This window comes from Filifactor villosus (assembly GCF_042652965.1).
Lineage (GTDB): Bacteria > Bacillota > Clostridia > Peptostreptococcales > Filifactoraceae > Filifactor > Filifactor villosus.
In genome coordinates, this window is the sequence record NZ_JBHSHL010000013.1 from 57,672 (window position 1) to 115,342 (window position 57,671).

Below are 57,671 nucleotides of genomic sequence, written 5' to 3' on the forward strand. Positions count from 1 at the left end.
TTTTGGGGGGTGGAGGTGTCGACGGTGCGATCCATCGAGCTGCCGGAAAAGAATTGTTTGAAGAGTGTAGGACTTTGGGAGGTTGTGAGACGGGGGAAGCCAAAGTGACCGAGGGTTATCGGCTGAAGTCGAAGTATGTCATCCATACGGTGGGACCGATTTACTCCGGGAGAGCACAAGATTCGGTTCTGTTATCAAACTGCTATCGAAACTCTTTGAAGCTTGCTAAAGAGAAGAGCTTGACCTCCATCGCCTTTCCGGCGATCTCCACGGGGATCTACGGTTATCCTTTGGAGGAAGCTGCGAGGATTGCAATTAAGACTGTCAGCGAAGAACTGCAATGTATCGAGACATTGGAGAAAGTAGTCTTCTATTGCTTCTCCAAAGAAGCCTATGCTCTGTATAGAGAGTTGCTCGAGGAGGCGAATCTCTAATTTTACCTCGGATTTATAATACCATCCTTCCTTTGAGTTGTGGATATAAACAATCTGTGTCCCATAGAAGACAGACCGATTTTTCGCGGGTTGAAAAACAGATATATCCATACTTCTATTGGGAATGGTATAAAATGCAAAAGGTTGTTATATCGAGATTTTGGGTAATTGCATCCCCCGTATAGGATTCATTCTATGCTGATTTTTGAACTGTGCGGTGTCGCCTATACAAAGAGAGAAGGTCCGAGATAGGAATGTGCTTGAAACAAGATTTGCATGCACGTTTCTATCTCGGACCTTATTATTTGGTTTTATGATATGATGTATTAAAACTCACGGGTTGAACACTTTGAAGTATAGGATCCTACGAATCTTTTTTTGGCGATCATCCCCCGGCGTTTCTATCGGAGAATAGTATAAAATTGACAGAAAAATATAATCATCCAAAATTTTTCTGTAAGTATCTATTCTGTACATCCGATAGTTCAAACGGAGAATAGTATTACAATCACTCTTCTTGCGGATAATAACTTTGTTTCCACATGAGAATCTGTTCAGCCGTTTTTTTTGTATCCACATGATCAAATTGAGAGACGACGGTATAGTCTCCCTTGGTATATTTATGGTCGTAGTAGTTTTCGATCAATTCGCGAATAACGGGAGGATAGTTGTTTTTTCTCACTTCTTCAATAAATTTATCCACTCGTTCGTTGGAGAGGTACTTTCTGAGTTTTTCAAGAGCCTCTATAATATCGCTGTCCGTGTTGCCCGTATACTCTTTCAGGATTCTATCCACCCTGCTTTCCAAAGGAGAGGTAATGTTGATTGCCACTGCATTTTGAATACTCTTGTAGATATAAGGGGGCAAGATGACCGAGCCGATCCGCCTGCTTTCCGCCTCCATAAATACATAGTTGGTCTTTCGGGTCTTGAGCTCGTCGTAGACGAGGGACTCGAAGGTCTTTTGGGAGTTGGTCGCTCCCAGACCTACGGATCCCAGCAAAGAACCTCTGTGGTTGGCACAAGCTTCCAGGTCCAGGACATCCATCCCTCTCCTCCTCAACTCTTGAAGGAGCTGTGTTTTTCCGCAACCGGTGTTTCCGCTTAAGACGATCGGTGTCAATTCTTCAAAGATCTGAGGGAGCTGTGTATTGATAAAGGCACGGTAGGCCTTATATCCTCCGTGAAGCTTCCAAACATTGATATGCAGTGATTTTAGAAGAACAAATAAGGACTGACTTCGAAAACCTCCACGTTCACAGAAGAGGACGACATGATCGTAGTTTCGCGTTTGTGTAGTGATATTTTTATACAAATCCGGAAGTTTTTGAGAAACAAAGGAGATTCCCTGTGATTTTGCCATCTCTACATCCTTTTGGACGTAGAGGGTGCCGACGATCTCACGCTCCTTATTGTTCAAAAGAGGAAGGTTGAGGGATCCGGGAATGGTCGAACTCTCGTACTCTCCTTCACTTCTGAGATCGATGTAGAGGATACGTTTTGAAGCATCAATGTTTTGCAGTTGTTCAATGGTCATTTCAGGGTACATAGTTTATCTCTCCGGTGATTAATAGTATGCAGTTACGAAAGAAGAGCGAGTACAAGACGTTTTCGAGAATCGGCGTTTGCCCATATCTTCTTTTTGAAACGGCAGAGTTTTTGTAAATTGCAAGGAAAATACCGCACAAATACGAGATCTTGATTTTTCTATCAAATTTCAAACAATGAAAGTTTATCAGATCAGGAATTTCATCCTTGACATAAAATTGACTGTGTGCTGATTTTTTGAATTATGCGGTATTTTTTACGGCTTTATGTTCAGTGATACGATTTTAATGCCGTTAATGATAGTAACACTATTAGAGGTTTTTTGTAAAGTATTTTTGGAACGAATGGGGGTATATGGTCAAGATTTTCTTTGAAACAACATCAAAAATCCGAATTTCCCGTTCATCCATGACCGCAAGACTGTGAGAACCGTCACGAGGTCGTCCCAAGCTTCCGGGATTGAGACAGAGGAGTCCTTCCACAACATCAAGGTATCTACAATGTGTATGCCCCGATACGAGAAGGGAGCAGTTTCGGGACTTCGCTTCTCGGACATACTCGTAGAGAGGTCTCCGGTTGCCGTGGGTCATAAAGATACGCAGGGAATTGTATTCGATGATACGCTCGCACAGCGATATATCATGGCGAAAACCCTGATGGAATTTCCCGTCACAGTTTCCGCGAACGAAGTGGAGGTTGTCTATGGAGTTTAAAATATGGAAGAGTGGATCACAGGGGTGGCAGTAGAATTGGAAGATATCTCCGGTGTGCAAGACCATGTCACAGTCGGACAGATAAGGCAGAGCCATCTTCAAATAGTATTCTTCACCATGGGTATCACTGATAAAGCCGATTTTCATAAGGAATCTCCTTGCATTATAGATTCATACTATTTTTCAATAGAAGTATGGATATGTCTGTTTTTCAACCCACGAAAAATGAGTTTATCTTCTATGGGTCACAGATCATCTATATCCATAACTCAAAAGAAGAGTAGTATCAAACGTTTCAATAGCCGATGTTGATTTGCTTGGTTAAGCCTCGGGCTACAAAAACAGGGCTGTAAAAGCAGCGTACAAATGCAAACTCCCGATTTTCCTTTGAGTTTATAAAACACCAAAGTGTTTCATATCAAACCTTTCAAGAATTTCGTCCTTCACATAACGTCAGTTTGCGGATTGTTTGAATTGTACGATCCGTTCCTATAGAAACTTGTCCGTTACCTTGTTCCAAAATTCGTAGTTTTGCATCCGGACCAGATGGATACTCTCTTTACACGTCGTTACCTGCAATTGTTTGAAGTCGTTGTAATGTTTTTGGACTCCGTCCAGAAGAAGAGAAATGTGATTACGATCGCTTTCTTCCGTTCCGATCTTGATATCGGAATCCCAAGACGAGATGATACTGCTTGTAAAAGAGCGGTAAGCATTGGTGTTGAGTGGAGCAAGGGGGGTCAACTGTAAGGTCTTTATGGACGGATCGACAATAGCGCCGCCTGCGGAGTAGTTGTAAGCGGTGGAACCGGTCGTGGATGAAATAATCAGACCGTCGCCTCGAAAACACTCGATAAAGGTACCGTTGATCCTCAGATCCAAGTGCACGGTCTTGCCTAAAGAAGAACGTAGGACGATGTCGTTGATTGCCTTGACGGAGCGGACTCTGTCCTTGTAGAAGATGTCTGCGGACAGAGGGTAGATCTCCTGGATGCTGTAATTTGCGTTTTGGTAGGCGTGGATAAAGACATCGAGTTCATCAGGTTGAATGTCCTGAAAAAATCCGAGATGCCCCGTGTTTACACCGACGATGGGAATTTTTGGAAAGTGAAAGTCGTGCATTGCCTTCAAAAAAGCACCGTCACCTCCGATGGCGACCAAGAGTTCTTCGCTTCCGTCATAGGTAAAACGTGCATCAAAACCGGCTCGGCAGAGTTTTTCCTTCAAGAGGTTTGCTACCTGCTCGGAGACGGCATAGTCATTGTAAGTTATGGTAATCGATTTTTTCAAGAGAAGTACCCCCGTAATATAGATCTTGTCTATCATTATATCACAGAAGACGAGGAAAGATACAAGGGGTTTCTTCTCTTTTGGAAACAACGGGAAAAATTTGGAGAAGTTAAGAGAGTGCTGTGTTTTGTTTGATCCCTTCAATCCGGTGTCGGAAGAGGTATCTTCGAGTTTTTATATACGGAAGTGATCTAAGGTATTGAAGATATGGTCGGAATATAATACAATGATACAAATGCATATTCACGGAATACTGAAATTCAGGGCGACGCGAAGGGAAGAACAAATAAGGATGAAACAGTTTATTTTTGTCGTCTTGGTAGATATGGGGGAGGGTCCGGGTCAGGTTTTTTGAAACCACCATCTTTCGTATCAAATCGGTTCTATTTCGTCTCATTGAATTATGAGGTGGTGCTTTGGATAAGTCATATACTTGTTTTTTCTGCGGTTCAATCGTGAAACGCTATAGAATTGACGGATGATAGGAATAATATAAAAAGGAGGGGTTTATGGGGGACTTGACGTACAATATCTTTATGATGTCTCTTGTGATCTTTGTCGTTCTGACGATAGGAAGTGCCAATTTTAAAAAACCTTTGAAACTTTGGGGGATCCTGATTTCTGTAGAAGGAGCGGGGCTGTTTTTTTATTTCCCACTCTTCAAACCTTGGGCAGGTATTTTGATTGCAATCGGTTTGTCTTACCTCATTCGAGGATCTCGTATCATCGGTTATCGAAGGACCCGGATCGAAAACGACGGTTGGAAGAGAAAAAAACTTTTGCCATGGATCCGAGAAGGTATTGAGGGAATGAATCTTCGTCAAAGGATCGGAAGAGGGCTCTGTCTGGCACTTGCCTGCGCCCTGTCCTGCTACTTCCTCTTTCAGGCCCTGACTTCCGGGAAGGATGGCATCGGCGGAGCGATCATCCTCTCCATCCTCATCTTTTACTACGGATATCAACTTCTTTGTATCGTCCTGCTTCACATTTTGGGTCCTCTCTTTGTCATTGAAGAAGAGGTGAGGCAGGCTCGTCTCGGCGGAGTTGTAATGGTCAAGTGGAATATGGGCAAAGGGGTCTATATCAACAACCCTCACTTTATCTTCGAAACGGGCGAGATCTTTGTGACCTATCGGATGTATTTGAGAAGGTTGAGGGAGAAAACGGGGCTTCTCTGTGAGTATGTGGTCTATACCGATATCTTCGGTATGGAGTTTATTAAGGAAGAGCCCGAAGTCATCTCCTACGACAAAAAGAAGGTGAATCCTCCCAAGAATCCGAGTTATAAGGAAGATCTTGCATACTATGACGGGATCATTGATGAAATGGAAGAGGAGATGGAGGAGAGGAGAAAACGAAGGTGGACGAATATTGTTTTGATCGTCCTTATCTTAGCGGCTTCGCTCGTGCTTCCTCTGATGTTTTTCCAACATTTTATGTCTTTGAGATGACATCATTGACGAAATCTATAATTAACCAAAGTTTTTTTTGAAAAGGTCACCTTGTATTGGATGTCGGTCAGGGTCTTTCTCGTCTATAATCAACCGAAGTTTTTTGGAGAGGGTGTAGTTTCTTTCTCTGACAGTTTAAATGGAGAGCAGTTTGAATGGTAGCTTGATGAACAATGTAGTTGAAAGGAAGGAGAAAAAAAGTGACTAATATACAAATTATGGATCATTTGAGATGGATTGTTGTAAGTTGTTCCGTTCTTACCTTTGCACTTCTCAGTATAGCTACGTTGAGTTTTAAAAAACCGCTCAAGTGGTGGGGGATCTTTCTGTTTATTATAGGTATTGAGTTGTTGGCATACTTTCCGCAGTACAAACAGTGGACATGGTCACTCCTTGCCGTTGCCATCCTCAATCTTGTGAAAGGGTTTTGGATCGTCGGTTACAGGAGGGAGGTCATCGGAGAACCCGTGTGGAGACCGGGACAGATCTTTTCGAGCTTAAAAGAACATATCGACCTGCTAAATTCCAGACAGAAGCTGGGCAGAGCATTTTGCCTTACACTTTCCGTCCTCTTTGTCATAAACCTGTTTTTACACAACAAACACTCCGTTCATAAAATGGGAGATATCATGCTGTGGACCCTCCTTTATCCGCTGATTTTGTATTATGTATATCAGATCCTGTGCATCGTGTTGCTCTACATCGTCTCTCCCATTTTTGTGATCGATGAGAAAAAAGAGGAGTCCTGTCTCAATGAGATCATAATGGCGGATTGGCACATGGGCAAGGGAATTTATGCAAAAAATCCCCACATTGTCTTTGGGGAGGGAGAATGTTATGTTACTTACAGAACCTTTCTGGGCAAATTGAAGGACCGAATCGGCAAGGTATGCGAATATACGGTCTATACGGATATCTTCGGAACGGAGTTTCTTATGGAGTGTCCGGAACCGGTATCGGCTACACAGGGAGAAGCGATAGAGGTAGATGAAACAAAGGAAGAGGAGGGAAAATCTCTCTTTGCAAGTTTCTTCCAATTCAACCTCGGCAAGAGAATGCAGAGCATTGGAATTTTTCTTCCGTTTTTCATCCTCCTGTTTGTCAGTATCCTGCTTCTCTTTAACTACTTTTTTCCAAAGAAGTAGAACGTGATATACCCATTGGAAAAATTGTTTTTCTTATGGGGATGATAGGTTTTTCTGTGCAAGCTCAAAGAGAGGTTTTTGAGTAGGAACTGATATCGGCTCAGTCTTTGTAAGCATACAAGGCAAAATTAGAAAAGGGGTTAATAAGATTTATGTGGATAGAAGGTTTGCAGACATATAATACTCTTTGTTGGAAGGCGGAGAGTAATGAAGTGCTAAAGAAGATCCTAATTGAAGAGATGGGGATCTCTATCAGAATGATCTCCGAACTGAAAAAAAGAAGGGCGGTCAAGGTCAACGGAGGATTCGTCAAAAATCATGACAAGGTCTTTGTCGGAGATGTGATCGAGGTCGACTTGGGTACGGACAGGAGCGAGTATGAGCCGGAGTATAAAGAACCGGAAATCCTGTATGAGGATCACGACGTCCTTGTTATAAACAAAGAGCCTTTCACCGTTGTTCATCCCACGAGGAACCACCCGGATCATACTCTGCTCAACTATATGGAGGGATACTTCAGACAGGCGGGAATCCAAGAAAGGGTCCGGTTTATCAACCGGTTGGACAGGGATACTTCAGGTCTTTTGCTGATTGCAAAAAACAAGTTCTCCCACTTTCAGATGTCGAAAGAACATCAATTCGGAGCTATGGAAAAAATTTACCTCGCCTTGGTGGGAGGAAGATTGGACCGAAAACAAGGAGTTATCCGAGAAAAGATGGGAAGACGTGATGAAGAGAGCATCAAACGTGAGGTGTTTGAGGGAGGACAGATGGCAATTACCCATTATCGGGTTCTAAAAGAAATGCAGGAAGCCTCTCTGGTGGAATTGAAGCTCGAAACAGGAAGAACACATCAGATCCGCTGTCATATGGCCTATCTCGGTCATCCTCTTCTCGGAGATGAACTCTATGGAGGCAGGACGGATAAGATAGGCAGACAGGCTCTTCATTCCTACATTCTCCGCTTCAAATCTCCAAGGGTGGAAGGCTTTGTCGAGCAAAAAGCAAAACTCCCGCAGGATATGCAGGAGCTTTTAGATCAACTTTAAATATCATCGTCTTCCGAAGTGTGAGCTTCAATGTATTCTACGACATTTCGGATGGTTTCAAGTTTTTCCAGATCTTCGTCGTTGAATTCCATGTTGAAACGGTCTTCGAGTTCCATTATAATATCTACGGCATCTATGGAATCGGCATTTAAATCATTGCGAAGATGAGAATCCATTGTAATTTCGCTTGGATCAATATGCAATTGCTTTGCAATTACCTCCTGTACAACTTCAAATATCATTCGTTACCCTCCTGTTCCTAAAGGTTTATTATCTGGTGTTCGAAATTAAGTGTAATACAAGAGAAATCATTTTTCAAGTACTAAATCGTAAAATTTGGGAGGGGATGTTATCCGAGCACTTTTGTTGCGAGGAAACATCTCGCGAAGGGACACAACTGATTTCTGTTGTCTTATGAAGCACAGAAAGTTTTTGAAATCAATATTTTGATCATGTGCTGTACAGGTAGAAAACGACTCTTTGCGTTATTTTATGAAATACGGGAAGAGCGTCAAATAAACAGTTCGGGAAAGAGGTATAAGGTGAGGTATAGAAGACCCAAACATTATCGCGAAAAACTAAAGAGGGAAGAAGAATTCTATTATATAGAAAGCCCTGAACTCTATAAGGGAAGATGGAGACAATTCTCGAAGGAAGAAGGAAGGCTTCTGCTTGAGATCGGTATGGGCAGGGGGAGCTTTCTTCATGAGATGGCACAGAGACATCGGCAGGATTTTTTTCTGGGGATGGAAAAGTTGGAGGCGCTGTTGATACAGTCCTGTGAGAGGGCGAGGGAAAATGGGATTGAGAACCTTCGTTTTTTGGGAGCGGATGCGTCGAACCTTCGGGAATATTTTGAAGAAGATGAGGTGGACGGGATCTATCTCAATTTTTCGGATCCGTGGAAGAAGAGCAGGCAGGCGAAACGGAGGCTGACACACATCGACTACTTGCAGACCTATTCCGCGATCTCAAAAAACGGAGCCTTTCTCCACTTTAAGACGGATAACAGAGAACTCTTTGACTTCAGCGTGGAGTCGCTTAAACATTCCGATTACGAGATCGAGTATTTGAGTTTCGATCTGCATGCAGATGCTTCAAGAAAGGACAACGTGCAGACCGAGTACGAAAAAAACTTTTCTTCTCAGGGCATACCCATCTGCAAGGCGGAGTGTAGGCTCAAAAAATAGGAAGTTTTTCTGAACTACTTGAAATTCTCTTTGGAAACGAGTATCATTAAGGGTATTATCCTAAGGTGAACCAAGGAGGGTGTGTATGGCCATTACAATCAAAGATGTGGCAAAAATGGCGGGAGTATCCATCTCTACGGTATCGAGGGTCTTGAACAACTCGAAGCCGGTGTCGGAGGATATTCGTGAGAGGGTGGAACAGGTCATCAAGGAGACGGGCTATGTACCTAATCCCGTTGCAAGAAGCCTTGTTATGAGAAAGAGTAGAATTATCGGTGTGATCGTTCCCAACATATCAAACGGAAGAATAGGAGAATATCTCAGCGGGATAGAAGAAGTCGGAAGGATGTATCAATATGATCTCTTTTTGTGTAACTCCTACGGAGAGTTGAAGGAAGAGATGAAATATGTGGAACTGCTGCGTTCCAAACAGGTGGCGGGGATGGTCTTTCTTTCGTGGAAGTTGCAGGAAAAGGTCGTGGACTTGATAAAGGAAAGTAAGATACCGACGGTTTTTGTCAGTAAGAACACGGAAGAGTTTGAAGACATCCATTCGGTAGGTGTCGATCACTTCCACGCCGCTTATGACATGACGAACCATCTCATCGGTCTGGGGCATAAGAAGATCGCTTTTCTTCGGACTTCGATTGAAGATGACATCCAGGACTCTACCGTGTTTAAAGGATATGCCAAGGCACATTCCGACAACGGTCTGGATATATCGATGAACTATGTTCTGCAGGGGGACGCATCCTCGGATTCCGGATACCACTTGGCTAAGCAACTGATCGAAATGAGAGAGGGAAGGCCCACAGCGATATTTGCCTCGTCGGATGAGGCTGCGGCCGGAGCTTTAGGTGCTGCGATCGATACCGGACTTAAGGTTCCCGATGACATATCGATAGCAGGCTATGCGAACACGGCGATCACTTCCCTGATTCGTCCGGCTCTAACGACGATACATCAACCTCTGTACGATATAGGAGCGGTATCGATGCGTTCGTTGATCAAGAACATCGAGGGGGCACAAGATGTGCCTGAGACGATAAGGCTCGCCTATTCCATTGTGGAGCGAAGTACGACGAGAGCTCTTCGGGAAGATGAGAAGTAATGGAGGGAGAGGCAATGGAGTTTTTTTTGAATCCCAGAGTGATCCTCAATGCGGTCATCTTTTTTGCGGTGGTTCTTTTGATTGTTCTGCTCAGTATACAGAACACCTTGAATCAAATTTTGAACACCCTTAAGAAGATAAAACAGACCAACGACTATTCGGAACAAAAACGGTATTCGCAAAAAGATGAAGAGAGATAAAGGAGACTGTAACACCTATGGATATACAAAAAAAGGTTTGGGAGACGCTTTGTTCAAAAGAGAAGATCGAAGCTAGGCTCAAGGAGATGGGACAAGAGATCTCAAAGGATTATAAGGAGAAGAACCTCTTGGTTATCTCCCTTCTGCGCGGAAGTTTTATCTTTGCTGCAGATCTCGTCAGAGAAATCGAAGTTCCCTGTAAGATCGAGTTTATGACAACATCGAGTTACGGACATGCCCAAGAGAGCAGCGGAACGGTGCAGGTGGTACATGATGTCGCTTCGGATTTGACCGATTACGATGTGTTGGTGGTCGATGACATCATCGATTCGGGGATTACGATGGAGTTTGTGAAGAACTATTTGAAAGAGAAGAATCCTGCGAGTGTCAGGACCTGCGTCCTGCTTGACAAACCCCGGCGCAGAAAGGTCGAGATCGAGGCGGACTATGTCGGTTTCGAGATCGAGGATAAGTTTGTCGTGGGCTACGGTCTGAATTATGGAGACTATTTCCGCAATATTCCCTATGTGTTTGCAGTAACGGATCAAGATAGAGATTAGAGGATACATCCACAGCTTCTGTGGATTTTCTTTTAGTATAAAGGGCTTTTTTTACGGGCTATCGTTTATACGGATTCCCGTCAGTACGATTGTCTATTCAAGTCGGTGATATCGATCTCCTTTATTCGGGGGACGAAAAAACGGATTTTTGTTTTTGCAGATATGACTGTGTTTCAAACGTAGGGCGGTATCACAGACCTGTATCGGAGATATAATAGACAGGATAACAGGTTTTGTCTGAGAGGGATTGGAGATCTGTTTGTCGAGGAAGGAGCAGGACTATGGCATATGAGGCGGTTTCAAGGGTCTACGACGCCTTGATGGAGGAGGTGGACTACCAACTTTGGTGTGATTTCATGGAAGAACTTTTCACCTCCAAGACGGAGGGGGTCCGTCATATTCTTGAGTTGGGCTGTGGAAGCGGGATCATGACGGAAAAACTCTTGGAGAAGGGTTACGAGGTGGTCGGAGCGGATGTTTCCGAGGAAATGTTGGAACTGGCTTGGGAAAGGGTCTGTCGTTATGGAAACAAGGCCATCCTTATGCAACAGGACATCCGTGACCTCGACTTTGAGATTTATGAGATCGACTGCATTCTCTCCTCGAACGACACCTTCAACTATCTTACACAAAAGACGCAGCTGGAAGAACTCTTCTCCTACCTCTATGCAAGGCTGAAGGTCGGAGGGAGCCTTGTGTTCGACATCTCATCGGAGTACAAACTCTCCACGGTCTTGGGCGACAGAGTCTACGGACAGAGTTTTGAAGACATGGCATATCTGTGGGAGAATGAGTATGACGAGCAAAGCAGAGAGCTTACGATAAGGGTCAATGTCTTTGAACAGGAAGGGGAAGTCTATCGAAGGTACGAAGAGGTACAGGTACAAAAAGCCTATTTCAAGGAAGAAATTGTAGAATTGCTTGACAAAACAGGGTATAAGGATATTGAAGTGTATGGAGATTTTTCGCGGGAACACATGGAAGAAACCTGTGAAAGATGGTTTTTCTGTGCAATAAAGTAGAGACATAGGGATCCGAGAAAATAATGTATACTATCATCTGTTAGGAAGACACCGCATAGTTCAAAAAATCATCGTAAAATCACTTTTATATAAGCACTGAATTTCTCGAAGAGTTTGATTTTACAAGGGTTCATTTCTTGCAAATCAATAGGGAGATTAAGATTTCACATTTGTGCGGTATTGCCTTGGAATCGACCGCTTGGATGCGTGGAATCGTCTTATAATCCAAGTTGTTTTTCGGCAATGATACGTCCGTATACTTTATATTTCAAATGGAAGATAGTATTAGGAAATGCCGTGCAAAGACACAAACGGAATTATATCGCTTTGCGAAACGCGAAAGGTCCCTTCGTCGATCGGGAATACCTGTACCGCAGGGCGATCGAAATAAGGATGATACAGGCAGGAAGACGGTTTTCACAAGGAAGCCGAAGCAAGATAACAAGGAGAAAAAGGAGAACTTATGGGAAGAATTATAAGAGCGATATCGGATAACAAAACCATCAATATGATAGCGATCGACTCCACCGATATGGTGGAAGAGGCGAGGAAAATACACAAGATGAGCCCTGTGGCGACCGCCGCCTTGGGCAGGAGTATCAGTGCAGCATCCATGATGGGACTTATGCTGAAGGAAGAACGCGGAAAACTCACCCTCCAGATCAAGGGGGACGGTCCTCTGGGTATGATCGTGTGTGTAGCAAATTCCGAAGGGACCGTAAAGGGGTATTTAAACAACCCCGATGTGGATCTTCCGATCCGAGACAGTGACGGCAAACTCGATGTCGCTTCGGCGGTGGGAAGAGAAGGGACGATATCGGTGATCCGGGATCTGGGACTGAAGGAACCCTATATCGGGCAGTATCCGATCACGAGCGGGGAAATCGCGGAAGATCTGACGCAGTATTATGCCAATTCGGAGCAGGTACCTTCCTCCGTTGCCCTCGGGGTGCTCATCGACAGGGACCGTTCCGTAAAGGCATCGGGAGGTTTCATTGTCCAGCTGATGCCCGATGTAACTACGGAAGATATTGAAGTGCTCGAGCGTAATCTGAGAGGAGTGCTTTCGGTCTCCCACATGGTGGAGGAGGCGGAGAGCCTCGAGCAGATCGTAGAAGTGATTATGGGAGAACTGGGTTTCACCGTTATTGAGGAGACTCATCCTCAGTATCTCTGTGATTGTAACAAACCGAGGATCGAAAGAGCCCTTGTCAGTTTGGGAAGGGAAGAGTTGACGCAGATCCTGGAAGAGGACGGACAGGCGGAACTTACCTGTCACTTCTGCAACAAAAACTATCTGTTTTCCGAGGAGGACTTGGCTCAGATGATCGAAGCTTGCAAAAGATAGGGAGGTCCTTCGATGGAATTAAAGGGAATGAGGTTTCAAAATATCATACATTCCATTGAGCAAGGCTCCATCGCGGAAGAGCTTGGGATCGAACCGGGTGATATCCTTCTCTCCGTCAATGGGGAAAAGATCGAAGACATCATAGAGTACAATTATCTCACGGAAGACGATTATTTGGAAGTTGAGATCCAAACACGGGACGGCGAGGTCGTAGTTTTTGAGATCGAAAAAGACTATGACGAGGTCTTAGGCCTTGAATTTTCCAATCCGATCATCGATTCCGTGAAAAGCTGTAGCAACAAATGTGTTTTTTGTTTCATCGATCAACTTCCTCCGGGAATGAGGGAGACTCTCTACTTCAAGGATGATGACTCGAGGCTGTCCTTCCTTCAGGGCAACTTCATCACCATGACGAATATGAAGGACAAAGACATCGATAAGATGATCCGATATCGGATCAGTCCCGTCAACGTTTCCGTGCATACGACCAACCCGAAGCTGAGGGTCGAAATGCTGAAGAATCGGTTTGCGGGGGATATTATGAACAAGATGAGAAGACTTCATCAAGCCGGGATCACGATGAACGTTCAGGTCGTGGCCGTGCCGGGGATGAATGACAAGGAGGAGCTGATTCGAACCGTTACGGATCTCGAAGAATTCTACCCCCAAGTCGAAAGCATTGCAGTCGTACCTGTGGGTTTGACAAAGTTCCGTGAAGGTTTGGCAAAGATAAGACCCTTTACGAAGGAAGAGGCGAGGGAAACCATAGCGCAGAACCGGAACTTACAGAAGAAGTACTATCGAAGATGGGGGACCAGGTTCGTCTTTTTGTCCGATGAGTTCTATATTATGGCGGGAGAAGAGCTTCCGAAAGCGGAAGAATACGAAAACTTCATCCAACTTGAGAACGGAGTCGGTTTGATGAGAAAGTTTGAAGGTGAGGTCAAGGCGCTCCTCTCGTTAGGTGATCTCCCGCAGGTAAGTCCCAAAAACCTCCACTTGGCGACAGGCACCTCCGCCTATGAATTTATGAAAGATATCGCAAGGATGGTCAGTGAGACGATCCCACAGATTAAGATCGAAGTGCATAGGATTGTCAACCGTTACTTCGGTGAGACGATCACCGTAAGCGGCTTGATCACGGCTACCGACCTCTTGGACCAGCTTGAGGGGATCGACCTCGAAGACGGCCTCCTTCTGCCGAGAGTCATGATGAAGGCGGATGAGACGGTGTTCTTGGACGATTACAGTGTGGAGGAGTTTGAGGAGAAACTCGGCTATCCCGTCATCGTTTGTGAGGTAACGGGAGAAAGCTTTTTGAACGGGATCTTAGGTGCGGGGAAGCAGTTTTCTCCATCCTGAAACCGGATTGAAAAACGCTTTGAATATCGTAATACTATGAGCTATTATGATTGACAGGTTGAATGTTTCGACGCATAGGATCATCCAAGTTGTTTTTTCGGCAGTGATAAGTCTGTATATTAGTCATTTCAAACGGAGAATAGTATAAAATTCGAGTTGTATTAACGGATGAGTTATACTATTATTCTTTTGAGTTGTGGATATCAACGATCTGTAAACAATAGAAGACAGAACAATTTTTTGCAGTCAAAAATAGATAGATCCATACTTCTATTGGAGAATAGTATTAAACGGGATCGATATAAGCGGTTTGTAAAAGCGATTTTTTTGGGTTATAATAAAAAGCAAAAAAGGAGGAGATTCGATATTTGAAGACGGAAAAGGTGGTCGATCAGTTCAGCGAACGTTTTCAACAGGAATTGTTCGGGAACTTCGACAGAAATGTAAAGAGGATTGAAGAGTTTTACGGAATAGATATTTTGCTTCGCTCGGGCGAGATCGTCCTGGTCGGCGAAGAGGAGAAAGTTGCACGGGCAACGGTGTTGATGGAAGAACTCTATCGCATTGTCGACGGAGGAGAACTGCTCGATACACAGAAGATCAACTACGCGATCGGCAGCATCGAGGACAATTCGGAGGAAAAACTCTCCACCGTGTGCACGGACAGGATTCTGCTTTCGGCTAAGGGTAATGAGATCAAGCCCAAGACGGTCGGACAGAAGAAGTATGTAGACAATATAGACAAACACGACATCACCCTCTGTGTGGGACCGGCAGGTACGGGGAAGACCTACCTTGCCGTTGCGATGGCGGTGCGGGCTTTCAAGAGAGAAGAGGTCTCAAGGATCATCCTGACAAGGCCTGCGGTCGAAGCGGGGGAGAGTCTGGGTTTTCTGCCCGGAGACCTGAAGGACAAGGTGGATCCGTACCTGCGCCCCCTCTACGATGCCCTCTTTGACATCATGGGCTCCGAGAAGTTCTTGAAACTTTTGGAAAGAGGCGTGATCGAGGTTGCGCCCCTCGCCTATATGAGGGGGAGGACCTTGGACAATTCCTTTATCATCCTGGATGAGGCGCAGAATACGACGAGGGAACAGATGAAGATGTTTTTGACAAGGCTGGGTTTCGGCTCAAAGGCGGTCGTGACGGGAGATATTACACAGATCGACCTTCCGGGAGGCAAGGTCAGCGGTTTGATGCACTCCCTCAAGATCCTTGAGAACGTCAAGGGGATCGCGGTAAACTACCTCAATGAAAAGGACGTTGTAAGGCACGAGTTGGTACAGAGAATCATCAAGGCCTATGAAAAGTTTGAGGCAAAAGAAAAATATAAGAAGGAAAAAAAGAATGCCGGAAAGGCAGGAAGATAGATGCTTAACATTTTGTGGGATGTGCAAGGCTATGAAGATTTTGCCGGAGAGGCCGAAAAGGAGCGCTTGAAGAGCCTGTTTGAGTTTGTTATGGCTCAAGAAGGTCTTCGGGGGGACTACGAGGTTTCTCTTTCCGTGACGGACAAAGAAGAGATCAGGCAGGTCAACTGCGAACATCGAGGAATCGATGCCGTGACCGATGTGCTCTCCTTTCCGATGTATGAAAGGCGCGACCTCGACAGAATAGAGGAGAAGAAAGAATATGAGCTCTACGAGGTATCGATCGGAGACATCCTGATATGTGCCGATAAGATCAGGGAACAGGCACAGGAGTTCGGTCACTCTTTGGAAAGAGAGTTCTGCTACCTGGCAGTACACTCCATCCTCCATCTTCTGGGCTACGACCATATGGAAGAAGAGGATAAGAGGCGGATGAGACAGAGGGAAGAACTGGTCATGAAAGAGTTTGAGATTGAGAGATAGGGGGAAGTATGAAGAGTTTTGACTTGTTGAAACTGGCGGAGGAAGCAAAGGGGAACGCCTATGTTCCGTATTCGAAGTTTAAGGTGGGAGCGGCGCTTCTCACCAAGGGAGGAAAGGTATATACGGGATGCAATATAGAAAACGCTTCTTATGGAGCCTCCAACTGTGCGGAGAGGACGGCCATCTTCAAGGCGGTGTCCGAGGGCGAAACGGAGTTTGAAAAAATTGCCGTTGCCTCGAGTTCTCGGGAAGAAACTTGGCCTTGCGGAATCTGCAGACAGGTCATGGTCGAGTTTTCGAAAGAATTGACCGTGGTTCTGGGCGATACGGAAAAAAATGAGGTACATGAATATTCCATCGAAGAACTGTTGAGCCATTCTTTTTCGGGGTTGGATATTAAAGGAGAGAAGATATAATGGAACAGAACCACAAGTCGGGCTTCGTCAGCCTGGTAGGAAGACCGAATGTCGGGAAGTCGACAGTCATGAATCATCTTGTGGGCGAGAAGATCTCGATCGTCAGCAACAAGCCTCAGACGACGAGGACAAAGATCAGCGGGATCTACAACGATGAAGAAAGCCAGATCGTCTTTGTCGATACGCCGGGGATGCAAAGTCCGAGAAACAAACTGGGCAAGTATATGCTCAAGGCCTCCAAGTCGTCCCTGCATGACACGGATGTCATCGTCTATGTTGTCGATTCCTCCGGCTTCATCGGAAGAATGGATAAGATTATCATCGAGAACCTCAAGCAGACTTCCCAAACCAAGATCCTTCTGATCAACAAGATCGATGAGATCACAAAGGACGAGGTCCTCGCAAGGATTGCAATGTACAGCGAGATCGGTATCTTTGACGAGATCATCCCTATCTCCGCACTCAAGGGTGAAAATATGGGATCGATCGTTCCGACGTTGAAGAAATACCTGGTCTACGGACCCAAGTTCTACCCGGAAGAGATGTCGACGGATCAGAGTCTTAAGGTCATGGTCTCCGAAATGATCCGCGAAAAGCTCCTCCTCTATACCCAGGAGGAGATCCCCCACGGCACGATGGTACAGATCGAAACTCTCAAGGAGAGAAAGGACAAGGACATCATCGATGTGGAGGCTATGATATTTTGTGAGAGAGATACCCACAAAAGGATTATCATAGGCAAGGACGGAAGAAAACTCAAGGGTATAGGAATGGCTGCTCGAAAAGATTTGGAAGAACTCCTCGGAAAGCAGGTCAACCTGTCTTTGTGGATCAAGGTAAAGAAGAATTGGAGAGATAACCAAAACCATATCAGGAACTTCGGCTTTGATGAAAAGGAGATTTAGGGCAATACTGCACAAAAAACCGTTTTTCTGTGTAGAGAAGAGGTCATTGACCTTGGATATTTTGCCGGATCAAAGAATGAACTGTGGCAGAGGCGAGTGGAAGATTGGAGAAGGCGAATAATGTATATCGTAACGGAAGGGATCGTATTACGCAGCGTAGTCTATAAGGACTCGGATGCCATCTTGACCCTCTTTACCAGAAAAATGGGAAAGGTCAGTGCGTACGCGAGGAATGTAAGAAAACTCAATCACATGTCCATGGCCTGCTCACAGGTCTTTGCTTACGGAACCTTCCAGCTGAGGGCCAAGGGGAAGATGATGAATGTGGTATCCTTCGATCTGAAGGACAACTACTATGCCATCACCTCATCTTTGGACAAAACCTATCTCGCCTACTATCTTGTCGATCTCACAGAGCAGGTGTCGGTAGAGAGTCAGACCAACCATCGGCTTCTTACAAGTTTGATCGAGTGTTTAGATTTTCTCAAGATGAGTGAAAAACTTGTTTTGACAAAGCTTTTTTATCAAATAAAGGTGCTGACCTACTCGGGATTAAAACCCGAAGTTTTGAAGTGTATGAATTGTGGTATAAATAATGATGGTGGACTTCGTTTTTATTTTCATATGCAAGACGGAGGACTGTATTGCAGAAGGTGTTGTAATGATCCGCAAGAAGATGTGATGCTTGAGAGCTACGACAATACGACCTATCGACTACTGAACTATCTGTCACAAAATGCAATGTCGGAGGTCTCACAGGCGAGGATCTCTACGATTTTGCTGTCGGAACTTGCTGAATTGATTGAAAAGTATTATATTGTGCATTTGCCTGATATCTCCGTAAAATCGGAAGAATTTATCAGACATATAAAACCATAAAATTTTTAGGAGGGGTAAGGTATGTTAACATTGGAAAAAATCGATCAAGTGGTGGAACGTACGGGAGTAACTTACGAAGAAGCGAGAAATGCCTTGAACCAATGCGACGGAGATGTCATTGATGCCATTATCTACTTGGAGAACAGTCAGACCGGCTTTGCCGAGAAGTTTTCTTCCAATATCAATGAGACCAAAAATGCGGTCATGGACACTCTGAAAGACTTGTTGAAAAAGGGGAACATCACCAGAGTCGTAGTTCGAAATGAAGAAAAGGTAGTGTTGAACATCCCCATCTACGCGGGAGTGATCGGTGTGATGTGGCAACCTTATATCGCCTTGATCGCAGCTACCATAGCTACTTTGAGCAAGTACAACATCATCATCCAGACCAACGATGAGAAGGAGTACAACCTCAACGAAATGACTGAAGAAGGGATCAAAAATCTCAAAGAAAAGGTCGATAGCGGAGAGATCTCTCGCAAATTTCACGAGATCAAACGCGATCTGAGCAAAGAAGCGAGGGAAGCGAAGAAACACGCCGAAGAAGTCATCGTCGATATCGAAGAGAAGGCGGATGAAGTCGAGGCGGAAGTCAAAGAGGCTAAGGACCATGTCGTTGCAGAAGTCGAAGAAAAGGCAGAAGAAGTTAAAGATAAGGTCGAAGAGACGGTAGAAGAAGTTAAGGATAAGATGGAAGAATAGGCGATAGATCCGAGAAGTGTTGTAAGAAAACGTTATGATCGTTTTTTTGCAGCACTTTTTTATATATCTGCAAATCGAATATAGTCGTATTTCAATAGGACGGGATATTGTCCGTTTTATACTATTTTTCAATAGAAGTATAGATATATCTGTTTTTCAAACCACGAAAAGTCGGTTTATCTTCTATGGGTCACAGATTATTTATATCCACAACTCAAAAGAATAATAGTATTAAATGTCGAGGATGAAACATATACCATTGCCGAAAAACAATTTGTAGGAGGATGGTTCAAAGCATTCGACCTGTCAATTTTAATAGATAAGGGTGTAAATTAAAAACCTAATACTATTCTTCGATAGAAGTATGGATATATCTGTTTTTCAATAGAAGTATGGATATATCTGTTTTTCAACCCGCGAAAAATGGGTTTATCCACAGATCATCCATATCCATAACTCAAAGGAAGAGTAGTATTATATCTGTTTTGCAACCACGAAAATTCGTGTTCTCTTCTATGGAGTGAAAATCGTTGATATCCATTATTCAAAGGAATAGTAGTATAAAAGCTCATATGGGATCGTTAGCTATGGAATTTTCGGCGGGATCTCTTAGGTGTTTCTACAGGAAGGTTTATGTAAAAAAAGATTGACAATCGCTTAAATATGACATACTATATAGGATATACGTTATATTTTAATCAAGGAGGTGAGTATCATAGAACTGACAGAAAGACAACTGAGAATTATTGAGATCGTCAAGAGCAATGAACCGATCACAAGTGAAGAGATCGCACAGCATCTCAACTTGACAAGGGCGACCTTGAGACCGGATCTGTCGATCTTGACAATGAGTAAGGTCCTCTATGCTCGACCGAAGGTGGGATACTTTTACGGAGATGTGACCGGAATAGGTCTTTCCCTTAAAGAGATTAGGGAGAGGACGGTTCGTGAGGCGATGAGTCTTCCTGTTACGATCGCGGAGAATGAGTCGATCCATTCGGCGATTGTACAGATGTTTTTGGAGGACGTGGGCAGTTTGTTTATCACACATGAAGGAGGCCTGAGCGGGGTCATCTCTCGAAAGGATCTGCTCAAGTGCTCCGTAGGAGGAATGGATATTGAGAAACTTCCTGTGAGTATGGCAATGACAAGGATGCCCAATGTGATCTACGCAAGGCAGGACGAGAGTGTGGCTATGGCATTGCACAAGATCTTGCTCCATGAGGTGGATTGTCTTCCGGTGGTAGAACCGGATATGGATGATGAGAAGAAGCTTAGGGTAGTGGGACGTTTTTCCAAGACAAACATCAGCAGACTGTTGATGGAGGTCTTGGAGGACTAGAGGAAATAAAAACACAGTAAGGGGATACTTTATGAAAAAGATGTTTTATGTCGTGTCCGATTCCCTGGGCGAAACTGCGGCACAGGTGTTGAAGGCGGGACTGTCACAGTTTGATATGGAGGATTATGAGATACGAAGATTCTCCTATGTATTGAAAGAAGAGATCCTGAAGGATATTTTGGAAACTGCGGTGGAAGAAGATGCCCTGTTGGTCCACACTTTGGTGGAACTTAACCTGCTTGAGCTCATTGACGACTACAGGTACAAAAAAGGCCTGAGGACCATCGATATCATCGGTCCTACTCTTACACAGATCAACGCTATGACGGGCAAAGAACCTCGGAGAGAACCCGGGGTGATCCGGCAGTTGAACGACAGCTACTACAAAAGGGTGGAATCGATCGAGTTTGCAGTAAAATACGATGACGGAAAAGATCCGCGAGGAGCGTTGAAGGCGGACATCGTCCTTCTCGGGATCTCAAGGACCTCAAAGACTCCGTTGTCGATGTATCTGGCAAATAAAAACATCAAGGTCGCAAACATTCCTTTGGTACCGGAGTCGCCCTTGCCGGACGAAGTCTTTGAGGTGCAGAAGACGAGGGTCGTCGGACTTACAAATTCCCCTCAGAAACTCAATCAGATACGGACCGAGCGTTTAAAGGCTCTGGGTCTTCCAAAGGGCAATAAGTATTCGGATATGAATCGGATTTTGGAAGAGATAGATTATGCGGAAAAAATTATGAAGAAGATAGGATGTCCGGTCATCGATGTCTCCAACAAGGCGATCGAGGAAACGGCGGAGATCATTATCAATATTATGAAACGAAACGGAATCAATATCTACAACCTATAATAAAATAATTCGGGAGGTCTGAAAACATGAAGAAGTATGTGTACAATTTCAACGAAGGAAAGAAGGAGATGAAACATCTCCTGGGGGGAAAAGGAGCAAACCTTGCAGAGATGACGAACTTGGGCTTGAGTGTTCCTCCGGGTTTCACCATAACGACGGAGGCTTGTATTGATTTCTACGATCAAAACGAAGAGATCTCCGAGGAGATGATGAACGAGATCAAAGAGCACGTCGGAAAGGTCGAAGAACAGCTCGGAAAGAAATTTGCCGATAAAGACCAACCTCTGCTGTTCTCCGTTCGTTCCGGAGCGGTCGTTTCCATGCCCGGTATGATGGATACCATCTTGAACCTGGGTCTGAATGATGAAACCGTCCAAGGTCTTGCTCGTTCAACAAACAACGAAAGGTTTGCGTATGACAGCTATAGGAGATTTATCCAAATGTTTTCCGATGTAGCGATGGGCATTTCCAAGTCGAGATTCGATCTGATTCTGGACAGCAAAAAAGAAGAGAAGGGCTATAAGGAAGATCCCGAGTTGACAGCGGAAGATCTGAAAGAGATCATCAAGGGCTATAAGGAGATCTATCTGGAAGAAAAGAGAGAAGAATTCCCTCAAGACCCGATGAAACAATTGTACTTAGCGGTGAAGGCGGTATTTTCTTCGTGGAATAATGCAAGAGCGTTCACCTATCGTAACCTGAACGGCATCCCTCACAACTTGGGAACTGCGGTCAATGTTCAATCCATGGTCTTTGGAAATATGGGAAATGACTCGGGAACCGGAGTTGCCTTCTCGAGAAACCCTGCGGACGGAGAAAACAGGATCTTCGGCGAATTCTTGATGAACGCACAGGGAGAAGACGTCGTTGCAGGTATTCGTACCCCGAAATCCATCGATGAATTAAAGCAGGTCATGCCCGCCATTTACGAAGAATTTATTTCTTCTGCAAAAAAACTGGAAAATCACTATAGAGATATGCAGGATATCGAGTTTACCATCCAAAATGAAAAACTCTACTTCCTTCAAACAAGAAATGGAAAGAGAACCGCAAAAGCGGCGATCAACGTAGCTGTAGATCTGGTTGAAGAAGGTCTGATCAGCAAGGAGGAAGCAGTGCTTCGAATTGAGAGCGCACAGCTTGACAACATCCTTCATCCCAACTTTGATGAAAAAGCTCTAAAAAGTGCCGAGAAGATTGCAAAAGGGCTTCCGGCATCTCCGGGAGCGGCTTCGGGCAAGGTATATTTCACTGCGGAAGCGGTCGTGGAAGCACAGGGGCGCGGGGAGGCGTGTATTCTTGTAAGACAGGAAACATCTCCGGAAGATATCGAAGGAATGAACTCCGCAGAGGGTATCTTGACTGCAAGAGGAGGAATGACTTCTCATGCGGCGGTCGTTGCTCGAGGAATGGGTAAGTGCTGTGTTGCAGGATGTCAGGAGATCCGTGTCGATGAAGCGGCAAAAGTGTTAAAGTATGGAAATAAGACTCTGAAAGAAGGAGATGTGATCTCTCTAAACGGAAGTACCGGAGAAGTTTACCTCGGAGATATCAAAAAGGTCAATGCCGAGTTGACAGGAAACTTTAAGAAGTTGATGGGATATATCGATGAGATCAAGAGATTGGGGGTAAGAACCAACGCGGATACCCCCAAAGATGCAAAGACGGCTGTTGATTTCGGTGCGGAAGGTATCGGACTGTGCAGGACCGAGCACATGTTCTTCAATGAAGATCGTATTCCGAAGGTAAGAAGGATGATCTTGGCAAAATCCGTGGAAATGAGAGAAAAAGCCTTGGCTGAACTTCTTCCCCATCAAAGAGAAGACTTTGCAGGCATCTATGAAGCAATGGGAGAGAGACCGGTGACCGTGCGTCTGCTCGATCCTCCTCTCCATGAATTTTTGCCTACGACCAAGGCGGACATCGAAACCTTGGCCGGCAGTATGGGAGTTTCGTTTGAAGAGTTGAAGGACGTTGTGGATTCCTTGCATGAAGTCAATCCGATGTTGGGACATAGGGGTTGCCGACTGGCAGTGACCTATCCGGAGATCTACCGTATGCAGGCGAGAGCGATCATGGAGGCGGCGATTGAGGTCAGCAGCAAACACGAGTATGATCTGGTACCTGAGATCATGGTTCCTCTGATCGGATCGGAGAAAGAACTGAAATTCGTCAAGGATCATATCGTCGATGAGATAGAGCAGGTGTTTGAAGAACAATCCACGAAACTGACATACAAGGTCGGAACGATGATAGAGATCCCCAGAGCGGCGATCACTGCCGATGAGATCGCAAATGAAGCGGAATTCTTCAGTTTCGGAACCAACGACCTGACTCAGATGGGCTTCGGATTCTCGAGAGATGACGCAGGCAAGTTTCTTGGAGAGTATGAAAACAACGAGATCCTTGAGGTAAGCCCGTTTGAGGCGATCGACCAAAAAGGAATAGGAAAACTGATGAAGATGGCGGTAGAACTCGGTAAGTCGACCAGACCCGACATCCACTTGGGTATCTGCGGAGAACACGGAGGAGAACCTTCTTCCGTAGAATTCTGCCATAAGATCGGTTTGGACTATGTATCCTGCTCTCCGTATCGGGTCCCGATCGCAAAACTGGCGGCGGCTCAAGCAGTGATCAAAGAAAAAATGGAAGGCTAGACAGAAGAATAAAGGACGAAAAGATCCTTGGAACATCAGTAAAGGTATATCTGATAACCCTGCTACTACCGTATTGTTTGATCGGGATATCAGAATGATAACCCGCATAAGTACCGAACATACGTGCGGTTCCTGTGCAATTCAAGTTGAACGATCGACATAAACGCTCGGATGGAATAAGAGGGAGCTGAAACACACAGTAGTATAAGCAAGGGTAGTACCCCATAATTCAAAAAACGTTATTAATACTATTCTCCGTTTGAAATACCGGGAATACAGAAGATATCGTTGCCGAAAAACAATTCGGATGAGCCTATACTTCAAAGAATTCAACCTGTCAATTCTAATGGACAATAGTATAATACGGGTATTTCTTTGAATTGTGGATATCAACAATCTGTGACCTATAGAAGATAAAATAATTTTTCATGGTCAAAAAACAGATATATCCATATTGCTATGGAAGAACAGTATAAAAGGGGCACAGACGATCAAAATCCTGATAAACGACCTTTATGACTATACGAAAAAGACACAGCAAAATATTTTGCTGTGTCTTTTCTATATGGCTCCATATCAATCTGTGGAGTTCATCTTTGTTTGTCTTGGGATGTCAGGAGTTCGTATGCTAATCTATGGAGTGGAAGATCTCAAGCACGGTCTCATCCATGCGAGCGAGTTTCGCTTTTGCATCTTCAACAGAGCTTCCTTCTGCTGAAAAGTAGATCTTGAGTTTGGGTTCGGTACCCGAAGGTCTCAGTGCGTACCAGGAACCGTCTTCAAAGATGAACTTGATGGCATTCGTTTTTTCGACAGCTACGGTCAAAACTTCTCCGGTAGCGACAAGGGTGCGCTCGGAGAGGGAGTAGTCGATATATTCCTTTAACCTCATCCCTGCGACTTCCTTGGGATAGCTCTTACGGTATTCCTTCATGATCCGAGCGATCTTTTGCTGTCCTTCAAGTCCCTCAGATACAAAGGACTTGGTATCCTCCCATACATGACCGTGTTTTTGGAACAGGTCGTTGAGCACGTCGAGCAGGGTCTTTCCAAGGCTCTTATAATATCCTGCCGCTTCTGCGAGGATCATGGCTGCCGATACCGCGTCTTTATCTCGAACAAAGGTCCCCACGGTATAGCCGATACTTTCTTCGTAGCCGAAGAGGACTTCTTTTTCTTTAGTTTTTTCGTAGTGGTTGGTTACGGCCGCGATGTTTTTGAAACCGGTCAAAACCTCCGTCATTTCAACACCGTAGCTTTCAGCGATTTTTCTACCCAATTCTGCCGTAACGATGGTCTTGATCATAAGAGCGTTTTTCATAAGACTGCCTTTTTCCTTCATGGAGGACAGAAGGTATTCGATGAGCAAAGCTCCTGTCTGGTTTCCGGTCAGAGCCTGATAAGAGTCTGAGGTCTTGCACATGACCGCCAATCGGTCGGAGTCGGGATCGGTTGCGATAAGAAGGTCGGCATTCACTTTTTCTGCAAGTTTTAATGAGTATTCAAAGGCTGCGATGTCCTCCGGGTTTGGATACTCGATAGTAGGAAAACGTCCGTCGGGTCGTTCCTGTTCCTCCACAACATGGACGTTTTTGAAACCTCGTTCGCTCAATACTCTTCGCACGGGGATATTACCCGCTCCATTTAGGGGGGTGTAGACGATACAGATGTCTTTATCTACTTCCTTGTCACGCAGAGAGAGTTCCTTGACCTTGTCGAGGTAGATGGTGTCGATGGGTTCTCCGATGTAGGTGAGAAGTCCTTTTTCCAGAGCTTCTTCTTTCTTCATTATCGGAATGGAGGCGAAGTCTTTGATCTTATCGATCTCATCGAGAATCTTATCTGCGATGTCGTTCTTAATCTGAGATCCTTCTTCCCAATAGACCTTGTATCCGTTGTATTCTTTAGGGTTGTGGCTTGCCGTGATATTGAGACCCCCGGCACAGTTGAGATGCCGCACGGTGAAGGAGAGTTGAGGAGTACTTCTCAAGTCTTCATAGAGATAGGCTTTGACACCGTTTCCCGCAAGGACGAGGGCGGCGATCTCGGCAAATTCGTCCGACTTGACACGGCAGTCGTGAGCGATGGCTACCCCCCGGTTTGCATAGCTCTCGCCGAAGGAGAGGATGACCTTGGCAAAGGCGTGAGTTGCTCTTGCAATGATGTACCTGTTCATACGGTTGGTACCTGCACCGAGCTTTCCTCGAAGTCCGGCGGTCCCGAATTCAAGATCGCGATAAAAACGGTCTTGGATCTCGTTTTCATCTCCCTGGAGCAGGTGTAGTTCCTTCTTTGTTTCTTCATCGATGAAGGCATCTGTCAACCATTGTTCATATCGTTGTTTGTAGTCCATAAAACATCTTCCTTTCTATTTATTATTTAAGTTTTCGGCTTCCAATATTTTCCCTGGTAAAGATCGTTCATCCTCATCTTCCGATCGATGCCGTTCAATACGGCTCTCTTGTCCTTGATCCAGTTCGGAGCAATCAAGGTCCTCTTGTCCCCGTCTCCGGTCAGTCTATGGATGACGATGTCGGGCGAGATATGACACAGAAGATCGGCGACCGTATCGATATACTCATCTCTTTCCATAAGAGGAAAGGGATGAGAGAGGTAGTAGGGATAAAGGTCCGTATCCGAAGAGATGTAAAGGATGTGGATCTTGAGCCCCCATATTCCGCGGTCGGAGAGATAGGTGACGGTGTCAATGATATCCCGGCGAGTTTCGGACGGCAGATTGACGATGATATGAGCGACAGTCGGTATTTTGAGCGCTCGCAGCTTTCCAAGAGCCTCTTCAAAGACGGGAAGAGAATAGCCCCTTCTCAAAAAAACGGCAGTTTCCTCGTGGATGGTCTGTAAGCCGAGTTCTATCCAGAGGAAGGTTTTTCTATGGTAGGAGGACAGGAGTTCCAGCACCTCATCCGACAGGCAGTCGGGTCTTGTAGCAATGGCAAGTCCCATGGTCCCCGGAAAAGAAAGAGCTTCGTCATAGAGGGCCTTCAGCATGCTTACAGGTGCGTAGGTATTGGTGAAACTTTGGAAGTAGGCGATATAGGAAGCCTCCTTCCACTTCTCGGAAAGAAGGCTGATCTGTTGCTCCATCTGTGCACGTATGCCGTTTGCCTCCGAAGTGAATTCTCCGGCGCCTTCTTCTCCGCAAAAGATACAACCTCTGTGACCGATCGTTCCATCGCGGTTGGGGCAGGTAAAACCTCCGTCGAGAGAAAGTTTGATGACCTTCCTGCCGAACTTCTCCTTCAGGTATTGATTTAATGTATAGTAAGCTTTGTTGTTCCAATAATTCATAATGACTCTCCTCACCCTTTCTATTATACACAAAGAGGAAGGGCTTTTCTATGTGAACTTGGAAATCTTTTCTGCAACAGGCTTCGGGATATGTTGAAGTATCGCCTGAACGACAGATCCTTACCTGTCAGTTGTCCGAATTGACCTCTTGGTGAATATCACGTACAAACAAATACAAATATGATATATTGAATATAAACCAAAAGGGTGCACCCGAAAGGAAGGTGGTAGTCGATGAAGATACAGTTTTTGAATGACAAATATGCGGACGATATTGTAGTTACCGTTTCTGCAAAGGAATATGACGTCAAGGTAGAAAAAATTATAAACCTTCTTGGAAAAATGAATCAGGGAGAGGAGAAGTTGGTCGTTGAAAAAGAGGAGAAGATCTACCTTCTAAAGGAAGATGAGATATACAGCTTTTTTTCTCAAGACGGAAGGATCTATGCAAAGACAAAGGAAGATACCTTTATCACAAGAGAACGTCTCTACGAGATAGAAGAACGATTGGAGGGGAAGTTTATTCGTATATCGAAATCCGTCTTGGTCAACAAGAACTATATCCGTTCTTTGGAGATGGAATTTAACGGAAAGATGATCCTGTATTTGGACAACGGAGAGGCGGAGTATACATCGAGAAGTTATCTGAAAAAGATCAAACAGAGTCTGGGTCTGTAATACCGTTATGCGTTTGAATTGTCGATTGTAATGTATGCTACAGGATTTTAAACTGCCGCATTGTAATTTGTAGGTCGGATATAACCGCTCCTCGCTTGGACAATAGTGTACGTGGATGGAAAAAGAGATTCGGAAAACATCGGACAAGGATATAAACTACCCCTTGCGTTGTTTCGAGAAATATGGAAGTTCTGTCAAGTATAAATGTATTTATACGAGAAAAATTGACGTTATACCATTTTTTGAATTGTATGGGATCTATTTTATTAAAAAGGATTAAAATTATTGGAATAAGGAGGATAAGAGGATGAAAACAACAACTCATATCAAAAATATTATAAACGGGATCAGTACCGCTCTGTTTATCAATTCGACGATTTGGCTCGCACATCCCGAAATTGAAAAGGCATACTATATCAGGAGCTACATTGCCTCGCTTGCGATCGGTGTGGTCGCGGGTCTAAGTTCAAGCATATTTGCGATCGAAACTTGGTCGCTTGCCAAGAAAACGATCCTACACTATCTTTTGATCGGGGGCATCGTAACTTCAGCCGGAGTCTGGGCAGGCTGGCTACAGGATATGAAGTATACGGGAGGTTTCCTGTTTCTCTTCAGTTTGATCTATCTGATTATCTATCTTTGCGCTCTCTTCCTACAAAAAAACGAGATCGAGAAGATAAACAGGGAACTGAAGAAGAGATAGGGTTCGAAAGAGCGATGTTGATGTATGAAGGAAGGGTCGGATCCGATCTTATGGGATTATCCGTTTAAGGCGTTGATGTCCGCGGTTTTTACTCCGTACAAGATGTTCGTGGTCGCTATTATCGATATGGCTGCTTTTCTATCGAATAAATAGTATTACAAACAGGATTTCGCTCGGATCAATGCAGGGATGTTGCAAAACATATCCGAACATACATTTGTTATAAAAGGATCTTGGATCAGACTGTTCTCCTGATATGGTCTCGGTTTGATACTTGCAAATACAAAGAGGGAGGGTTTCGAAACGAACTTGGTTTCATTTTGAGACTCTCCCTTTCCGATTTATTGTGAATAAACGGTAATTTGGGGTATAATAGGGAAAGAACTTGAAGGAAGTTTACAAATAAGATAAAATAAAATCGAAGAACAAAACAGAGCATTGTTTTGAAAGGAGGCAGTTATGTCAGTTTGCACAATCAATGAATACGGAAATATCTACATCGAAAAAGATGTTGTTGCCAAGATTGCAAACCAAGCGGCAAGAGAGTGTTACGGGTTGGTGGGGTTTGCATCGAGAAACAAAAACGGGATCGTGGAATTGTTGTCCTTCTCTAACGGAACTAAGGGGATCCAAGTCGACATTACGGATAACATCGTATCTTTGAAGCTTTTTGTCATCATACAGTACGGTACGAACATTGCCGTCGTTGCAGAGAACATCATAGACCGAGTGAAGTACTACGTAGAGCATCAGACGGGGCTCAAAGTGGGAGAGATCACGCTCAATGTCGATGGAGTAAGGGTACAAAAGTAAAGTGGGAGGACAAGGATTGATGAATAGAATAGAAGGAAGATTGTTTCGTCAAATGTTGATCTCGGGTGCCAATAATCTGGCAAACGAAAGAGATATTGTAGACAGACTCAACGTATTTCCCGTTCCTGACGGGGATACCGGAACGAATATGTCGTTGACCATGAGTTCTGCGATCGCGGAGTTGCAAAAAACCGATTCCAACCATCCGGAGGATATCGGAAAGGCTGTGGCAAGAGGCTCTCTTATGGGAGCAAGAGGAAACTCGGGAGTTATCCTGTCTCAAATTTTGCGCGGTTTCGCACAGGCGATAGAAGGAAAGCAGAACCTCGGTGTTGAAGATGTCGCCAATGCGTTGAGCAGTGCTTCCAAGGTTGCTTATAAAGCGGTTATCAAGCCCGTGGAAGGAACAATATTGACGGTTTGTAGAGAAACGGCGGAAGTTGCTCAAGAACATAGGGATATGGAAGAGATGTCGGTCTTTTTGAAGAAGGTACTCGAAGGAGCAAGACGTTCTTTGGCTCATACCCCGGAGCTCTTGAAAGCCTTAAAGGAAGCTAATGTTGTAGATTCCGGAGGAAGAGGCCTTCTCTCCATCCTTGAAGGAATGATTCGCTGTTATGAAGGTTCTCCTGTCAATGCGGACGGTACGAGCACAGCTGCTCCTCAGGATTTTGATGAATTGATGAAACAGGATATCCACGCGTTTTCCGGAGAGATCGAATTTGGCTATTGTACCGAGTTTTTCCTAAGGACTTATGAAGTCGATGCCGAGACCTTCCGTAAAGAGATCGAGCATATGGGCGATTCGATGGTCGTCGTAGGAGATGAAGGAGTTATCAAGATCCACATCCACACCGAAGATCCGGGAGCTGTATTGCAGATGGCGGGAGCTCATGGAGCTTTGGACAGGATCAAGATAGAGAATATGAGACTTCAGCAGGAAGAAGTCCTTAAGAAGCGTGCCGAAGAAGCTCATCAGGAAGAGACCGAGGAACTTCCCTTCGGGATCATCTCCGTAGTAACGGGCAAGGGCCTGGCTCAGATCATGAAGGATTTGAATGTCACCTTGACGATAGAAGGTGGACAGACGATGAATCCGAGTACGGAGGACTTTGTGAAGGCGATCGAAAAGATCAACTCACAAAACATCTTCATCTTCCCCAACAACTCCAATATCATTATGGCGGCAAGTCAAGCGAAGGAGATCAGCGACAAGAATGTCATCGTCATACCTACGAAGGATATTCCAAGTTCTTTGGTCGCTTTGATGAACGTCGATCCCGAAGCGGAGATGGAAGAGATTGAGCAAGGCATGCTCGAGGCGATCGCGCGTGTAAGATCCGGGGAGATCACCTATGCGGTACGCGACACCGTCAATGGAGACAAGGACATAAAAGAAGGTGAGATCATTGCGATCACAGGAAAACAAATTATGGCGAACGGCAATGATATCGGATCGGTCACCTTGTCGATGATCGAGCAGATGGCGGATGAAGACAGCGAGATCATTACTCTGTTCTATGGAGAAGATGTGCGACAGGAAGAAGCGGAAGCCTTGCGTGAGAAGGTACAGCAAAAGTTCCCCGACTGCGATACCGAGCTTTATGAAGGCGGACAACCTCTGTATTACTACTTGGTGTCCGTGGAATAGCCGGAGGTAATGCTGTTTTTCGCCTGAAATCTCAGGTACGCAGAACAGGTCAGTATCGAAAAACAACCGGGAGAATGATATGCCCTGAAGCATCCGACCTGTCAATTTAAACAGATAACATCACAAAGAAAAGGTCGATACGTTCCCTCCTTCATTGGAAGAGTGGAAATATTTGCCGGAGTAAAATATTTCATCGCTTGTAAAATACAAGTTGTTGATCAAGAAATCCAAATTCGGAATAACAAAAAACGCATAAAAGTCTTATTTTCTTTATTGGAGGGAAATAGGACTTTTTTATGTTAGGACTCACCGGATATCGATATCTATCTATTTAGTTGACATTGATGTCATCTCATACTATTTTTCAATAGAAGTATGGATATATTTATTCTGCGATTACGAAAATCCGTTTTATCTTCTATCGGTTACACAACATTTATATCCATAATCCAAACGAAGAATAGTATAAAATATCGGATCAACATTGTAGGAGATTTTTGATAGATAACGAATTTCGTGGTACAATAATATTTTATAAGAGAAAACTTAAACGGAAATAATACTATTCTCTGTTTGAATTGTTGGGTATACAGAAGTATCATTTCCGGAAAACTACTTGGATAATGAAATGCTTCAAAGCATCCGACCTGACATTTTCATGAGATAACAATGTAAAAGGAGAATTTGATTGAAACTCATAAGCAATATTGTAGATAGAAGAAATGCAGTTACACAGCAGAACGCGGATACCAAAGCAAGGACGGTGGCGACCCTAACACTGGGCTGTAAGGTCAATCAGTATGAGACCGAGGCGATGGAAGAGCTTTTTGTGGCACAGGGTTATTCTCTGACAGACTTTGAGGATTTTGCCGATGTCTATGTGATCAACACCTGCACGGTAACGGCAATGTCCGACAAGAAGTCGAGACAGATGATACGCCGAACACGCAAACTCAATCCGGATGCCGTTGTCGCCGTCATCGGCTGTTATTCCCAAAAGGCCCCGGAAGAGGTATTGAAGATCGAAGAGGTCAACCTTGTCATGGGTACTACCGGAAAGAACAACATCGTCAAAGAAGTCGCTCGGACCTCTTCTCGGGACAAGAGGATCGTCGTTGACGATATTATGAAACTGAGGGACTTTGAAGAAATGTCGATCAGCAGCGCGGGAGATCATACCAGAGCCTTTGTCAAGATCCAGGACGGCTGTGATCGGTTCTGCACTTACTGCATCATCCCCTATGCTCGCGGTCCGGTTCGCAGCAGACAGATGGACTCCATCGTGCGTGAAGTGACCTCGCTTGTAGGTAACGGATATCGGGAAGTCGTTCTGACGGGGATCCACGTAGCCTCCTACGGAAAAGACCTCAAGCAGGGTTCCCTCATCGATGTGATCGAGAGACTCTGTAAGATAGAAGGGCTTGAGCGGATCCGAACTTCTTCCGTGGAACCTACGATCATCACCGAGGACTTCTTGAAAAGATTGAGCAGTCTGCCTCAATTCTGTCCTCACTTCCACCTCTCTTTGCAAAGCGGGTGCGACAGTGTATTGAAACGGATGAACCGCAGGTACGATACAGGGCAATACAGGGAGGCCGTCGACAAGATCAGACGCTATTATCCCAAGGCGGCCATTACGACGGATGTGATCGTGGGCTTTCCGGGAGAAACCGCCGAAGAGTTTGAAACAACAAGAAGGTATCTTCAAGAGATCAAGCTCTTTGAGATGCACATCTTTCCCTATTCTCCGAGAGAAGGGACCGTTGCCGCAAAGATGAAGGATGCCGTTACCAAGGATGAAAAGCAGAGGAGGAGCAAGATCCTTATCGAACTGGGAGAAGAACACAGGAGGGAGTTTATGGACTCCCATATCGGGGATGAGGTCGAGGTGCTGTTTGAGACCTTTGAAGAAGGTTATTGCTACGGCCATACGGTCAACTATATCAAGGTGAGGGTAGAGAGCAAGCGGGATCTCTCCAACGAGATCCGAAGGATTCACCTTGAAAGCGTGCAGGAAGATCGGATGGAAGGAAGATTGAAAGAAGATTGAAAGAAGATTGAAAGAAGATTGAAAGAAGATTGAAGGAGAGGGTTTCGGACTCACAAGAACCTGTTTGATCAAATTGAAATCGGATAAGGTCGACATTTCAATGCTGTCACCTATTTCTTTTTTGAATTATAGAGCTATTTAATACTACTATTCTTTTGAATAGTGGATATAAACGATCTGTGACCATAGAAGACAATATAGTTTTTCGTCATCGAAAAAATAGATATATCCATACTCCTATTGGAGAAGAGTATAAGTTGCTGTCGGAAAGTGTATAGTTTGTTTTTTTGCATTTTTATCGGAGGATGGTATAAATCTGTTCTTCGATAAAAATACTGCCCATAGAAATATAAAAATCCTTGAAAAACTTGAATCGTAATAGGGTGCATTTCTATTTTAAACAAAGAAAAACAGTAAGCCTTTTTTGATAGGTACTCTCTTTACTGGACAATCAGTAAGGAGGGTACCTATCAGTTTGATCTACTGTTCCTGCATTAGCTTTCATTAAATTTTTAATTATGGGGGCTGAAATTTTATTATTTTAGCTATTGCTTAATCTATTTAAAGCCTCAACTTCGCTTTCGACAAAAAATATATCATTCCCTTGATTACATTCATAAATAAAGGCATTTAGAGCACTACTTTCGTAATTAGAAAAATCTCCTATAATTGCCAATTTCATTTTATAATTTATTAACTTTTGCAAAATATTCCCTGCAACTTTGTTGCGAAGTTCAAAGAAATCTTCTGCAAGATTATCTTTGTTAATGATAACTCTGTTTTCTCCCGTTTCATAAGCGATTGTCATAAACAGATCCAAAAATGACCGCTCATCCGATATTACAATTGACTCATCTTCAATTCGTACAACCTTGGTTTTATCTTTTAATTCTACCAGTTTATGTTTCATTCAATTCCCTCCGGATTATTTTTTGCTATTCTAAATCCCAAATCATCAATTCTAAAATCAGGAAAACTCTTTCTCCTTGAGGTAACACCACAGGCTCTCTTTTCGCTTGCGAAGCTCCCGCCTCTAAAAATGCGATAGTTTCCATATCGTTCTTCATCATACAAATCAAAACACCATTCCCAAACATTTCCGATCATATCAAAAAGCCCAAAATTATTTTCCTTTTTTGTTTTTACTTCATGTAACCTGCCATCAGAATTTTCTTCAAACCAAGCGATATCTTCAATATTATCGTATCGATATCCTTGCGTATTTCCTCTACAAGCATATTGCCATTCTGCATCTCTTGGTAATCTAAATCCATTTTTTGAATCATCGACTACAATTTTTTCTGAAACAAAATTCAATGTGTAGCACTTTTCCAATGAAAGTTTTTCAGAAAGTAGGTTGCAAAATTTGATTGAATCTATCCAACTTATATTTACCACAGGAAAATCTTTTGTTTGAATGTCGCAGTCAATACCCATGACATAATGATATAGTTCATTAGTCACGGGAGCTTTCAACAATAAAAATGGTTGAATCATTGCTAATTCTTGCTTAACGATTTTTTCTTTTTTTGTTCCGGGGATAGACATTTTGTAATCCGAACTCATCCACTTGATTGGATCAACAAAATCCCTAATTAACTCCTGCCCTTCGGGGATTAAGACCATATTTTCTTTTACATATCTTATCAAGTCCATTTTTCACACCTATAAATTTAAATCTGTTTATCTATATCGACGAATAGTATACCATTTTCAAGGAGTTTTTTCTACCATCGGATTTTCCTGTTTCCGATCAAAGCTTTTTTGTGGAAATAGGTAGTAAAATAAACGAAGGAATAGATACAAAAAATCTATCTATCGTCTTTATTCTTTCCGTTCCGTTGGTACTACATTCAACAGCTTATCTTGAAGGGGATCTTCGCTCTTTTTATCAAACGATATCTCGGATACAAGGGTCTTTCCTCTAATCTTTTTTATCATAGTACAGTTCGGCTTTAGGGGTGTATCTTATTCTGTGATTCTTGTTTTTCTGTCATTCAATTCTTCCTTTTACCTGCACCAAAAAAATTTCCTATGATTAGAAAACCTCTTTTTATATTGGATGGTATTTGATTTTGAGTTGTTGATTCTTTCTTGCTCTATATTCCCTTGGTTGTAAAAAGAGAGCGGAGACACAAAATATTCTGTGAATTTTGAATACGGATATGGTATACTTATGATATTCATACTGTTATCCGGTTGGATCGCTTGACCGATGAGCTGCTCTCTATGGGTGCAAAATGGTCGTTGCTTTCGTAAAAGCGGATATTTTCGCAGTTCAATCGGATCATAGTGGCAAATAGAAAAGGAGGGATAGGAATGGCTTGTATTTTTTGCAGTATCCTCAAAGGGGAGATACCGTCCAAAAAAGTGTATGAGGACGAGTTTGTCTATGCGTTTCACGATATAGATCCGAAGGCTCCGATCCATATCATCGTAATACCGAAGGAGCACTGTGCAAATATTTTGGAAGTGGCAACAGACAGCGATATGATGAATCATATCGTTAAGGCCATCCAAGTGATAGCGAAACAGGAGGGCGTCGACGCCAAGGGTTTCCGCGTTGTAAACAACTGCGGTCCGGATGGAGGTCAAACGGTGGAACACTTGCATTTCCATCTTTTGGGAGCTCGACAACTCACTTGGCCGCCGGGCTAAAAAGCTCGTTGTCCGTCCTCTTGCAATCTTCGTTTTCATTGTAGTCGCGCAATCTTCAAAAAATACTTGAAAATATTTGCGATTGCGTTTATAATACTAAAATATAGCCCAACAGATACAACATTTTTGCTGATTTCAATCGGAAAGTGTTAGCAGTGAGGGGAGGGATAGAAGTGGCAACGGAAATTAAAGTAAAAGAAAATGAGTCATTGGACAGCGCGCTTAGAAGATTCAAGCGTCAATGTGCTCTTTCCGGAGTAATGCAGGAAGTTCGAAAAAGAGAGCATTATGACAAACCGAGTGTAAAGAGAAAGAAAAAAGCGGAAGCGGCAAGAAAGAAAAAAAGATAGTTAAGAGGTGTTTTGCATGACTCTTAAGGATAGACTTACAAACGATTTGAAAGAATCGATGAAAAATAAAGAAACAGTAAGAAAGTCCGTCATTACATTGATTCGTGCTGACATCAAACAGTACGAAGTAGATAATCGAGTCGAGTTGGACGATGACAAGATCCTGACTCTGATCGCAAAACAAATGAAACAGAGAAAGGATGCCTTGGAGGAGTTCAAGAAGGCCGACAGGACTGATTTGATCGAGCAGACCAATGAGGAGATCAAGGTCCTGAGTTTTTATCTCCCCGAGCAACTCACAGATGATGAGTTGGAAGAGATCGTAAAGAAGGTTGTAGCTGAAGTAGGCGCAACATCCATGAAGGACATGGGAGCCATCATGGGCAAGGTTATGCCGCTTGTAAGCGGGAGAGCCGACGGTAAGCGCATCAATGCAATGGTTAAAAAAATCTTGGGCTAGAGCATTATTGTTGAAATGCGAATATTATAATCATGGACTCTACATAAATCGATGAGATTTCTGTAGAGTCTTTCTTTTGTAGAGTGAAAGGTGTTATACTGTCGTTAGAATAGGATGATGTTATACTATTATCTGTTGGAATTGAGAGGTCGAATGTTTTGAGGCATAGGATCATCCAAATGGTTTTTTGGTAATGACATATTCTGTATACCCGACATTTCAAACGTAGAATAGTATGTGAAGTAGAAGGACGGAGAGAAACTATGGAAGAAGTACGAGTATTGGAGGCCGACCGAAGGCCTTCCTACCTCAAGATACTTGAAAATAAAGAGGGACTTAAGATCTGGACGTCGATCGTTATCAGTATCGTCGTGATGTTTATTCACAGGCAGTATATGTCGGTGATGTCCGGGTTTATGATGGAGAAGTACGACATCGATATCTCGCAGACGACAAACCTCGTCAATGCGATGTTGTACGGTTATGCCTGTATGCAGATCCCCAACGGGATCTTGGTTGACAAGGTGGGAGTTCGTAAACTGATGGTCGGAGGCTGGGCGATGACTGCCGTTTGCAGTATCGTGATGACGATGACCGCAAGTTATCCCGTGGCGCTCGCAATGAGATTCTTGACCGGGGTAGGGGTTGCAGCTTCGGTCACCTCCGCGATGAAGGTGCAGGCACTCTGGTTTGAAACGAGACTGTTTTCACAGCTTTCCGCGATGATGGCTCTGATCTCTAATATGGGCAACATCGTCTCGACCGTTCCCCTGTCCTATGTCGTAACGAGGTTCGGAGGGCAGACGGCTCTTTGGGGGATCACGGTTCTGACCGTTTTTTGTGTATTGTTGAACTTTGTCCTTGTGAAGGATAGGAGAAAAGAAGAAGGACCTCGTTTTGAAGTGGGAAGGGCTCTGAAAGAGGTGCTTTTTAACCGTGCTTCGTGGCCACCTATGATCATCATCCTGACCTTTATTTCCGTTACGACCTCTCTGTCCGGATTTTGGGGGATCCAGTATATTTCAACGACCTATCGGATCGACACTCTGGAGGCGTCGAAGTATATGTTCTTCCTGACCGTAGGGCTGATGTTGGGTTCTCCTCTGGTCTCGGTGATGGATACCGTGAATAAGGGGGATAATCGCAAGAATGTGGAACTGTTTACCCTCGTGTTCTTTTTGGAGTGGCTCTACATCGTCGTAGTGCGTCAAGGACGGCCTTCCCTGTATGAACTTCCGGTTTTACTGGTGATCATGGGAATAGCGGTAATGTTTCATCTTCTCCTGTTCACGGTCGGCAAAGAGGTCAACAAGTTGGAAAACTCGGGGATCGCCATCTCGAGTGTCAATACGATGGAGTTCGTGGGGAGCTCCTTTATGAACTCCTTCATTGGATTTTTGGTCCTTCGGGGAGTGGGCATCGAAAGAGCGATAGGAGTCTACCTTGTCTCCTCGGCGATCTGTTTTGTAACGGTGTTTTTTATTCCCAAGAATCAGGGAAGAAGGGAGTAAGAGGTGTTGGACTATCTTGCGAGAAAGTTTATCAAAGAGCATACACAGGTACAAAAAAAGGAGGTCAGGACGGCCTACGGGTATCTGGGAGGGGTCGTTGCGGTTTTGACAAATCTTCTGTTGTTTTTGATGAAACTGATTGCGGGATATATCAGTGGAAGTCTTGCAATTACAGCGGATGCCTTTAACAACCTCTCGGATTCGGGTTCGGGGCTGGCGACGATTCTGGGATTTTACTATGCGGCCAAGCCCGCGGACAAAAAACACCCTTTCGGGCATGGAAGGCTCGAGTATATATCTGCTCTCTTTATTGCCTTTCTGATTCTTTTGGTCGGCGCTCGTTTTATGATGACTTCGGTGGAGAGGATTCTTTCTCCGGAGTTTGTGGAGTTTAACCGTTTGTCTGTGATTATTCTTTTGATTTCTATTGTTCTCAAAGCTTACCTTGCACTGTTTAATCGCAAACTTGGGAAAAAGATCCGATCCGAGGCCATCGTTGCGACAGCCTTTGACAGTATCAGTGATGTTGTCATTACATCTGTGGTGTTAATCTCCCTTTTGCTTGGCAAGAGGTTGGGTCTTCAAATAGACGGCTATGTAGGAGGAGCGGTAGCTCTTTTGATTATAGTGGGAGCTTTGAAACTCGTGTGGGAAACTCTGTCGCCTATTTTGGGAGAAGCAACGGATGAAGACCTCGTTTTGCAACTGGAGAAGGAGATTTTGAGTCTGCATCCGTCGATCTTGGGTGTTCACGATATGGTGATCCACGACTACGGTCCTTCGAGAAGGTTTGTAACCGTCGATATGGAACTGCCCCACACCTTGAGTCTGGTGGAGGCTCACTACATCGCCGACAAGGCGGAAAGGTGGATCTCCGAACGCTTCGACCTATCCCTCTTCGTGCATGTGGACCCTAAGAACACCAAGGATAAGGAGACCTACGAGATGCTAAAGAAGGTGGAAGAAGTCCTGAAGGATGTGGATCCTTCCTTGGAGCTTCACGATTTTCAGATGTTGGACTTTGGAGAGAGGACCGTTCTGTTCGATCTGGTTCTTCCTTATGAATACAATGAGCAAAGGACACAGGAGATCATAGATCGGGTGGAAAGAGGGATCAGGGAGAAGGCGCAGGACTGTGATCTTCTGATAAAGATTGATAAGGAAGGAGTCCATCTCTTCTGATCGGAAGCAGTACTACTTCGGATCAAAGTATGCTTATGCTTGTACTCACAAGCACAAAAACTCGTTTTATCACCTGTGGGATAAAGGATATTGATATCGACAGTTCGGGAAGGTAACAGTATAAATGAGATAAAGAGTTGTTGAAACTATGATCCGATCGAAGTTCGCTTCATACCTGTTCCGGTTATTAGAAAAAACGTTTCATCATTAATAAAGTTCAAATCGTTGATATCGACAATTTGAATGGATATAGATAAGGACGAAAAATATTGTCCCTTCTCTTGCCCTTGTTTTTGATTTTTGATATCATAAAAGTTAGAAATAAAAATCGAAATTATTTGACAATACCGGATCGGATAGATAGAGTACGGATGAGGACAGAGGAAATTTAGGATCATCAGGACATTCGGAAAGGGAGGTGCACGATGAGAGATTTCAATTTTTTTTCTCCCTACACGGAAGATAAGAAGGTGAAGGCTGCGTTGAAAAACAAGGAAGCGGTCTCGGATAAAAAACAGGGTGCCTCCTCTCGAGAAAAGGTGGAGGAGAGAGGATACAAAAGGATGGGTATATGGACGGCGGTTGCTGGAGTTGTGCTTATACTCTTAAGTGCAAGACTGACCTTGGGTCAAAATTTGGTACAGCAACCTTCCGCGGGCGAGACCAAGCCTTATTTTTACCTGTGGGAGATCCCCATCCAGCAGGTGGAGGAAGTCTCGGGTACGGAACTGAAGCCTCCCGTCTCCGCCATGGAGCAATCGAACGAGATTGAAGAAATCTCGGCGGTTTCCACAGAGGACGAGAAGGAATTTGTTACGAGCACAAGCGAGATCTTCGGATTTGAAGAAGGCGATGTGTTTGCAAAGGTCAATCGCTTGGGTATAGAGGCGAAGGTCGAGATCTCGGACAAGGCGGCGAGAAGAGGGAAGAAGTCGGCCAAACTCCACTATGCGTTTCAGGAAGGAACAGGGGTGCAAAGGGCCTATATCGACCTTAGAGACAGGGAGATTCGTCTGAAGAAGAAGGTGGAAGGCATAGGTCTGTCCGTCTATGCCGAAGAGGAGCTGCCCTATGAGGTGGGACTACGGATTATGGATGTTTCGGGTGGACAGTATCTGATCGCTCTCTCGCCACAGATCGATTGGAGCGGTTGGAAAGATATGGTCTACGATCTCAGAGAGGTCGAGAAATACCCCATTATGATTGAAGGGATCTACGTAGAAAAAAACAAGGACACCACTCGTCTCAAGGGAGAACTCTTCGTCGATTCCGTTATTATTGAAAAACTACAGTCGAAGTAAGGATGAGCGTCTATGTTATTTATGCAGTTTGTAGGGATCGTCGCCCTGATCGGTGTAATCGTTGTACTTGGTGTAAGCAGGATAAGAAGGTGGAAAGTAGATAAGGATTTCCTTGTGCATATAGGGATCAGCACTGTAAGTTTGATGAGCCTCCTCCTGTTAACTTTTGTCTCGGAGTTTAACTTCAAAATGCTTTGGTTTGTCGTGGCAGTTCAGCTTGTGTTGACCGAATTTGCACGAAGCACGGGTTTGCTTACGATCAGGAGTTCGCAGGCGATCGAAAAAGACAACGGCAGATAGGCAAAAGAATCCCGATCTTTTTTGGAGCTTTCTTTTTTGAAGAGGAAGGGCAGACAGACTTGTGTGTGGAGGCGGATGGTGTATGGAGAAGATAAAGAAGTATCGACATTGGCACAAAAATAAAAAACAAGAGGATGCCTTGGAGGCTCTTCGGCAAGCTCTTTATATTCAGATAAGGGGATTTGTGTTTTTTTTGATCCTTCTTGCCACCGTTCTTATCATGGTGATGAGCAGGATAAAGACGATGGAGGTCATCCTGGATGGGAAGACCTATGAGATAAGCACGAAGGAAGAGGTCGATGCCCTTGTTGACACGAATTTTCGCAGAGGTTTGACACTCAAAAATCCTAATGATCTCGAGAGGGAGCTCACCGTCCCGTTTTCACAGATAGGAGTGAGCTATTTTTCCAAGGAGGAGAGGGAGAGGATGGATCTCTACTTCTCGAACAAGGCTCTTTGGAAGATGAGATCCGCTTTCTCCTTTGATCGAGATATCAACCGTTTGAACCCTTCGGCAGGTGTTCTGTACTTCGAAGAAGAAGAGGTGAAGCAAAAGATCCTTGCTCAGGCTTCGGAGTTCAGTTATCCGGGTGAGGATGCCTATGTGATTGAAAAGGCGGGAAAGACGGAGGTGATCTCCTCCCACATCGGTTTTGAGGCAAAAGAGGAAGAACTCGCCGAGACTATGATCGAGGAGATGAAGAGAGGAAATCTTGACAATATATTTGCGGTGGGGACCGTCCTTGCACCTGCGGTCAGAGAGGAGGATCTTCTTCCGTACAAGGTCATCCTGGGAGAGGCTTCGTCCGGTCCCATCTTGGATACTTACTCTCAGCGAAAGCTTCTCTATGTATTTTCGGCTTTAAACAACCTTATTATCCGGCCTGATCACACCGCTTTTGTCTCTGCGGGGGTCAAGGAGAGGATGGCTTCTTTGGAAGGGGAGGACATTTTAAACCGTAAGGAGAAGGAGATCGTCGATGAGATTTTTGAAGAATTGGCACAGGAACTAAGGAAGGATAGGTTCCCGATTGAGTCCTACAACTCATCGGCGGTCTCCGTCGGTAAGATCGCACCCGAGGATGAGTGGAGCAATGTGTTGGAAGTGAGCAATAACAGAAACAAGTCGATCCTGCTCAGTTGTTATATGCAGGAGAAGAGTTTGAAGATTCTTGTTTTGACTCAGCCTCATCAATAGAGTGGGACAAGAGAGGGTGGAGGTGAAGGAAGATGAAGGACAACAGGTTTATCAAGGACCTTTGTATACTGTTATTCGTACTTTTCTTGGGGACATCCTCCGTTTTTGCGACGACGGATGTGTGGGAGGATCAGGGTATCCGAAAGATCGGTCAGATCTCTCCTCTCAAGCCTCAAAGTGTAGAGAAGAAGACGAATGTTTCGGCTATCAAAAAGAACGTAGCCTTACCCAAGGATATCTCGAAGAGTTTTGCAAAGGAGGCTATAGAGGCTGCGATAAAGGAAGGTTATGCAACACAGACCAAGGACGGGAAGTTTCTGCCGAAAAAGAATATTCAAAGACATGAATTTGTCTATATGGTCAACCGTGCCTTTCACTTTAAACAAGGTAAGAAGGTAAGTTTTTCGGACCTCGGAGAGAAAAGTTCTTACTACAGTGATGCGTCGATTGCGGTATCTGAAGACTATATCTACGTGTTTAAGGGGAATCGCTTTGCGCCCAACAAGTATTTCTATCGTTGGGAACTGCCCTATCTTTTAGGAAGGGCGTTGAAGAGAGACTTTTCCAATGTGGATACATCCATCCTTGAGCGGTATTCCGACAGAGGGAGCATACCTCCAAGTGCTAAAGGAGCGGCCGCTTACTTTGTTCAAAAAGGCTGGATAAGACCCGTGCAAAAGGGAAAGTTCGGAGCGACCGCCATCCTCAAAAAAGAGGAGGTCGTCTATGCTCTCTATCGATTGAGGGCGGAAGGACAGATAAAGAAACCCCGCTGATCTTGGAGCGGTATAGGAGGGGATCCCTCTTATACAAAATAGGATCGAAACAGCATTGACAGAAGAACTCATACCATCAAAAATTATAATAAAAAGGTCATCGTATCTGCGGTAGAGATGCGATGACCTTTTCTGGATCAGGGCGATAGGTAGGAGTCAATATCATTTCGTCTTCGTGTTATATTCCGTGTGAAATGAAGGGTGTATAGAATATATAATCGGCGAAAAACGCTTTGGACGTTTGTAGTTCGAAGGATGTATACTATTCTCCGGTAGAAGTATGGATATATCTGTTTTTTCGACCACGAAAATCTTCCATCTTCTATGGGTCACAGATCGTTTGTAGCCACGACTCCAGTCATTGAACCTGTCGATTTTAATAGACAACGGCATCAAACTCTTATTCTTTGAAATTCCGATTATTTTTTACCTTTAAACAAGGGTCTTCTGTGGTAGGTATCCGTCTTTTTCATCACGATATCGGTGCAGTAACGCTGTTCTTCCTCCGTATATTCGTCTATGATCGGTCCTTCATCAGCAGGGACTGTATCTGATGAGGGATTCGGTTCCTCATCAATGTCTACAAAGATCTCGGGCTTGGACCGTTCCGTTTCTTCCGAGAACTTGAGAGCCAGCTCCCTTTCTTTATCGAAATGTTCTTCTCTTGAAGAGATCATGCTCATCCCGTCCTCCGTCTCCATCAGGATGGCGTTGAGTTCTCCTCCCATCACAATGATGACCCCTGTCAGATAGAGCCACAGGAGGAGGATGATGATGGCTCCGAGGGAGCCATAGATGGCGGAATACTTGGCAAAGTTCTTTACATAGTAGGAAAAGACAACGGAGAAACCGACCCAAGCAAAGATGCTGAACAAGGTCCCCGGGACGATCTGTCGGAGTTTGGGACGCTTGTCCGGCACGAAAAAATGAAGGATTCCCAGCGCCAAGAACAAGGTACCGAATACGATAAGCCATTTCAGATAGGTCCAGCTTTCGACAAAGGACGGGGGAAGGCTGAAGTAGTTTGAGAGAAACAGCCAAAAATCACGACCTATTGCCAGGGTTACCAAAGAAAGCAGGATGGTCGCGCCCAGGAGCAGGGTCAGGAGGATGCTGAATAGCTTTTTGGAGATGCCCGACTTGTTCTCCTTGTTTTTGTAAGACTTCTTCAAGGTGTAGACCAGGGAGTCGAAAGCCTTCGATGATGAAAGGATCGTCGTTATAATACCGAAGGAGAAAAGCCCTGTAGAAGGTCGGGCATTCAAAAATCGGATGTAGTTTTGCAGGATGCGGCTTACCTCCGGCGGTGCCACATCTCCCAAAGAATTTGTAACCATCTCCGGGGAGAAGTGAAGAAGTCCGATTAGGGCATTTAAGAAGATAAAGAAAGGGAAGATGGAGAGAATAAAAAAATAGGCCAACTGTGCGCCGGCATGACCGACTTCGTGAACAGAGAAACGATGAACCATTTCTTTTACAATATAGATCAGATTGAAACCTCGTTTTTTTCTTTCCATGTCTTCCTTCCTTTCCTTCTTTCCTAATACCGTTATCTTATGGAACGGTTCCCCGGACAGCCCTCGGGGATATGAGAGTCATCATAGTGATGATACAAGGGAAACACTGCATAATTCAAAAAATCATCGTAAAATCACCGTATATAAACGCTGAATTTCTTGAACGTATGGATTTGACAAAAATTCATTTTTTGCAAATTCATAAGAAGATCAAGAGTTTACATTTGTGCGATACCGCCCAAGAACTTGAAGACTCTCCTATCAGTGATATAACAGGTAATAGAATAAACCGTCTTATTTTACCTTGAGCAACTCGATGAGACCTTCCTCAGGAGTTACATAGAGGGTGGAGTTCTTTTCATAGATGACCATACCCGGCTTTGCTCCGTTGGGCTTCTTGACGTTTTTTCGCTCCGTATAGTCCACGGGCACATTGGAGGAGAACTTCGCCTTGCTGAAGTAGGCGGCAAGCTTGGCCCCTTCCTCCAAGGTCGTCCTTGACACATCGTTTAACTTCGCATTGATGATCACATGGGAGCCGGGGATGTCCTTGGTGTGCATCCAGATGTCTTGGGGAGAAGACTGTTTCAAAGTGAGGTTGTCGTTTTGCGTATTGTTCTTTCCGACATAGATCGGCGTACCGTCGGAAGAGACAAACTTCATCGGCTCGCTTTGGAGTTGGACCTTTTTTGCTTTCTTCTCTGCGGGACGACGTATATAGCCTTCTCGATACAGCTCTTCCTGGATTTCCTTGATATCGGAGAGGTCTTCGAGTTGGGAGATCGAGAACAAAACATTCTCCAGATAGAGGATCTCTGCGGTGGACTGCTCGATCTGGGCAGTCAGTTCGTGGATACGGTTCTTCGATTTCCGGTAACGCTTGAAGTAACGCTGAACGTTCTCCGAAGGTGTCTTGTGCTCATCCAGGGGAATGGTGATCGTCCTGTTCTCATTGTAGAAGTCCTTGACCATAACCTCCTTCATCCCCTTGTGCAGGAGGTAGATGTAGGCAGTCAAAAGCTCACCGTAGTGTCTCTCCTTGTCCAAGGCAAGGGAGGAGGACAGTTCACCGTTTTGTTTTTCGGTCTTGTTTTTGAGCATATCCAACCTTGTCTGGACCCTCTTTCTGAGGTCGGAGGTCTTTTGAGAGATCCTCTCCGTCCTGTCCTTGAGTACATAGTAGTGGAGGCAGGCCTCATTTGTACTCCTGTAAGGGATCAGACCCTCCTTCTCATACTGTGTCAGATGGACGGAGGAGAAGTCGATAATGCGATAGGGGCTCGGCTCGGTGGCGATGCAGGGGGAGTATTCGTGTTTTTGGACACTGCTCACAAGACGTTCCAAACTTCCCCAGAGTCTCTCCGTCTTGATGTCCGACAGGGCCTGAGCCGGTTCTTCGGGGTCGATCCCGCTGCGGTAACAGAGCTCTTTTCCGATTGTGGGGCTGAAGCCTTCGTAGGTTTGATAAAAGAACTTATATGCCGGAAGGTTCGAGGTTTTGAACAGCTCAAAAAACACGTCCTGCTCCAAGCTGACGATCGGGTTGATCTTGTCCTTGGTAGGAGGATAGTGATAGGTCAGACCCGGGAGTACCTCTCTTACCGAGCTTACATTGAGGCTGACTCGTTTGATCGAATCTATAATCTTGCGATCCTCTTCGTTGACGAGGATGATGTTGCTGTGTTTGCCCATCAATTCGATGATGAGAAGTTTCCTCTTCAAGATACGAAGTTCGTCGTAGGCCTCCATCAGGATCTCGACGATCCTCTCGTTGCCCCTCTGGTTGATGTTGATGATCGATGCGTTTCCGATGTGCTTTCGAAGAAGCATCAGAAACATCGGCGCACTCAGGGGGTTTTCCTTCCTGGTGTCATCGAGAAGGTGGATACGCGCGTTGGACGAGCTTGCACTGACCAGAAGACGGTAGTTGGTCTTTTGACTGCGGATCGTAAAGATCAGCTCATCTTTTTCCGGTTGGGTTATCTTATCTATTTTTCCGCCGTCGAGGGCGGTCTTGAGTTCGTGTGTGATCGCACGAAGTGTAATTGCATCCAAAGCCATGGATCTTCCTCTTTTCTGTTTTGCATTATTCTATTATTTTACCCCATCATTATATCATAGAAACCGAGGAATGAAAAAGTTGCTTTTTGGAGGCTTGGAGCAGAGAAAAGGGGGGAACCGAGAGGAGAGAAACCAATGTTTCGTTAAGGGGAGAAATTATCAAAAGCCTTCATTCTACAAGTTTTTTTACTCACATCGAGCAGTGAAAAAAGCATTGTGTACTTTTGTACTGTAATTTAAATGCAAAATAGAGTATAATAAGTTGGATGTGAGAGATCGGACCCTTCCCGTCGTCATTCCGGACTGATATGCTTTCGCAAGTATATCCTTGACATTATAGACGGTTTTGTGTTCGCAAGATCAGCGGGAGGTTTGAACAGTCGCTTACATAGAATTGAACGAGAGAGTAAGGAGAACAGAGATGATTTACAGTATGACAGGGTACGGACGAGGAGTTGCGCAGAGCGAGGAGTACATTCTCACAGTAGAGATGAAGTCTGTCAACAACCGATACATGGATATTTTTGTACGGATGCCCCGAACGATCGTCAGTTTGGAAGAGCCGCTCAAGGCTCAGATCAAGAAAAAACTGAGCCGTGGAAAACTCGATGTATTTGTGGGTTTGGAATTTAAGGAAGGGATCCGAAAAAACCTCGTACTGAACTCCAAGCTGTTGGAAGAGTACAGGAACATTCATGAGCAGATCAACGAGAACTACGGTCTGACTTCTTCCTTGAGAGCGATGGATCTCATGAAGTTTCCCGATGTGATCTCGGCTTCGGACATGGAGTTGAAGGAAGACACCCTCGCCCTACTTACTAAGCAGGCGACAGAACAGGCCCTCAATGCCATCCTCGATATGAGAAGGACGGAGGGAGAACATCTCAAGGAAGACGTCTGCCAAAGATGCGAACTCTTGCAACAACATATCGCTTATATTGAAGAGAATAGTCAGGCTTTGGAGGAGGAATATCGACAGCATTTGAGAGAAAAACTCGATACTATCCTGGAGAAGTCGGGCTACAAGGCGGATGAACAGAGGATCGTTCAGGAGGCTGCCATCTTGGCGGACAAGAGCTGTATCACAGAGGAACTTGTGCGTTTCAAGAGCCATATCAATCAACTGTTGCACTCTTTCAACACGGAGGAACCCGTGGGAAGAAAGCTGGACTTTGTGTTGCAGGAGATGAACCGGGAAGTCAATACCATGGGATCGAAGTCCGACAGACTCGATATTGTAGACAGGGTTGTTATTTTAAAGAGCGAACTTGAGAAGATCAGAGAGCAGATACAAAATATAGAGTAAATGTTTCGGCTTGTCGGCGGTATATGGCAGATGAACAAAAGTAGGAACAGGTTTTTATGTCGGACCTCAAGGAATATGTTAAGAATACAGTACAAATAGGTAAAGGGTTTTCTGTTAAATAAAAAATAGAGTAAATAGCTGTCGGTCCTCAAAATAACTATACAAACGGAATGGGTGTGAGAGTAAGGCTTATGAAGAAAAAAGGATTGTTGATCGTATTGTCGGGTCCCTCCGGAAGCGGAAAGGGAACGATTTGTAAGAGGTTTTTGGAGAAGAATGAGGCGGTATCGCTATCGGTGTCGGCGACGACAAGAAAACCTCGAGAAGGAGAAGAACACGGGGTACATTATTTCTTTAAGACGAAGGACGAGTTTGTCGAGATGATCGAAAAAAACCATCTTTTGGAGTACGTCCATGTATTCGACAACTATTACGGAACTCCCAAGGACTATGTTCTAAAAGAAATCGAATTGGGTCGTGATGTGATCTTGGAGATCGAAATCGAGGGCGCGGCGAAGGTCAAGGAAGCCTATGCGGATGCGGTGCTGGTCTTTGTTCTGCCACCGTCAATCGAGGAGTTGAAGCGAAGGATACAGGGTAGGGGGACCGAGAGCATGGAGCAGATCGAGGACAGGCTGGGGAGGTCTCTCAAGGAGATCGGATGCATTACCAACTACTCCTACTTTATCGTCAATGAGGATGTCGACGTTGCGGTAAGGGAGTTGGAGGCGATTATGACGGCGGAGAAGGACAATACGCGAAGGTATCTCTGCGAGATCAGGAAGGAATTCGGGCTTTAGCAGGCGGATGTCCTGAGATCGGGAACGATCGCGGCCTTACGCTGTCGATCGTTCCGACCGATAACGGGGATGTGGATAAGCTCGATGTTTGGGATCATGCGGTGGTTTATACTGTTATCGAGTTGACAGGCGAATGTTTTGAAACGCAGGATCATCCAAATTGTTTTTCGGCAACGGTATATTCTGTATACCCGGCATATTTCAAATGAAGAATAGTATTACTGATAACATAAGTCGCTTTCTGCAAGGAGAAGATAGATGAAAAAAAATATTATTGTCGGCGTTACGGGCGGGATCGCCGCCTACAAGACGTGCGACATTGTATCGAGATTAAAAAAACAAGGTTTTGAGGTCGATGTCATTATGACGAGGCACGCACAGGAGTTCGTCTCTCCCCTGACGTTTCAGACCTTAAGCCAAAACAAGGTGGTAACCGATATGTTCAGCGAGCCGACGAGGTGGGATGTCGAGCATATCGAACTTGCCAAGAAGGCGGAGTTGTTTCTGATCGCTCCGGCTACCGCCAACATCATCGGAAAACTCGCAAACGGCATTGCCGACGATATGCTCTCGACGACCGTGATGGCGACGAGGGCGGAGGTGATCTTAGCTCCGGCTATGAATACGGCGATGTATGAGAGCTCTGTCGTACAGGAGAACATCGAGAAACTTAAAAAAAGAGGCTATCTCTTTATCGATCCCGCCTCCGGTCTGCTCGCCTGCGGAGATGTGGGAGCGGGCAAGATGGAGGAGCCGGAGGTCATTGCAGAAGTTTTGACCCTTCGGGCCAAGATCAGCGACGAATTGAAGGGCTGTAGGATTACGGTTACGGCCGGACCGACCATCGAGGACTTGGACCCTGTGCGATACTTCACCAACCGTTCTACGGGCAAGATGGGCTATGCAATCGCGGAGGAGGCCGCCCGTAAGGGGGCGGAGGTCACTCTGATTTCGGGAAAGACTGATCTCAAGCCATCCGTCGGTCTCAAACAATTTGTGCCTGTGCGTTCGGCACAGGAGATGTATGAGGCGGTGGACAGGAGTTTTGCAGACACCGACATCCTGATCAAGGCGGCGGCGGTCGCGGATTTTACTCCGGCGGAAGTCGCAGACAACAAGATCAAGAAAAAGGAGGGAGGCCTGCAGATTGAGATGAAGCGGACCAAGGACATCGCCTACGAGATGGGACGAAGAAAGGCGGCTCATCAGGTCATCGTGGGTTTTGCCGCGGAGACGACCGCAGTGGTCGAGTATGCGAGTGCCAAACTCCGAAAGAAGAATATGGACATGATCGTATCCAACGACCTGACAAAGGCGGGAGCGGGCTTCGGGACGGACACCAATATCGTAACGATGATTTTTTCGGACGGACGCAGCCGAAGCGTCGACAAGATGAAAAAGAGCGGTATTGCCGATGCGATCCTCAAGGAAGCCGGTGCCCTTTGGAAAAGTAAAAAGACTTATTGAAGCTCTGTCTGCCGTACTTTTTCAAACCCTGAACCGGTGCAGGGACATATGGATGCTTACTCTTGTTTTATCTCCCCGTCATAATATGAACGGATCAATGGCATAGTTGAGAACAACAGGAATATCAATGTATCGATACACCGGGGTAACCAAGAAGTCGGGACTGTTGTCTATTAAAATTGACGACTTGACACTTTGAATGATAGAATCATCCAGATTGTTTTTGTCAATGATATATTTTTTATACCCGGCATTTCACACGGAGACATAGTATAAACATAAATTTAATTAGAGGAATATAGAGTTAGGAGTAGACGATGTTTGAGTTGGAAAAACCGATATTGTACAAGGCGGTAATCCACACCTTGAACAAAAATGAGGAACTTCCTTCTTTTTCGACCCTTGAGATCGACAGGGAAGAGGAGATGACTTATGATTTTCTGTTGAAGCACATAGGTTCCTTGTATCGCTCGGGGGATATGAAGTGGGCGAGGTTTGAGGAGGACAGCCTTGTCGATGCGATGATGAGCAGCCTTGACGAAAACTTGGATCGATTTATGGAGGTGACGAGGGATATTGCAAGTCTCCTGCATAAGACGATCTATGAAAACCGAGCAGGACTTGCGTCCTGCGATCTGGCCTTCATCCTCTTTGAGATGCAGGAAGTGATGTACTTCGGTTGTTTTAAGTGGAACCACAAGAAACTTCTCATACGCGGGAGCGAAATAACCAATGACGGGAGCATTTGGACTCTTGTCAACAAAGAGGACCTCTACCTTCCCAACCGTTCCAAGGTGGATGAGGGTTTTCTCCTTCATCTCAAGTACAAGGACATTGCCGTCATCGACAGGGAGTATGTCATCAATGGAGAAAAGGTACTCCTCCTCTCCGAACTGTTGCTAAAGACCGAAAATGCTTTGTCGGAGAAGGAGAAGTTGAAGGAGTTTCGCGATATTTCTTCAAACTTGGAAGAGAAGTTCGTCGGCGAGGACTTCAACCAAAAGGTGGAGATCAAGAAGGCGGTCTTGGACAGTGTATTCGAAAACGGTGCCGTTCAGGTGTCCGATATCGTGGACAAAGCCTTTGAGGATCAAACTGAGTTGAAGAGCATCTACGAGAACGCGTTCAAAAAGTCAAACCTTTGGGGCACTCCGGTAGTGATCCCCGAAACTTCGCTAAAGAAGAACTACGAGAAACAGACCATCATCACCGATACGGGGATTGAGATCAATGTGCCGATCCGCTTGTTTGAAGATAAGAATGTACTCGAGTTCGTTGCGGAGCAAGACGGAAGCTGGTCGGTCGTGATAAAAAACATCAACAAGTTTTTTGACAAGTAAGTCAAGTGCCGAACAGGCGCTGAAGAACGACGAGCTTTATCTGTTTATACTGTCGTTCGAATTGTTGCTGTCGATGCCCTGTGTTCTGGGCGATAAAACAATTGTTGTACTTGTGAGTATAAGCGCACTTTTATCATAGAGCATCTTAGAAGCAGCTCACGAAATGGCTTGAGGAGGAGACAGGCGAAGAAAGTATAAGCGCACTTTTATCATAGAGCATCTTAGAAGGCTCTTGGATAAGCCGGGAGAAATGCTGTATCAGCCGAGAAATCAGCGTTATATGAAGGGTGAAATTGTTGAAAATTGTTGTTTGTGGGATAAAATTTGTATTATAGATCAAAAAGAGGAGAGAGCATACCATGCAGGAGCTGAACATAGGAGGAAAATTGCTTGATGAAGAGCAGATTGCTCAAAAAGTCAGAGAGATGGCAAAGGAGATCGAGGAAGAGTTCGAAGGAGAGGAGATTTATGTGATCGGGATCCTGAAGGGAGCATGTATCTTTGTTTCCGACCTGATCCGACACCTCAACTGCCCCGTTAAGCTCGACTTTATGTCCTTGTCGAGTTACGGGATGTCCTTGGAGAGTTCGGGTGTAGTCAAGATCCTCAAGGACTTGGATATGGATATTGAAGGCAAAAACGTATTGGTGGTCGAGGACATCATCGATACGGGATTGACGATGGAGTATCTCAAGGGGTATCTGACAGCGAGGAAGTGCAAGAAGTTGAAGATCTGTACCCTGTTGGACAAACCCGAGGGAAGAAAGTGTGATATCGTGGCGGATTTTACAGGCTTTCATCTGCCGGACGAATTTATTATAGGCTATGGCATCGACTGTCAGGAAAATTATCGCAACCTGCCTTACATCGCCTATGTCAAATAGGAGGAAGGGGTCTTTTCGAATACTTGGAGAGACCTCTTTTTGGATGGGATAGACTTTGTAACAATGGTTTTTTCCTTTTTTTCAAATCATTTGCTATCTCTTACAATAGTTCGATCACTTTCACCGAACAACGCCTCCTTACTGTCTGCAAGTTCAAGTTTTCGGATCGTGGTTTCGGCGCATCGCCCCTGAGAAATAATACTATTTTTCGATGGCGAAAAACTATGTTGTCTTCTATGGGTCACAGATTGTTTATATTCACTATTCAAAAGAATAGTAGTATAAGAGTGCAGTGCAGTCCGGACAAAGATATGTGAAATAAGTCAATTTTCACTTTTGTTTAACAAATTCATATAATTATATGGTAGAATAATTCTATACAAACTATGAGGAAAGGGGAGGTGCGTTATGTTAAACAGAATTATTCGAACTATTTTTTCGATTATCGGCGTAAGTTTGGGAGTGGCATTTTTCTTTTTCTTGAACAATGCCACATCGTTTACATCCCATGATAAGGTCATGCAGATCTTGCTTTTGATGCTCTTTGCCTTGAGTGGAGGTTATGCGTTTTATTTAATAACACCGCTTTTTATGAGTACGACTTCCAAGTTTGCAACGAGGATAGAAAGAGAGATCTCAAGATTGACAATAGGAGATATTTTTGTAGGACTGATCGGGCTTAATATCGGACTTATTATTGCTTATTTTATTTCCGGTCTCGTACAGAAGATCCCCTTTGTCGGTATACCTTTGTCAGCTCTGATCTACGTTTTTTTCGGCTATATCGGTTTAGTCCTTTCCTCAAAGAGGAAGGAGGATATCATCGTCTTCTTCTCGAATCTTCGTAAAAACAAAGAAACAATGGAAAAACATCTGAACAAAAAAGACAGCGGTGCAAGCCCTAAGATCCTTGACACCAGTGTGATCATCGATGGGAGAATCGCCGATATTGCGGATACGGGTTTTGTTGAAGGAAAGTTCATTGTTCCCGAGTTTGTTTTGGAAGAACTGCGACATATTGCCGATTCGTCCGATGACTTGAAGCGGATGAAAGGAAGAAGAGGTTTGGACGTTCTAAACTCCATGCAGAGCAAGCAGACGGCAAATTTTGAGATCTCTTCTAAGGACTTTGAGGATGTCAAAGAGGTCGATATGAAACTTTTGAAGCTGGCTCAAACCATAAACGGAGTCGTGCTCACCAATGATTTCAACCTCAATAAAGTAGCACAATTTCAAGGGGTTCAGGTACTCAATGTCAACGAGTTGGCCAATGCGGTCAAACCGATCCTGCTTCCCGGAGAAGAATTGGAAGTTACCGTTCTAAAAGAGGGAAAGGAAGCAAATCAGGGTATCGCTTATCTCGACGATGGAACTATGATCGTCATCGAGGGCGGAAGAAAGCTGGTAGGTCAGACAAAGACGGTCGTCGTAACATCGGTATTACAGACAGCGGCGGGCCGAATGATATTTGCAAGATCAAAATAAGACTTGGAGGAAGAAAAGTATGAAGATGCAAAGAATAAAGAAGGAAAACACCGCTTTTTTGGTTATCGATATTCAGGAGAAGTTGTTTCCGATTATCCATGAGAAGGAGGCTCTGCTTAGAAATACAAAGATTTTGTTGGAACTGTGTGCGTCTTTTGACATCCCCGTGATTGCAACGGAGCAGTACGCGAAGGGCTTGGGGCATACCGTGGAAGAGATCGGTTCTTACATCCCGAAGGAGGAGGTCTATGAAAAGATGACCTTTTCCGCCTTTGCTCAGATCGAGGAGGTTTTAAAGAAGAAGGAGATTAAGACTCTCATCGTAGCAGGGATCGAAACTCATATCTGTGTCTATCAGACGATAAGGGATCTGATCAATGCAGGCTACGAGGTGATCGTTCCTGTGGATGTTGTATCGTCGAGGACCCTTCAGAACAAAGAAGTGGGGCTGAATTTGATGAAGGAAATGGGAGCGCTCATCACTTCCTGTGAAACTGTAGTCTTCGATGTGTTGGAAGAATCCGGCGGAGAGGTCTTTAAGAAGATGTCGAAACTGGTAAAATAAATCTGTATTACAAAGGACCGTAGCTTAGGGCTGCGGTCTTTTTTATATACATTCGACTTGTTTTTTGTATCGATGTCTTTCGATAATGTTATATACTTACTAATATTTATGTTTGATGTCCATGATATCACGGAAGGAATTGTCCATCTTGTTGCTTATACTACTATTCCTTTGAATAATGGATATCAACGATTTGCACTCCATAGAAGAGAACACGAATTTTCGTGGTTGCAAAACAAATATAACCATACTTCTATCGAAGAATATTATTAATCTGTACAATGATAAAGCAAGAGGTATATCGTCCGGTAAAATTGTCCGCTTATACAGTTTTAAAAACCTAAGATCACTTAAGATATTCTCATTAAATGTATATTCTATACTTCTGACACTTCAAAAATAGAGCAGTATTGGCCGGTGCTCCCATATTATTATGGATATGTCTGTGCCCGTGAACACGAAGATGTGTTTTGTTGATCATGGACTCAAGCGCGTTGATACTTATCGTTCGAGCAGATAATAGTATAAGCCCTATATTGACAAGGGAGGTCTTCTATGATAGGTTATTGTAAACAAATAATAAATTTTATTTTTACAATCATCTCTTATACCACGGTTAAAGAATCTATAGTTATAAACAAGGGGATAAGAGGAAGGTATTCGAAGGGAGATACATCGATGAGCAGGATACAGGAGTTGAAGAACAAGGTGATGGAGGGAGGAATCATCTCAAGACAGGAGGCGCTGGAGCTATACCGCTCTCCTTTGGAAGAACTGTGTAAGGCCGCAAATGAGATCAGAGAAAGGTTTTGTAAGGAGGTCTTCGATGTCTGTACCATCGTCAATGCAAAGTCCGGAAGGTGTTCGGAGGACTGCAAGTACTGTTCACAGTCGGTGCACTACAAGACTCTCAGTTCGCAGTATCCTCTTCTTGACACCGAAGAGCTCAAGAAACAGGCGAAGTACAATGCGGATAGAGGAGTGCTTCGTTATTCTCTCGTAACTTCGGGGAGAGCTTTGGAAGGGCAGGAACTGGATCGGGTTTGCGAGAGCGTCAGGGAGATAAAGAAAGAAGTGGACATCGAGATCTGTGCTTCCTTCGGTCTTGTGGGCAAGGAGGCTTTAAGAAAGATGAAGGAGGCGGGGATCGGCAGGATCCACTGCAACCTGGAGAGTTCTGAGTCCTATTTTCCCAATATCTGCACAACACATACCTACAGGGAAAAGATCGAGGTGATCCAAAATGCTCTCGAAGAGGGACTTTCGGTCTGTAGCGGAGGGATCATGGGTTTGGGAGAAACCGTAGAGGACAGGATTGATATGTTGATAGATCTTAGAGAATTGGGCATCCGTTCGATCCCTGTAAACTTTTTGAACCCCATACAGGGAACTCCCTATGAGAACAACGAAGCTCTGTGCGAAGAAGAAAAAAGACGGATTGTGGCAGTCTGTCGCTTTCTCCTTCCAAGGGCAGCCGTCAGGTTGGCAGGAGGAAGGGGGCTGTCGAAAGACAAGGGCAGGAGCTGTTTCAAGTCCGGAGCCAACGCTGTGATATCCGGAGATATGCTGACTACTGCCGGGATTACGATCGAAAAAGATATGGAGATGATCAAAGACTTGGGCTATAAGGTCGCTCTGTTTGATCAGGAGTAAAGGGGAAGGGTTCTTGGAACGGATCTGTATAAGATCTTTTCTGAGGAGTTGTGGAACGGTCGAACAAAGAGATACCGTATTCTTATCATCGTTCTGTAGCTTGAACTCTGTAATACCATTCTCCGATAGAAGTATGCTCATATCAGGGCAAAGCCGCACAAAGGGATATCTTACTTTTGCTATTGTTTTATACGGTACAAAAACCTTGTGAAATCAACATAAGAGTTTTATTTTTTGCGTGAAACCGATTCTTCTCTGTTTTTTTGATTTGTGAGGTGTCTCCTCCACTTATAAGCACAAAAAGTTTTATATCACCTGTAGAACAAGAGGTGTTGATATCGACAGTTTGAATGAATACCGGGACAAAAATACGGTTGTGATAATTTTAATTTTCGGAACAATCCAAGTGTACTCTGTTTTTTCGATTTATGTGATATTGTTATAGTTCTATATGAAAGATACAAAAAATGAAGTAAAGAGCCGCCGGTTCTTTACTTTTTTATAATTATCATACAATTTTGTTGGAATTTCATGTATAATAGAAGAAAGTAAGGGTGAGGGGGAAGAAACTTGGCTAAGGTCGGAATACTCGGAGGAACGTTTGACCCTATTCATATAGCACATCTCTACATTGCACAGGCCGCGAAGGACTATTTGGATCTGGACAGGGTCGTTTTTATGCCGGCGCTGAACCCGCCTCACAAGGATTTTTCAAATATTACAACTTTTGAGCAACGCTATGAAATGACGAAGATGGGAATTGAGGACAATCCCGATTTTTTCATCTCGGATCTGGAGGGTGAATTCAAAGAGAAGAAGTCCTATACCATCGATACTTTGAAGTACTTGAAAGAAAGACATCCTCAGGATGAGCTGTTCTTCATCATAGGCTTGGACTCTCTGTATCAGTTACATACATGGCATAGGATAGGAGAAATATACAGGTATGCAACCTTCGTCTGCCTGACGAGACCCTACCTTGCGGACGAGTCGGTAGAGAGTAAACTGAAGTCGTTGAAGGAAAGGTATCATACCGATATCATATTTTTGCCGACGATCAAGATTGATGTGTCCTCTACGGTAATCCGTGAAGCGATCCGTGAGGGGCACACCGTGCAGTACCTCCTGCCGCGAAAGGTAGTGGAGTATATCTATGCAAATGACCTGTATAGAGAGGATTGAAGATTTGAAAGAACAGTTATATCAAATATTGAAAAAAACGTTGAAACCCAAGCGTTACCTCCATGTTACGGGGGTAATAGACACCGCCATAGCCCTCTGCGACAAATACGGTATTGACAGAGAAAAGGCGGAGCTTGCCGCCCTCTTTCACGACTATGCGAAGGAGTGGACGAAGGAGGAGTCTTTGGAGTTTTTCGAGAGAGAAGCCATAAGTCTCACCGAGTTGGAACTGCAATCTCCTCAACTGTGGCACGCGAGGGTGGCGGAGAAGATAGCGCAAGAGGAGTATGGGATCGGAGACGAGGATGTTTTGAATGCCGTTCGTTACCATACGACGGGCAGGGCGGGTATGAGCGAGTTGGAGATTTTGATAGCTCTTGCGGATTATATCGAGCCGAGCAGATCCTATCCGGGAGTAGAAGGACTTCGCCGAGCGGAGGA

At 44.5% G+C, this 57,671-nt stretch carries 55 protein-coding genes (2 of these 55 cut by a window edge); 45 read left to right on the plus strand and 10 right to left on the minus strand.

Features of this window, described 5'->3' with window-relative positions; all coding sequences use genetic code 11:
- A protein-coding gene (locus ACFO4R_RS03385; RefSeq protein ID WP_379787603.1) for an O-acetyl-ADP-ribose deacetylase crosses the window boundary here: on the plus strand, nt 1-434 show its 3' portion. The gene continues 76 nt to the left of window position 1, outside the view; the window shows 434 of its 510 coding nt (coding positions 77-510); the start codon falls outside the window, past its left edge; it ends in the stop codon at nt 432-434.
- 508 nt (nt 435-942) lie between these two features.
- Here ACFO4R_RS03385 and mnmH read toward each other — a convergent pair.
- From mnmH to ACFO4R_RS03400, 3 genes are all read right to left on the minus strand, one after another.
- Entirely contained in the window at nt 943-1,983 is a 1,041-nt protein-coding gene (gene mnmH, locus ACFO4R_RS03390) for a tRNA 2-selenouridine(34) synthase MnmH (RefSeq protein ID WP_379787604.1), read from the minus strand.
- A 310-nt stretch (nt 1,984-2,293) separates the two neighbouring features.
- On the minus strand, nt 2,294-2,842 hold the full coding sequence (locus ACFO4R_RS03395; protein ID WP_379787605.1) for a YfcE family phosphodiesterase: 549 nt from the start codon (nt 2,840-2,842) through the stop codon (nt 2,294-2,296).
- A gap of 342 nt (nt 2,843-3,184) precedes the next feature.
- The gene (locus ACFO4R_RS03400) at nt 3,185-3,985 is read right to left on the minus strand and encodes an NAD(+)/NADH kinase (RefSeq protein ID WP_379787606.1); all 801 of its coding nucleotides are present in this window, start codon (nt 3,983-3,985) and stop codon (nt 3,185-3,187) included.
- Nucleotides 3,986-4,494: 509 nt separating this feature from the next.
- Here ACFO4R_RS03400 and ACFO4R_RS03405 point away from each other — a divergent pair.
- The 3 genes from ACFO4R_RS03405 to ACFO4R_RS03415 all read left to right on the plus strand — a co-directional run bounded on the left by ACFO4R_RS03405 (nt 4,495) and on the right by ACFO4R_RS03415 (nt 7,630).
- Nucleotides 4,495-5,436 carry a hypothetical protein gene (locus ACFO4R_RS03405; RefSeq protein ID WP_379787607.1) on the plus strand — a complete coding sequence of 314 codons (942 nt, stop codon included), beginning with the start codon at nt 4,495-4,497 and terminating at the stop codon, nt 5,434-5,436.
- A 200-nt stretch (nt 5,437-5,636) separates the two neighbouring features.
- Complete coding sequence (locus ACFO4R_RS03410; protein ID WP_379787608.1) at nt 5,637-6,581, plus strand: hypothetical protein; 945 nt, start codon at nt 5,637-5,639, stop codon at nt 6,579-6,581.
- A 212-nt stretch (nt 6,582-6,793) separates the two neighbouring features.
- On the plus strand, nt 6,794-7,630 hold the full coding sequence (locus ACFO4R_RS03415) for an RluA family pseudouridine synthase (RefSeq protein WP_379787609.1): 837 nt from the start codon (nt 6,794-6,796) through the stop codon (nt 7,628-7,630).
- On the opposite strand, the gene acpP is transcribed toward ACFO4R_RS03415, so the two are convergent.
- Nucleotides 7,627-7,872, minus strand: a complete 246-nt coding sequence (gene acpP, locus ACFO4R_RS03420; protein WP_379787610.1) for an acyl carrier protein — start codon at nt 7,870-7,872, stop codon at nt 7,627-7,629. The genes ACFO4R_RS03415 and acpP overlap by 4 nt on opposite strands.
- Before the next feature lie 300 nt (nt 7,873-8,172).
- Here acpP and trmB point away from each other — a divergent pair, with 300 nt between their 5' ends.
- The 17 genes from trmB (at nt 8,173) to ppdK (ending at nt 24,030) form a co-directional block, all read left to right on the plus strand.
- A complete protein-coding gene (trmB, locus tag ACFO4R_RS03425) occupies nt 8,173-8,820 on the plus strand; it encodes a tRNA (guanosine(46)-N7)-methyltransferase TrmB (RefSeq protein WP_379787611.1) in 648 nt (215 codons plus the stop codon).
- An 85-nt stretch (nt 8,821-8,905) separates the two neighbouring features.
- Nucleotides 8,906-9,931 (plus strand): LacI family DNA-binding transcriptional regulator, encoded by a 1,026-nt coding sequence (locus ACFO4R_RS03430; RefSeq protein ID WP_379787612.1) that lies wholly within the window; start codon nt 8,906-8,908, stop codon nt 9,929-9,931.
- 14 nt (nt 9,932-9,945) lie between these two features.
- Nucleotides 9,946-10,131 carry a hypothetical protein gene (locus tag ACFO4R_RS03435; protein WP_379787613.1) on the plus strand — a complete coding sequence of 62 codons (186 nt, stop codon included), beginning with the start codon at nt 9,946-9,948 and terminating at the stop codon, nt 10,129-10,131.
- A gap of 17 nt (nt 10,132-10,148) precedes the next feature.
- Entirely contained in the window at nt 10,149-10,691 is a 543-nt protein-coding gene (gene hpt, locus ACFO4R_RS03440) for a hypoxanthine phosphoribosyltransferase (RefSeq protein ID WP_379787614.1), read from the plus strand.
- Nucleotides 10,692-10,972: 281 nt separating this feature from the next.
- A complete protein-coding gene (locus tag ACFO4R_RS03445; RefSeq protein WP_379787616.1) occupies nt 10,973-11,713 on the plus strand; it encodes a class I SAM-dependent DNA methyltransferase in 741 nt (246 codons plus the stop codon).
- A gap of 297 nt (nt 11,714-12,010) precedes the next feature.
- Complete coding sequence (locus ACFO4R_RS03450; RefSeq protein WP_379787618.1) at nt 12,011-12,208, plus strand: hypothetical protein; 198 nt, start codon at nt 12,011-12,013, stop codon at nt 12,206-12,208.
- Nucleotides 12,177-13,061 (plus strand): Hsp33 family molecular chaperone HslO, encoded by an 885-nt coding sequence (gene hslO / locus ACFO4R_RS03455; protein ID WP_379787619.1) that lies wholly within the window; start codon nt 12,177-12,179, stop codon nt 13,059-13,061. The genes ACFO4R_RS03450 and hslO overlap by 32 nt, the downstream gene beginning before the upstream one ends.
- Nucleotides 13,062-13,073: 12 nt before the next feature.
- On the plus strand, nt 13,074-14,423 hold the full coding sequence (locus ACFO4R_RS03460) for a DUF512 domain-containing protein (RefSeq protein ID WP_379787620.1): 1,350 nt from the start codon (nt 13,074-13,076) through the stop codon (nt 14,421-14,423).
- Nucleotides 14,424-14,791: 368 nt separating this feature from the next.
- On the plus strand, nt 14,792-15,793 hold the full coding sequence (locus tag ACFO4R_RS03465) for a PhoH family protein (RefSeq protein ID WP_379787621.1): 1,002 nt from the start codon (nt 14,792-14,794) through the stop codon (nt 15,791-15,793).
- On the plus strand, nt 15,794-16,276 hold the full coding sequence (gene ybeY, locus ACFO4R_RS03470) for an rRNA maturation RNase YbeY (protein WP_379787622.1): 483 nt from the start codon (nt 15,794-15,796) through the stop codon (nt 16,274-16,276).
- 8 nt (nt 16,277-16,284) lie between these two features.
- Nucleotides 16,285-16,692 (plus strand): cytidine deaminase, encoded by a 408-nt coding sequence (locus ACFO4R_RS03475; protein WP_379787623.1) that lies wholly within the window; start codon nt 16,285-16,287, stop codon nt 16,690-16,692.
- Nucleotides 16,692-17,597 (plus strand): GTPase Era, encoded by a 906-nt coding sequence (gene era, locus ACFO4R_RS03480; RefSeq protein WP_379787624.1) that lies wholly within the window; start codon nt 16,692-16,694, stop codon nt 17,595-17,597. Before ACFO4R_RS03475 ends, era begins: the two co-directional genes overlap by 1 nt.
- Nucleotides 17,598-17,717: 120 nt before the next feature.
- The gene (recO, locus tag ACFO4R_RS03485; protein ID WP_379787626.1) at nt 17,718-18,476 is read left to right on the plus strand and encodes a DNA repair protein RecO; all 759 of its coding nucleotides are present in this window, start codon (nt 17,718-17,720) and stop codon (nt 18,474-18,476) included.
- 21 nt (nt 18,477-18,497) lie between these two features.
- Complete coding sequence (locus ACFO4R_RS03490; RefSeq protein WP_379787628.1) at nt 18,498-19,178, plus strand: DUF4342 domain-containing protein; 681 nt, start codon at nt 18,498-18,500, stop codon at nt 19,176-19,178.
- A gap of 706 nt (nt 19,179-19,884) precedes the next feature.
- On the plus strand, nt 19,885-20,520 hold the full coding sequence (locus ACFO4R_RS03495) for a helix-turn-helix transcriptional regulator (RefSeq protein ID WP_379787629.1): 636 nt from the start codon (nt 19,885-19,887) through the stop codon (nt 20,518-20,520).
- A 31-nt stretch (nt 20,521-20,551) separates the two neighbouring features.
- Nucleotides 20,552-21,373 (plus strand): pyruvate, water dikinase regulatory protein, encoded by an 822-nt coding sequence (locus ACFO4R_RS03500; RefSeq protein WP_379787630.1) that lies wholly within the window; start codon nt 20,552-20,554, stop codon nt 21,371-21,373.
- A 26-nt stretch (nt 21,374-21,399) separates the two neighbouring features.
- The gene (gene ppdK, locus ACFO4R_RS03505; protein WP_379787631.1) at nt 21,400-24,030 is read left to right on the plus strand and encodes a pyruvate, phosphate dikinase; all 2,631 of its coding nucleotides are present in this window, start codon (nt 21,400-21,402) and stop codon (nt 24,028-24,030) included.
- A 628-nt stretch (nt 24,031-24,658) separates the two neighbouring features.
- On the opposite strand, the gene ACFO4R_RS03510 is transcribed toward ppdK, so the two are convergent.
- Nucleotides 24,659-26,383 carry a phospho-sugar mutase gene (locus ACFO4R_RS03510; RefSeq protein ID WP_379787632.1) on the minus strand — a complete coding sequence of 575 codons (1,725 nt, stop codon included), beginning with the start codon at nt 26,381-26,383 and terminating at the stop codon, nt 24,659-24,661.
- Nucleotides 26,384-26,409: 26 nt separating this feature from the next.
- A complete protein-coding gene (mnmL, locus tag ACFO4R_RS03515; protein ID WP_379787633.1) occupies nt 26,410-27,339 on the minus strand; it encodes a tRNA modification radical SAM protein MnmL/YtqA in 930 nt (309 codons plus the stop codon).
- 234 nt (nt 27,340-27,573) lie between these two features.
- Between mnmL and ACFO4R_RS03520 the strand changes: the two genes are divergently transcribed.
- The 5 genes from ACFO4R_RS03520 (at nt 27,574) to mtaB (ending at nt 33,234) form a co-directional block, all read left to right on the plus strand.
- Nucleotides 27,574-28,017, plus strand: a complete 444-nt coding sequence (locus tag ACFO4R_RS03520) for a LytTR family DNA-binding domain-containing protein (RefSeq protein WP_379787634.1) — start codon at nt 27,574-27,576, stop codon at nt 28,015-28,017.
- A 307-nt stretch (nt 28,018-28,324) separates the two neighbouring features.
- Complete coding sequence (locus ACFO4R_RS03525) at nt 28,325-28,720, plus strand: DUF3021 domain-containing protein (protein ID WP_379787635.1); 396 nt, start codon at nt 28,325-28,327, stop codon at nt 28,718-28,720.
- Nucleotides 28,721-29,179: 459 nt separating this feature from the next.
- Entirely contained in the window at nt 29,180-29,533 is a 354-nt protein-coding gene (locus ACFO4R_RS03530) for an Asp23/Gls24 family envelope stress response protein (RefSeq protein WP_379787636.1), read from the plus strand.
- A 19-nt stretch (nt 29,534-29,552) separates the two neighbouring features.
- Entirely contained in the window at nt 29,553-31,184 is a 1,632-nt protein-coding gene (locus tag ACFO4R_RS03535; protein ID WP_379787637.1) for a DAK2 domain-containing protein, read from the plus strand.
- A gap of 697 nt (nt 31,185-31,881) precedes the next feature.
- Nucleotides 31,882-33,234: a tRNA (N(6)-L-threonylcarbamoyladenosine(37)-C(2))-methylthiotransferase MtaB gene (mtaB, locus tag ACFO4R_RS03540; RefSeq protein WP_379787676.1), complete on the plus strand. Its 1,353-nt coding sequence runs from the start codon at nt 31,882-31,884 to the stop codon at nt 33,232-33,234.
- A 541-nt stretch (nt 33,235-33,775) separates the two neighbouring features.
- Here mtaB and ACFO4R_RS03545 read toward each other — a convergent pair.
- Nucleotides 33,776-34,144, minus strand: coding sequence for a DUF4180 domain-containing protein (locus ACFO4R_RS03545; RefSeq protein WP_379787638.1), 369 nt, complete (start codon nt 34,142-34,144; stop codon nt 33,776-33,778).
- A complete protein-coding gene (locus tag ACFO4R_RS03550) occupies nt 34,141-34,890 on the minus strand; it encodes a formylglycine-generating enzyme family protein (protein ID WP_379787639.1) in 750 nt (249 codons plus the stop codon). Before ACFO4R_RS03550 ends, ACFO4R_RS03545 begins: the two co-directional genes overlap by 4 nt.
- A gap of 663 nt (nt 34,891-35,553) precedes the next feature.
- Here ACFO4R_RS03550 and ACFO4R_RS03555 point away from each other — a divergent pair.
- The 9 genes from ACFO4R_RS03555 to ACFO4R_RS03595 all read left to right on the plus strand — a co-directional run bounded on the left by ACFO4R_RS03555 (nt 35,554) and on the right by ACFO4R_RS03595 (nt 42,970).
- Nucleotides 35,554-35,892 (plus strand): histidine triad nucleotide-binding protein, encoded by a 339-nt coding sequence (locus ACFO4R_RS03555; RefSeq protein WP_379787640.1) that lies wholly within the window; start codon nt 35,554-35,556, stop codon nt 35,890-35,892.
- Between the two features lie 173 nt (nt 35,893-36,065).
- The gene (gene rpsU, locus ACFO4R_RS03560; protein ID WP_014261932.1) at nt 36,066-36,242 is read left to right on the plus strand and encodes a 30S ribosomal protein S21; all 177 of its coding nucleotides are present in this window, start codon (nt 36,066-36,068) and stop codon (nt 36,240-36,242) included.
- A 16-nt stretch (nt 36,243-36,258) separates the two neighbouring features.
- On the plus strand, nt 36,259-36,702 hold the full coding sequence (locus tag ACFO4R_RS03565) for a GatB/YqeY domain-containing protein (protein ID WP_379787641.1): 444 nt from the start codon (nt 36,259-36,261) through the stop codon (nt 36,700-36,702).
- Between the two features lie 263 nt (nt 36,703-36,965).
- On the plus strand, nt 36,966-38,213 hold the full coding sequence (locus ACFO4R_RS03570) for an MFS transporter (RefSeq protein WP_379787642.1): 1,248 nt from the start codon (nt 36,966-36,968) through the stop codon (nt 38,211-38,213).
- Nucleotides 38,214-38,216: 3 nt separating this feature from the next.
- Nucleotides 38,217-39,395, plus strand: a complete 1,179-nt coding sequence (locus ACFO4R_RS03575) for a cation diffusion facilitator family transporter (protein WP_379787643.1) — start codon at nt 38,217-38,219, stop codon at nt 39,393-39,395.
- 425 nt (nt 39,396-39,820) lie between these two features.
- Nucleotides 39,821-40,696, plus strand: coding sequence for a hypothetical protein (locus tag ACFO4R_RS03580; protein ID WP_379787644.1), 876 nt, complete (start codon nt 39,821-39,823; stop codon nt 40,694-40,696).
- Nucleotides 40,697-40,708: 12 nt separating this feature from the next.
- On the plus strand, nt 40,709-40,996 hold the full coding sequence (locus ACFO4R_RS03585; RefSeq protein ID WP_379787645.1) for a hypothetical protein: 288 nt from the start codon (nt 40,709-40,711) through the stop codon (nt 40,994-40,996).
- Between the two features lie 82 nt (nt 40,997-41,078).
- Complete coding sequence (locus tag ACFO4R_RS03590; RefSeq protein ID WP_379787647.1) at nt 41,079-42,194, plus strand: hypothetical protein; 1,116 nt, start codon at nt 41,079-41,081, stop codon at nt 42,192-42,194.
- A gap of 32 nt (nt 42,195-42,226) precedes the next feature.
- Entirely contained in the window at nt 42,227-42,970 is a 744-nt protein-coding gene (locus ACFO4R_RS03595) for an S-layer homology domain-containing protein (protein WP_379787648.1), read from the plus strand.
- A gap of 419 nt (nt 42,971-43,389) precedes the next feature.
- Here ACFO4R_RS03595 and ACFO4R_RS03600 read toward each other — a convergent pair whose 3' ends face one another.
- Nucleotides 43,390-44,487, minus strand: coding sequence for a YihY/virulence factor BrkB family protein (locus ACFO4R_RS03600; protein ID WP_379787649.1), 1,098 nt, complete (start codon nt 44,485-44,487; stop codon nt 43,390-43,392).
- A 294-nt stretch (nt 44,488-44,781) separates the two neighbouring features.
- Nucleotides 44,782-46,548 carry an Rqc2 family fibronectin-binding protein gene (locus ACFO4R_RS03605; protein ID WP_379787650.1) on the minus strand — a complete coding sequence of 589 codons (1,767 nt, stop codon included), beginning with the start codon at nt 46,546-46,548 and terminating at the stop codon, nt 44,782-44,784.
- Nucleotides 46,549-46,969: 421 nt separating this feature from the next.
- Here ACFO4R_RS03605 and ACFO4R_RS03610 point away from each other — a divergent pair, with 421 nt between their 5' ends.
- From ACFO4R_RS03610 to yqeK, 10 genes are all read left to right on the plus strand, one after another.
- Nucleotides 46,970-47,854 (plus strand): YicC/YloC family endoribonuclease, encoded by an 885-nt coding sequence (locus ACFO4R_RS03610; RefSeq protein ID WP_379787651.1) that lies wholly within the window; start codon nt 46,970-46,972, stop codon nt 47,852-47,854.
- Between the two features lie 191 nt (nt 47,855-48,045).
- Nucleotides 48,046-48,654 (plus strand): guanylate kinase, encoded by a 609-nt coding sequence (gene gmk / locus ACFO4R_RS03615; protein WP_379787652.1) that lies wholly within the window; start codon nt 48,046-48,048, stop codon nt 48,652-48,654.
- A gap of 258 nt (nt 48,655-48,912) precedes the next feature.
- Nucleotides 48,913-50,121, plus strand: a complete 1,209-nt coding sequence (gene coaBC, locus ACFO4R_RS03620; protein WP_379787653.1) for a bifunctional phosphopantothenoylcysteine decarboxylase/phosphopantothenate--cysteine ligase CoaBC — start codon at nt 48,913-48,915, stop codon at nt 50,119-50,121.
- Nucleotides 50,122-50,438: 317 nt separating this feature from the next.
- Nucleotides 50,439-51,461 (plus strand): nucleoid-associated protein, encoded by a 1,023-nt coding sequence (locus ACFO4R_RS03625; RefSeq protein ID WP_379787654.1) that lies wholly within the window; start codon nt 50,439-50,441, stop codon nt 51,459-51,461.
- 359 nt (nt 51,462-51,820) lie between these two features.
- The gene (hpt, locus tag ACFO4R_RS03630) at nt 51,821-52,345 is read left to right on the plus strand and encodes a hypoxanthine phosphoribosyltransferase (protein WP_379787655.1); all 525 of its coding nucleotides are present in this window, start codon (nt 51,821-51,823) and stop codon (nt 52,343-52,345) included.
- A gap of 408 nt (nt 52,346-52,753) precedes the next feature.
- A complete protein-coding gene (locus tag ACFO4R_RS03635; protein ID WP_379787656.1) occupies nt 52,754-53,830 on the plus strand; it encodes a PIN/TRAM domain-containing protein in 1,077 nt (358 codons plus the stop codon).
- Nucleotides 53,831-53,849: 19 nt separating this feature from the next.
- Nucleotides 53,850-54,395: an isochorismatase family protein gene (locus tag ACFO4R_RS03640; RefSeq protein ID WP_379787657.1), complete on the plus strand. Its 546-nt coding sequence runs from the start codon at nt 53,850-53,852 to the stop codon at nt 54,393-54,395.
- A 678-nt stretch (nt 54,396-55,073) separates the two neighbouring features.
- Nucleotides 55,074-56,048, plus strand: coding sequence for a biotin synthase BioB (gene bioB / locus ACFO4R_RS03645; RefSeq protein WP_379787658.1), 975 nt, complete (start codon nt 55,074-55,076; stop codon nt 56,046-56,048).
- Between the two features lie 570 nt (nt 56,049-56,618).
- A complete protein-coding gene (gene nadD, locus ACFO4R_RS03650) occupies nt 56,619-57,230 on the plus strand; it encodes a nicotinate-nucleotide adenylyltransferase (RefSeq protein ID WP_379787659.1) in 612 nt (203 codons plus the stop codon).
- Nucleotides 57,202-57,671, plus strand: partial view of a bis(5'-nucleosyl)-tetraphosphatase (symmetrical) YqeK gene (gene yqeK / locus ACFO4R_RS03655; protein ID WP_379787660.1) — the 5' portion only. The gene runs 145 nt beyond the window's last position; 470 of the gene's 615 nt are visible here — the first part of the coding sequence; its start codon is at nt 57,202-57,204; the stop codon falls past the right edge of the window. The genes nadD and yqeK overlap by 29 nt, the downstream gene beginning before the upstream one ends.

Bases quoted from the DNA above. Each gene is read 5' to 3' on its own strand.
- mnmH (WP_379787604.1), bottom strand. From the start codon at position 1,983: ATGTACCCTGAAATGACCATTGAACAACTGCAAAACATTGATGCTTCA.
- ACFO4R_RS03395 (WP_379787605.1), bottom strand. From the start codon at position 2,842: ATGAAAATCGGCTTTATCAGTGATACCCATGGTGAAGAATACTATTTG.
- ACFO4R_RS03405 (WP_379787607.1), top strand. From the start codon at position 4,495: ATGGGGGACTTGACGTACAATATCTTTATGATGTCTCTTGTGATCTTT.
- acpP (WP_379787610.1), bottom strand. From the start codon at position 7,872: ATGATATTTGAAGTTGTACAGGAGGTAATTGCAAAGCAATTGCATATT.
- ACFO4R_RS03430 (WP_379787612.1), top strand. From the start codon at position 8,906: ATGGCCATTACAATCAAAGATGTGGCAAAAATGGCGGGAGTATCCATC.
- ACFO4R_RS03435 (WP_379787613.1), top strand. From the start codon at position 9,946: ATGGAGTTTTTTTTGAATCCCAGAGTGATCCTCAATGCGGTCATCTTT.
- hpt (WP_379787614.1), top strand. From the start codon at position 10,149: ATGGATATACAAAAAAAGGTTTGGGAGACGCTTTGTTCAAAAGAGAAG.
- ACFO4R_RS03445 (WP_379787616.1), top strand. From the start codon at position 10,973: ATGGCATATGAGGCGGTTTCAAGGGTCTACGACGCCTTGATGGAGGAG.
- hslO (WP_379787619.1), top strand. From the start codon at position 12,177: ATGGGAAGAATTATAAGAGCGATATCGGATAACAAAACCATCAATATG.
- ACFO4R_RS03460 (WP_379787620.1), top strand. From the start codon at position 13,074: ATGGAATTAAAGGGAATGAGGTTTCAAAATATCATACATTCCATTGAG.
- ybeY (WP_379787622.1), top strand. From the start codon at position 15,794: ATGCTTAACATTTTGTGGGATGTGCAAGGCTATGAAGATTTTGCCGGA.
- ACFO4R_RS03475 (WP_379787623.1), top strand. From the start codon at position 16,285: ATGAAGAGTTTTGACTTGTTGAAACTGGCGGAGGAAGCAAAGGGGAAC.
- era (WP_379787624.1), top strand. From the start codon at position 16,692: ATGGAACAGAACCACAAGTCGGGCTTCGTCAGCCTGGTAGGAAGACCG.
- recO (WP_379787626.1), top strand. From the start codon at position 17,718: ATGTATATCGTAACGGAAGGGATCGTATTACGCAGCGTAGTCTATAAG.
- ACFO4R_RS03490 (WP_379787628.1), top strand. From the start codon at position 18,498: ATGTTAACATTGGAAAAAATCGATCAAGTGGTGGAACGTACGGGAGTA.
- ACFO4R_RS03500 (WP_379787630.1), top strand. From the start codon at position 20,552: ATGAAAAAGATGTTTTATGTCGTGTCCGATTCCCTGGGCGAAACTGCG.
- ppdK (WP_379787631.1), top strand. From the start codon at position 21,400: ATGAAGAAGTATGTGTACAATTTCAACGAAGGAAAGAAGGAGATGAAA.
- ACFO4R_RS03510 (WP_379787632.1), bottom strand. From the start codon at position 26,383: ATGGACTACAAACAACGATATGAACAATGGTTGACAGATGCCTTCATC.
- mnmL (WP_379787633.1), bottom strand. From the start codon at position 27,339: ATGAATTATTGGAACAACAAAGCTTACTATACATTAAATCAATACCTG.
- ACFO4R_RS03520 (WP_379787634.1), top strand. From the start codon at position 27,574: ATGAAGATACAGTTTTTGAATGACAAATATGCGGACGATATTGTAGTT.
- ACFO4R_RS03525 (WP_379787635.1), top strand. From the start codon at position 28,325: ATGAAAACAACAACTCATATCAAAAATATTATAAACGGGATCAGTACC.
- ACFO4R_RS03530 (WP_379787636.1), top strand. From the start codon at position 29,180: ATGTCAGTTTGCACAATCAATGAATACGGAAATATCTACATCGAAAAA.
- ACFO4R_RS03535 (WP_379787637.1), top strand. From the start codon at position 29,553: ATGAATAGAATAGAAGGAAGATTGTTTCGTCAAATGTTGATCTCGGGT.
- ACFO4R_RS03545 (WP_379787638.1), bottom strand. From the start codon at position 34,144: ATGAAACATAAACTGGTAGAATTAAAAGATAAAACCAAGGTTGTACGA.
- ACFO4R_RS03550 (WP_379787639.1), bottom strand. From the start codon at position 34,890: ATGGACTTGATAAGATATGTAAAAGAAAATATGGTCTTAATCCCCGAA.
- ACFO4R_RS03555 (WP_379787640.1), top strand. From the start codon at position 35,554: ATGGCTTGTATTTTTTGCAGTATCCTCAAAGGGGAGATACCGTCCAAA.
- ACFO4R_RS03565 (WP_379787641.1), top strand. From the start codon at position 36,259: ATGACTCTTAAGGATAGACTTACAAACGATTTGAAAGAATCGATGAAA.
- ACFO4R_RS03570 (WP_379787642.1), top strand. From the start codon at position 36,966: ATGGAAGAAGTACGAGTATTGGAGGCCGACCGAAGGCCTTCCTACCTC.
- ACFO4R_RS03580 (WP_379787644.1), top strand. From the start codon at position 39,821: ATGAGAGATTTCAATTTTTTTTCTCCCTACACGGAAGATAAGAAGGTG.
- ACFO4R_RS03585 (WP_379787645.1), top strand. From the start codon at position 40,709: ATGTTATTTATGCAGTTTGTAGGGATCGTCGCCCTGATCGGTGTAATC.
- ACFO4R_RS03590 (WP_379787647.1), top strand. From the start codon at position 41,079: ATGGAGAAGATAAAGAAGTATCGACATTGGCACAAAAATAAAAAACAA.
- ACFO4R_RS03595 (WP_379787648.1), top strand. From the start codon at position 42,227: ATGAAGGACAACAGGTTTATCAAGGACCTTTGTATACTGTTATTCGTA.
- ACFO4R_RS03600 (WP_379787649.1), bottom strand. From the start codon at position 44,487: ATGGAAAGAAAAAAACGAGGTTTCAATCTGATCTATATTGTAAAAGAA.
- ACFO4R_RS03605 (WP_379787650.1), bottom strand. From the start codon at position 46,548: ATGGCTTTGGATGCAATTACACTTCGTGCGATCACACACGAACTCAAG.
- ACFO4R_RS03610 (WP_379787651.1), top strand. From the start codon at position 46,970: ATGATTTACAGTATGACAGGGTACGGACGAGGAGTTGCGCAGAGCGAG.
- gmk (WP_379787652.1), top strand. From the start codon at position 48,046: ATGAAGAAAAAAGGATTGTTGATCGTATTGTCGGGTCCCTCCGGAAGC.
- coaBC (WP_379787653.1), top strand. From the start codon at position 48,913: ATGAAAAAAAATATTATTGTCGGCGTTACGGGCGGGATCGCCGCCTAC.
- ACFO4R_RS03625 (WP_379787654.1), top strand. From the start codon at position 50,439: ATGTTTGAGTTGGAAAAACCGATATTGTACAAGGCGGTAATCCACACC.
- hpt (WP_379787655.1), top strand. From the start codon at position 51,821: ATGCAGGAGCTGAACATAGGAGGAAAATTGCTTGATGAAGAGCAGATT.
- ACFO4R_RS03635 (WP_379787656.1), top strand. From the start codon at position 52,754: ATGTTAAACAGAATTATTCGAACTATTTTTTCGATTATCGGCGTAAGT.
- ACFO4R_RS03640 (WP_379787657.1), top strand. From the start codon at position 53,850: ATGAAGATGCAAAGAATAAAGAAGGAAAACACCGCTTTTTTGGTTATC.
- bioB (WP_379787658.1), top strand. From the start codon at position 55,074: ATGAGCAGGATACAGGAGTTGAAGAACAAGGTGATGGAGGGAGGAATC.